Genomic DNA, 56,728 nt, shown 5'->3' with positions numbered 1-56,728 from the left:
GCCGCCCCAGCTTCTTACCTTCGGCTTTTGCACGCTTCAAGCCTGACTGTGTGCGTTCGATCAACAAGTCCCGCTCAAACTCTGCCACGGCCCCTAGAACCTGCATGGTCATTTTTCCTGCCGGACTGGTCAGGTCTACACCACCAAGGGCAAGGCAGTGAACACGGATACCAGTGGCTGCCAGTTGCTCGACTGTCTGTCTGACATCCATGGCGTTGCGACCAAGGCGGTCCAGTTTGGTGACGATCAGTACGTCCCCTGATTCCATCTTCTCTAACAGCTTCTGGAAGCCAGGGCGCTCACTTACAGGAATGCTTCCGGAAATAGTCTCTTCAGTTACTCGACCGGCCTGTACGTCGAAGCCGGCGTTCTTTACGTCTTGTACTTGGTTCTCTGTGAACTGGTTTGACGTACTCACGCGGCAGTAAAGGAAGGTACGAGACATCGGCATCACCAAGGGGTCGTTTGATGAGCCGTTATTTGCAGCATTGCTCTATGCTGGCCCTTCTTCATGCTTGAGTCGCGTTCGACCTTGGGGCACTTTAACCGGAGGGTTGAAGGGGGTAGGGAATGGCAAACCTTTACGCGGACAGGAAATGGGCGGAGTTCCGGGAGCAGGTGATAGAGCTCGATGGTGGCGAATGTGTGAGCTGCGGTCGGTCAAGGTTGGGCGGCGTTGTATTACAGGTTCACCATAAGCGCTATGTCTGGGGGCGCAAGCCGTGGGAGTACGACCCTATTGATTGTGAGACCCTCTGCCGGGGTTGTCATGCTCGGGAGCATGGCGAGATAAGGCCGAACACCGGTTGGGAATACGTTGGCGAAGATGATTTAGGAGACCTCTTCGGAAGCTGTGAGCTCTGCGATACGCCCATTCGGTATGTGCATTACGTGCAGCATGAGCATTGGGAGCAGATAGGAGTAGGTACTAACTGCTGTGACAATTTGACTGGCACGCAAGAGGCCACTGAGTATCGCAAGCGGTTAGGCCGGCTTAGGCGATTCATCACCTCTTCCAGATGGAATAGTGATGGTGACAGGCACATGATCAAGCAGGATGGTCTGAGCGTTGCTGTCCTCCCTGTTCAGGGTGGCTACAGGCTCGTTATTGATGATGTTCAAGGGGCGAAAAAATACGAAAGCTTGCTGCTTGCTAAGGAGTTTGCGTTTGACTTCATCGACAGCGGGCAGGCTGCTGAATATATGAAGCAGCGAGGGCTCAGGGGGTAAGTCACCTGAGCCTTCTTGGGCGTTTACACGGTTCTAGGATGCTTGCGGCGGTGGCTTGCGATGCCCTTAGTGAGTACGCTCCCAAGCCGATCAACAAAGTCGACTTGGTAGCTGGTGAGCCGCTGAATCGCTGCTGGGATCGGCAACAGCGTCAGGGCTGCGAGCATTTGTTCTATAGTCGCTCCCATATCATAGTGCCTGCCTGCGACGGTAACAGGTGCATGGCCGGTGATGGCATCGACGGTTGACTGGTGTACGGGCATGCCATCACGTTGGGCATTGGCTAGATTCGTCTCTAGTGTGTGTCGGAAGGAGTAGATGCTTTTGCCGTCATGGGGTACGTGGACGCCAATAGTAACTAAATAGCCTCTGGGCTTTTCGTTAAAGAATTTGCCCGCACTCTTGGCCCAGCCTTCCTTGTTGTGTTCAGTTTCGTCATCTCGTGGGGGTAGGTGGGTGAGGCCGTCACCAATCAGTTTCTTCTGCTTTGCTTGTCGCTGGCCGTTCACATACTCAAGAAATCCCAGCTCCAATAGGCGGGGATGAATTGGTACTAGCCGCGCTTCGCCGGTTTTGATCCGCTTCGCCTCGGGCGTCTCTATGTCATCGGCACAGAAATCGAAGCATGGGTGCCCGTCCACATTCTTGATATCAGCAGTGTCGAGTTGTGCGATCTCATTTGTTCGAGCGCCTGTGAAATAACCCACCAAAGGAAGCCAGAACCAAAATGGGTAAGCTTTTGTTCGCTCGGCTGGGGCTGGGCCGCTGTAGATGTAGCCGGAGAAAATGTCAGCGTCTGTGAAGGCGACGCCATCGCGGCTGCGTTTTGTCTTCCTCTCCTCGACTGGTTTGATGATCAAGTCGTCAGCTTTGACGGTGGTCAGGTCAAGGAAGCGAGCATGCTGTTGAATTTGCTTCATTGAGCCGATGAGCGCAGATACGCGCTCGTGCCCGGTCATCTGCTCCGGGTCTTCAGTCAGAAGCTGATCAAGTGGGGTTGGCGATGGTGCTATGGAAGCGGCAGCGCCAGCTTTCATCCTGCGAGCAGCATCGTAAGCAGCTTGCCAGTCCTGTTTGCTCAGCTTGCATACGGGCTTGTGCTGGGTGAGGACGGTCATAACCCTGGCTCGGCGCTTTCTTTCTTCCAGGGTGCCGCCGTGGTTCGCCTGCCCACCCGTCGACGAGGTATCAGCCCTGTCTCGCGCTAACTGGTGCTCCCACACCTGATAAAGCGTCCAGTCAGCCATTGCCGGATCATGGATTGGTAATGGCTGGCGCTTTTCTTCAGCACCGGCATGGTCACCAACGGGAGCGAGCTTGCGGAGCACCAGTTCATCCCGAAGCTTCGGTAGTATCGCCCGTAGTTCGGTTGCTAGGTAGGGTTGGGAAAGCTCCAATAGTTGTTTCGCCAAAGCCTCATGCTCGTGCGGAATCGGACGGTCATAGGCCCCAGTCAGAAGTCGTGCCACTTCTCTCCGGCGTAGGCGAGCCTCAATCTCTTCGTTTGAAAGGATTGGCTCAGCGGGTTGGCTGTCATCCTTAGGGCTAGAGAAGTCTGGAAGGCGCTCTATCGCTGGGAGCAGCTCCAGAATCTCCTCGTAATCGGCCTCAGAAAGGCCAAGCTCATCGCGTTTTATCACGCTTACCACCTTGTCAAAAGCTGACTCAAACCTTGCGACAAGCTGCCGGGCTCGTTTTTGGGCCAAGCGACGGCTGTCGGTTTTCAGGGTTCGTCTGATCTCCCGCTGTCCGTTAAACAGCACACGCAGAGAGCACGGGATGACAATACGGAAGTAGAACGTTCCATGACGGTTAAGCGTCAGGTAGGAAGGGGATGGTTTCATGCTAGGCACCGGATGATGCCCCACAGCAATGTCACACGTCAGTGTCACACCTACCGATTAGGCAGGCTTAGAAACGGCAAAACCCCAGCAAAGGGGCTTTGTCAAGGATTATTTGGTGGAGCCGGGGGGATTTGAACCCCCGTCCGCCAGTACTCCGCTGTCGGTACTACATGCTTAGCCGTGTCTACTGAGTTAATCCGCAGCCGCCCGACGGGCAGGGTGCTTTGGACGAGTTGGGTAAGTTTTAGTCGCTTTGCCCCCAACGTGCTACACGACGATCCTGTTCTGTATGACAATCACTTCGGGTTTACAGGCATCCCCTGGTGATTGCTGGAGCCGAAGCTACCAGGAGAGCGGGCTCAGCTGCTTACGCAGCGAGAGCGTAGCCCTCGTAGTTTTCGTCATTGGCAACTATAGAAAGTTGCAACAGTGGATTTACGAGTTCTGTTACCAACTCGGCATGCACCTAGAGTTTCGCTACCGGCGTCGAATCCTAATCGGCCCCACACTAGCTCTAAGCTAACGCACCTTACGGCACGTGAACCGGAGTATACGGCATTGCGCGGGCGGCGTCGACAGCTGAGCGCTCACCCGCGCCATGCATCAGGCGCCGCCGCTGCTCGAGCCGCTGCCTTTGTTGGTTTTATCCAAACGTTCAACAACTTTGCTGGTGATTTCGATGCATTTCTTGGTGTCGCCGGAAGCCTGGGCTTGCTTGGCTTCGTCCACCTTGTTCTGGACGGCGGTGTCCAGGCCTTCGGAGGTAGCACCGGCGGTGGCCATGCTGTCGTTGATTTTCTGCAGGTTCAGGGCGCACAGGTCGTCGGCAGCGAAGGCCGGCGAAGCGAGCAGGGTAGCGGCCGCGAACAGGGCCGAAAGCGCGGTACCTTTCATGGGAGTCTCCTCTGTGGCCTCTGGTAGGTGGGCCTGTAAAGGTGGACTGTGCCGTTTGGCTGACAGTTCCGTTGTGATGGTGGCGGGATGGCATGAGGGTTTGTGGCGGGATGTTGCTGGGGTGTGGGGAGGGGGGCGTCGGGATGGGTATGACTCATTGGCGGGGGAAGGGGCCGCTTTGCGGCCCATCGCGGCGCGAGGCCGCTCCCACGGGGAGAGTGGCCTCGTCGGGGGTTAGGCTACTGGGCAGGCGGTTGGGCGGGTGCCGTCTACGACTTCGTTGTAGGGGGCTTGGTCGCGGTCGCGTAGGCCGTAGTCGCGAATCACTGAGGTGACGCGGACGCGGTAGTCGTCGAAGATTTTGTCGCGGCCGGCGCGTTGGGCGGAGAGGTGGGCGGTGACGTTGCGCCACTGCACCACGGCTTCTTCGTCGCGCCAGGTGGTCACCGACATCACTTTCTTGGGGTTGAGGGTGCTCTGGAAGCATTCCACCGAGATGAACCCTTCCATGGGCTTGAGCAGGGGGGTGAGCTTGTTGACCAGGTCTACGTAGGTTTCGCCCTGCCCGGGCAGTGCTTGCAACTCGAACAATACGACGATCATGGGTAGTGCCTCATCCTTGATGACTTTGTTGTTTTCATGCGGTGCTGGTGCAGCGGGTTACTTCAGGTTGGCAAGCCAGGCGCGCATCACGCGGGCGGCGGCCTGGGTCAGGCGCTGGCCGAGTTCGGCGGCGGCCGAGCGCAGGGCGATAGGGTCCAGGCCGGTCTGGCCGACTTCGTTGGCGTGGCCTACCAGCCACTGCTCGATGCGCGCGGGGTCGGCTTCCAGATGGCATTGCAGGCCCAGGATGCGGTTGTCCACGGCAAACGCCTGGTGCGCGCAGATGTCGGTCTTGGCCAGCAGCACGGCGCCCTCTGGGATGTCGAACTGGTCGCCGTGCCAGTGCAGCACGGGCACGTCGCCCAGTTCGGCGAGCGGCGATTGCTGGCCTTCGGCGGTGAGGGTAAGGGGCGAGAAGCCAATTTCCTTGACGCCCATAGGGTAGACCTTGGCGTTCATGGCGCGGGCGATCAGTTGTGCGCCCAGGCAGATGCCCAGCATGGGTTTGCCCGACTCGACGCGCTGGCGCACCAGCTCAAGTTCGGCCTTGAGGAAGGGGTAGGGCTTTTCGTCGTAGGCGCCGATGGGGCCGCCCAGCACGATCAGCAGGTCGGCCTGCATCACCTGTTCGGGGTGAAGGGTTTCGACGGTGGGGTCGATGTAGGTCAGGCTGTAGCCGGCTTCGTTCAGGACGGGGGCCAGGGTGCCGACGTCTTCGAAGTGAATGTGGCGCAGTGCGATGGCTGTCTTCATGTGCAAACCCGATGATGAAAGAAGTAAGGGCGCGGTTTACGCCGTGGGGTTAAGGTCGACTTTGATCGTACCGGCCTTGGGGAAGGTGCAGCAGGCCAGGGCATGGCCGTCGCGCTTGTCCTGGTCGGTCAGGCAGAAGTCGGGTTCGACGCTATACTCGCCTTCCGACACTTTCAGCCGGCAGTGGCCGCAGATACCGGCGCGGCACAGGCTGCGCACTTCGATGCCGCTGGTTTCCAGCATCTCCAGCAGGCTCTTGCCTGCGGCGGGCTCCAGCACCTGGTCGTTGTGCTGAAGGTGCAGGCGCAAGGGGCTTTCGGCCTGGGCATTGTCTGGCGTGGCCGGGGCAGAGGCGGCTGGCGGGGTGAATGATTCGATCAGCAGGGGGCAGGCGGGGAACAGCGCCAGCAAGTGCTCGCGCATGCCCTGGGCAAAGCCGTGGCTGCCACAGATCACCACGCTGTCCGGGTTGCCCAGTGCTTGGAGGTCCTGGGCTTGCGGGCGGCCGGCCTTGAAGTGGCCTTTGCCGTGTACTGTTTCGCGGGTGACGAATATCTGCAGGTCGAACCAGGGGCAGCTCAGTTCCAGTTGCAGCAGTTCGTGCAGGAACGGGATGTCGGCAATGGACGGCACGCACAGCAGCAGGCTGACCTGCGGCACGCTCAGGCCGCGCTGGGCGCGCTCGTGCAGCCCGCGCAGCAGGGCGATGGGCAGGGTGATGCCGATGCCGCCGGCCAGCAGGCCGACGTGGCGGCAGGCCTGGACCGAGGCCAGGGTGATGTCACCTGCGGCGAACTGCACGTCGAAACGCGAGCCGGGTTGGCAGGTGGCGTGCAGCTGGTCCGAGACCCCGCCGCGCCCTTCGCGCTTGATCGCCAGCTCGAACTGGTCGTTGCCGAGCCTGCGGGTGATGGAGTACAGCCGTTGCTGGCGGGCGCCAGACAGGTCCGTTGCCTGCAACGCCACGTGCCGGCCGGGCACCAGGTCTGCCAGAAAGGCGCTGGAGGCGTTGAGCACGCGCAGGCCGAATACCTTGATCTGCGCGGTCTCGCTGCTGACGTGCTCGCACACGGCTTCGAAGCTGGTTGGGGTACTCATGCGCTAGCCCTCTCGCGCAGTTGTTCGACGGCCTGTTCGGCGCTCTCCAGGCCGTTGCCGGCCAGGCCGATGCGGTTGACCAGGGCTTCGAGGGAGTCGGTGTAGACGCTGATCTCGTTGTTGTCGCCCACGTCGTGCAGGATCTCGTTGCCGTTGGGCAAGCCCAGCATGTCGAACACCCGCGCCCAGGCGCCCATTTCGTTGTTGGCGAACATCTGCACGGTGCGCAGGATGATCGAGCGCAGGTACAGGCGTTCCTTGCGGGTCAGGCCGTTGACGATGTCGGTGGCGACGAAGCTGAATACGCTGGAGTGGCTCCACTCGTCCATGGCGTGGGTGCGGGTGACTTCGTGGCAGACCGACTGGATGGTGCTGTCTTCGGCCATGGTCTTGAGGTAGTCGGTGATCAGCGTTTCGCTGGCGCAGGCGATGCCGAAGCGGGTCAGGCGGCGTTCCCATTCGGCGGTGCAGTTGGCCAGCAGCGCTTCGCGCCAGGTCACCAGGTTGAAGGCGCTGAAGTCCAGGGGGGTAAGTTGGCGCATGTCATAGATGTAATTGCAGGCCATGATCGACATACGGGTATGCAGGGCTTCATTGAGCAGGGCTTGTGACATCACATCTTGCAGCAGTGCGCGGTTATGGCTTTGCGGCGGGGTCTTGATAATGTCTTCACACGCCGGCACTACCACATTGCATTCAATATAGATGGTCTTGAGGTTATAGATGCCCCAGGCGTAGGACATGCACTTGGACTGCAAGTCCTTGGGGGCTTCAAGCCAGGCCTGGTGGTTGCGAAACGGTAGCAGTGAATGGCTGAAGTCGTTCTTGTTGGCATCGAACGCCAGGCCCCAGTAGTCGGGCTGTGGCTGGTTTACAGCAGCGCGGGTTTTCCACAGGGTTGAAAGTTTGGCCAGCATGCCCTTAACTGCATCATCGGTACCGCTATGGTTAACATCCATGTTAAAACTCCAGGCTATCGGTTGTAGTTGTTAAGTTTGATTACGCCGGTGTGGTTGCACGCGCAGGTGCGGGCGGCGCCCTTCAAGTTTGCGGTACAAATGTTTCGTTATTATTGCTTCAAGTCATTTAAATGAAAGTTGCAGGGCAGTGACTTTGCGCTGCCGCGCCATTACCCATTCCTGCAGCAATGTCAGGGCCACGGTCAGGCCCATGAACGCGGCACTTGCCCAGAGAATCGCGTTGGGGTGGCCCTGGTCCAGCAACCAGCCGAACCCGACCGGCCCGATGGCACCGCCGATGTTGAAACCCGTGGACACGATGCCGAAGGTTTTACCTTCTGCTCCTTTGGTGGCGGCGGCCCGTACCAGCATGTCCCGTGACGGGGCGATCACGCCGGTCAAAAAGCCTGCCACGCCCAGCACGGCGAGCAAGAGCGGCTCGCTCAGGCCCGCCGTGGCTACCAGCAGCATCAGCACGCACGCCACCCCAAAGGCACTGGCCGCCACCACTCCGTGACGCTGGGTGCGGTCGGCCAGTGCACCGCCTGCCAGCACGCCGAAGGCGCTGGCGAACAGAAAGGCAGTCAACGCCGAGTTGGCCCAGTACAGCGCCACGCCCTGGCCTTGCATCAGGGCCGCGACAGAAAACTTTTCGATGGCCCCGGTGCTCAGGTTCAGCAGCACGAACAGCAGGGTCAGGCTGATGATCATGGGCGAGAGCAGTGCCACGCGTTGCGCCTGCACGGGCTTGGGTGCCGGGGCGGGCGGCGTGTCACTGACCTGGGCCAGTGCCGAGCCGGGTATCAAGAGCAGGGCCAGTGCTGCAAAGCCCACCAGCGCTGCGGTCGCAAAGGCCATGGCCGGGCCGCTGGCCACCGCCACCCCCAGCAACAACACCGGGGCCACCGCCGCGCCCAGAAAACCTGCAAAGGTGTGCACCGAAAACGCCTTGCCGATGTGCGCAGGGTTGATGTGCCGCGACAGCAGGGCGTAGTCGGCAGGGTGGTAGACGGCATTGGCCACCCCCGCCAGTGCCATGCCCACCAGCAGGCAGGTGTAGCCGGGCAGCAGGGCAATGAGCAGGAAGCTGCAACTGCCCAAGGCCAGGGCCATCAGCAGCAGGCGCCTGGCGCCATGGCGATCGACGGCGAAGCCCATGGGGGCCTGCACCAGCGCAGTGACGATGTTGAACACGCTGAGGGCCAGGCCCAGCGCTACATAATCCACGTTCAAAAAAGCAGGCAGCAGCGGAAAGAGCGCCGCCAGCACCATGATGTGCAGGTGGCTGACAAAGTGTGCTGCGGCGACTTGCGGCAACAGGCCGATACGTATCGTCATGGTGAAACCTGTAGGGGCATGAGCTGAGTCGGCGCAGAGCTTAATGAGGCTATGGTCTTGTCGGGTAGTCCAGTTAATGGCATTAGGCCAGACCACTTTGGCCCATCTTTCGCGCGTTCTGGCATGCCCAGGGCAGACGCCTGCTTGCCGGGCCAGGACAGGTGGTCTGCAACAGTGCGGGCAACCGGTACGGCCGCAGGCGCCGCAGGCCGCTAGGGTAGTGCGGTTATTGCCGGCGTTCAGACAAGGAGTACACATGCCGCATTTCGCTTATAAAGAGGGCCACGCGCTGCCGGGCATCAGTGCCGCTGCGCTGCCGCAGGTGGACAGCGAGGTGTGGACCGCCATCGATGCCGAGCGGCTGCGCCAGGTGCAGTCCATCGAGTTGATCGCCGCCGAGAACGTGGTCAGCCGCGCCGTGCTCGAAGCGCAAGGGTCGGTGCTGACCAACAAGTATGCCGAGGGGTATCCGGGGCGGCGATATTACGCCAGCTGTGCCAATGTGGATGTGGTCGAGGACCTGGCCACCGAGCGGGCCCGGCTGCTGTTCGACTGCAGCTACGCCAACGTGCAACCCCACTCTGGCAACCAGGCCAACCAGGCGGTGTTTCTGGCGCTGCTGGAGCCGGAGGACAAGATTCTCGGCCTGGACCTGAAGTCGGGCGGGCACCTGTCCCACGGCGCGGCGTTCAACGTGTCCGGGCGCTGGTTCCAGGCGGTCAGCTACGGTGTGCACCCGCTGACGCACCTGGTCGACATGGACCAGGTGGCGCACATCGCCCACCGTGAGCGGCCACGGCTGATCATCGCCGGGGCGTCGGCTTACTCACGCGCGCTGGATTTCGCCCGTTTCCGCGCCATTGCCGACGAGGTGGGAGCGTATCTGATGGCCGACATCGCCCACGTCGCCGGGCTGGTCGCAGGCGGCGCCTATCCTTCGCCAGTGCCCCATGCCCACGTCACCACCCTGAGCACCCACGCGACCCTGCGCGGCCCGCGCGGAGGGATGATCCTGTGCAACGACCAGACCCTGGCGCGCAGGATCAACGCGGCGGTGTTCCCCGGCCTGCAAGGCGCTGCGCTGATGCACACAGTCGCGGCCAAGGCCGTGGCCCTGGGCGAGGCGCTGCAACCGGGCTTTGGCCCCTACGCCCATGCGGTAGTGGCCAATGCCCGGGCCTTGTGCGGGCGGTTGGCCGAAGGCGGCTTGCTGGTGGTATCGGGCGGCACGGACTGCCACCTGGGGGTGATCGACCTGCGGCCCTGGGGCCTTGCCGGTAACGCCGCCGAAGGCGCGCTGGAGGCGATTGGCATCACCGTCAACCGTAACGTCGTGCCCGGTGACGAGGTCAAGTCCAGCGTCACGTCGGGCATTCGCCTGGGCAGCGCGGCCTGCACCTCCCGGGGCATGGGCGAGGATGAGTTCCGCGAGATAGGGGACATGATCCTGGCCATGCTCGGGGGTGTGCGCAGCGGTGCCATGGACAGCCGCACCGAGCGCTCGATCCGCGAGGGCATCTTCGACCTGACCCGGCGTTTCAAGCTGCCTTACTGAACCCGGCGCTCAAAGCTTGAGGGCGTTGGCCAGGCGCAGCATGGCCGCTTCGATCTCGTAGGCCGTGAGCGAGGAATACCCCAGCAGCCAGCCATGGCTCTGTGGCTCGCCCAGGTACAGGCTGCTCAGGCCCGACAGCTGCACGCCGGCTGTGGCCGCCTGGCGAATGGTCTTTTCTTCGGACCAGCCTGGCTTGAGCAGGCAGGGGATCTGCAAGCCACCTGGCGGCAGGTGGGCGGTGACCACCGGGCTCAGGTACTTGGCGATGGCATCGTGCATCACCGCCCGACGCCCGGCGTACAACTTGCGCATGGCACGCACGTGGGCGTTGTAGTGCCCGTCCTCCATGAATCGCGCCAAGGTCAACTGCAAGACCTGCGGGGTGTGGCCATCCATCATGCTGCGGGCATAGGCGAAGGGCTTGACCAGTTCGGGCGGCAGCACGATGTAGCCCATGCGCAGGCCAGGGTAGAGGGTCTTGCTGAAGGTGCCGATGTACAGGGTGCGCTGGTACCGGTCCAGGCCCTGCACGCAGGCGGTGGGCTGGCCGTCGTAGTGAAACTCGCTGTCGTAGTCGTCCTCGATGATCCACTTGGCTTTTTGTGCGGCCCAGTTGATCAGCTCCAGCCGGCGCTCCAGGGGCAGGGTCGCGCCCGTGGGGTACTGGTGCGAGGGGGTGACGTACACGCAGTTGGCGCCGCTGCGGTCGGCGAACAGCAGGTCGGTGCGGATGCCCCGTTCGTCCACGTCGATGGGCAACACCTTGGTTTCGGCGATGGCGAACGCCTTGCGGGCGCCGTAGTAGCCAGGGTTTTCCAGCAGGATGGGTTTGCCGGCATCTACCAGCAATTGCGCGCACAGGTACAACGCCTGGCGCGTACTGCTGAGCACCAGCACTTGGTCGGGTGTGCACGTGGCCCCGCGTTCGAGGTTCAGGTAGGTGGCGATGGCCTTGCGCAGGGGTTCGGCGCCTTGTGGGTCACCGTGCAGCAGGACGCTGGCGCGGTAGTCCTTGACCACCTGGCGTTGCAGCCGCTCCCAGACGTCGGTGGGGAAGCTACGGGTTTCCGGCAGGCCGGTGGCGAAGGCCTTGATCACTTGCTGGTCACGCACGCCACCGGTCTCGAAGATCATGCGCCCGCGTTGGCTGAGTTCGGCGCCGGGCGCGACCACGCTGCGCCGCACCTCTTGCGTGCGTTGCCGGCGTGGCCCGGCCCCGCGCAATTCGGCGCCCACCGTGTCGCACACGTAGCTGCCCGCGCCGCCGCGGCGCACGATGAAACCGTCCCGGTGCAGCTGCACGTAGGCGTTTTCGACGGTATCGCGGGCACAACCCAGGGACTTGGATAGCACACGGGTGGAGGGCAGTTTCAGGCTCGGGCCCAAGGCGCCATCCAGGATCAACGCACGCAAGGCGCGCTGAATGCGCTGGTGCAGGTCCAGCAGCTGAAATTCGGCGTCGTTGAGCCGAATCTTCAGGGTGTCCAGCGCGAAGGTCTTCGCCATGTGGTCTGCTCTCCATCCATGAACTGGCAGGTAAGGGCAGGCCAGTTTATCCGTAGACTCCGCCCTTCGCCAGCCAGGCCAGGCCTGGTATTCACCGCGTCGGCGCGTTCACGCACAGGAGTCCACCCCCCATGGCACGGTCACACAATTTCAGCGCAGGCCCCACCGCAGTCCCCCTGGAAGTGCTCAACCAGGCGTACGACGAGTTCCACGATTTTGCCGGCACGGGCATGTCCATCATGGAGATGAGCCACCGCTCGCCCATCTTCCGCGCCATTGCCGAGCAGACCGAGGCCGACCTGCGCGAGCTGCTGGAGGTGCCGGCGCACTACCGGGTGCTGTTCGTGCAGGGCGGCGCTTCGTTGCAGTTCGCCCAGGTGCCCATGAACCTGGCCGGTGACAACGGCAGCGTGGACTACCTGCACACCGGGTTGTGGTCGGGCAAGGCGATCGAGGCGGCGCGCCAGTATTGCGAGGTACGTGTGGTCGCCAGTGCCCAGGGCACCGGTTTTGACCGGGTGCCGGCGGTCGAGGGCTGGCAGCTGAACCCGAAGGCTGCCTACCTGCACTACACCGAGAACGAAACCGTACACGGCGTGCAGTTCGCCGAGCCGCCCGCCAGCGAGGCGCCGCTGGTGTGCGATGCCTGTTCGAGCCTGCTGTCCAAGCCCATCGACATCGCCCGCCATGGCCTGGTGTATGCCGCCGCCCAGAAGAACATGGGCGTGGCCGGGCTGACGGTGGTCATCATGGACCCGGCGCTGCTGGACCGCTGCCACGGGTTCACCCCGGACATTCTCAACTACGCGTGTATCAGCGATGCCCAGTCGATGCTCAACACGCCCGCCACCTTCCCCTGGTACCTGACCGGCCTGACGTTGCAATGGATCAAGCGCAGTGGGGGCTTGCAGGTGCTGCACCAGCGCAACCAGACCAAGGCCAGCCTGTTGTACGAAACCCTTGACGGCAGCGACGGCTTCTACCGCAACCCGGTGCAGCCGGCCTACCGCTCGATCAATAACGTGCCGTTCCGACTGGCCGATCAAGCCCTTGAAGCGGCTTTCCTGCGCGAGGCCGAGGCGGCCGGGCTGCATGGCCTGAAGGGCCACGCCAGCGTCGGCGGTATCCGCGCCAGCCTGTACAACGCCATCTCCGTCGAAGCGGTGGCCGCCCTTTGCGAATTCATGGGGGCGTTCGCCCGCAGGTACGGTTGAGTGCACTGAAAGTGGTCTGGTCTGCCTAGGCGAAGCGTCGGGGTAAAACCAGCCAATCTGCGGCTATAAATGACTGCCTACCGCAGCCGGATACAGCGTCTAGCAAGGAGCCAAGACCTATGTCATCTACTCGTACCCCCTCGCCCCTGCGCTTGCAGGACCTGCTGCACCCGGTGGTGGCCGGGCTCATTTCGGTGATCGTCAACTATGGCGGCACCTTCATTCTGGTGTTCCAGGCTGCCAAGGTCGCAGGGCTCAGCCCGGAGCTGACCGCCTCCTGGGTATGGTCGGTGTCCATCGGCGTGGGCGTGACCGGGCTGCTGCTCAGCTGGGTCAGCCGCGAGCCGATCATCACCGCCTGGTCCACGCCAGCGGCGGCGTTCCTGATCGTGGCCCTGGCCACCACGCCCTACGCCGAGGCGGTGGGAGCGTACATGGTGTCAGCTGTGGCCTTCGTGCTGCTGGGCGTGTCGGGCTACTTCGAAAAAGCCGTGCGCCTGATTCCGCCAGGGGTGGCCGCAGGCCTGCTGGGCGGCATCCTGTTGCAGTTCGGTATCGGCGCCTTCGCCAGCATGAGCGTCGACCCGCTGCTGATCGGGCTGCTGATCGGGGCGTACATCGTGTTCAAGCGCCTGAGCGCCCGCTATGCGGTGGTCGGCATCCTGGTACTGGGGCTGGTCTACCTGGTGATGCAGGGGCGGGTCGATTTCGCTGGGCTGTCCCTGGAATTCGCCACGCCAGTGTTCACCCGCCCCGAGTTCTCGCTCAACGCACTGCTGAGCGTGGCGCTGCCGCTGTTCCTGATCACCCTGACCGGCCAGTACATGCCCGGCATGCTGGTGTTGCGCAACGACGGGTTCCGCACCAGTGCCAACCCGATCCTCGGCATCACCGGGCTGGGCTCGCTGCTGATGGCACCGTTCGGCTCCCACGCCTTCAACATCGCCGCCATCACTGCCGCCATCTGCACCGGCAAGGAAGCGTCCGAAGACCCATCCAAGCGCTGGGTGGCGGGTGTGGCCGCCGGCATCTTCTACATCCTGGTGGGCATCTTCGGGGTGACCCTGGCGGCGGTGTTCATGGCCTTCCCGGCTACCTTCATCACCACCCTGGCGGGGCTGGCCCTGCTGGGCACCATCGGCGGCAGCCTGGCCAATGCCATGCTCGATGCAAAAGCGCGCGAGGCGTCGTTGATCACCTTCCTGGCCTGTGCGGCCAATATCACCCTGCTGGGTATCGGCGGTGCGTTCTGGGGGCTGGTGATCGGCCTTGTGGCCTACGCCGTGCTCAACGGTCGCCTGCCTCGCCGGGCCAAGGCCGTTCAGGCAGAACCGGCAGCAGTGCCCACCAAAGGAGCGACAAATTGATGAGCGAGTACGCCGAAGCCCTCACCACCCTGCATGCGCGCCACGGCCGCTACCCGCAGGCCAACACCGTCGAGGATTTTCGCCGCAACCTGGCCGCCGTGCATGAGCGCATCGCCCGGGCCTGCGAGCGGGTCGGGCGAGACCCGGCCGAAGTGCGCCTGCTGCCGGTCAGCAAGACCTTCGACGAAGCGCATCTGCGCCTGGCCTATGCCGCCGGTTGCCGCCTGCTGGGCGAGAACAAGGTGCAGGAGGCCCAGCGCAAGTGGGAAGCCATGGCCGACCTGCAAGACTTGCAGTGGTCGGTGATCGGCCACCTGCAGACCAACAAGGCCAAGCAGGTGGCGCGCTTTGCCAGCGAGTTCCAGGCGCTGGACAGCCTGCGGGTCGCCGAGGTGCTGGACCGCCGCCTGCGCATTGAGGGGCGGCAGATGGACGTGTTCGTCCAGGTCAATACCTCCGGTGAGGCCAGCAAGTACGGGCTGGTGCCTGATGACGTGGCGGCATTTGTGCAAGCGCTGCCAGCGTTCCCGGCGCTGCGTGTGCGCGGCCTGATGACCCTGGCGCTGTTTTCGGCCGACGCCGCGCGGGTACGCCCGTGCTTCGTGTTGCTGCGCGAGTTGCGCGACCGGCTGCGCGCCAGTGCGCCTGAAGGGGTGTCGTTGCAGGAGCTGTCGATGGGCATGTCGGGTGATTTCGAAGTGGCCATCGAGGAGGGCGCCACGGTGGTGCGCGTCGGCCAGGCGATCTTCGGCGCCCGCGCCATGCCCGATGCCTACTACTGGCCCACGGCCGATGCCGCGCCGCACCAGGAAGCCACCCCGTCGCTGGCCACCAGCCACTGACCCCTCTGTACAGGAAACCTGCAATGTCTGCTGCTCCCGCTTACCTGATGCACACTTCAGCCCGCCAACCGGTTGCGTTCAGCCGGGGCCAGGGCGCCCTGTTGTGGGATTCGCACGGGGTCGAGTACCTCGACGCCATCGCCGGGGTGGCCGTGACCAGCCTGGGGCACGCCAACCCCGAGATCGCCTCGGCCCTGGCCGAACAGGCCGACGTGCTGCTGCACACCACCAACATGTTTCGTATCCCGTGGCAGGAACAGCTTGGCGAGCGCCTGTGCCGGCTCTCGGGCATGGAGCGGGCGTTCTTCTGCAACTCCGGCGCCGAGGCTAACGAGGCCGCGCTGAAGCTGGCGCGCTTGCACGCCACGGCCCGGAACGTCGCCCAACCCCAGGTGCTGGTGATGGAAAACAGTTTCCATGGGCGCACCTTGGCAACCCTGGCCGCCACCGGCAACCCGGCCGTTCACCGCGGCTTCGAGCCACTGATGCCAGGCTTCATCCGCGTGCCCTACGATGACATCGAGGCCGTGCGCCAGGTCGCGGCCAACTCGCCCAATGTGGTGGCCGTGCTGGTCGAGCCCGTGCAGGGCGAGGGCGGTGTGCACCCGGCGTCGGCGGGCTATCTGCAAGCGCTGCGCCAGCTGTGCGACGCGCACCAGTGGCTGATGATGATCGACGAGGTGCAGACCGGCATGGGCCGTACCGGCACCTGGTTCGGCTTCCAGCACGCCGGCATCGAGCCCGATGTCATCACCTTGGCCAAGGCCTTGGGCAATGGCTTCCCCATCGGCGCGTGCCTGGCCCGTGGCAAGGCCGCCGAGCTGTTCTCCCCTGGCCACCATGCCTCCACCTTCGGCGGCAACCCGCTGGCATGCCGCGTGGGCTGCACGGTGGTGGACATCATGCAGCGCGATCACCTGCCGCAGCGGGCTGCGGTGCTGGGCCAGCGTTTGCTGGCGGCCCTGCAACGGGCGCTGGCCGGGCACCCTGAGGTGGTGTCGGTGCGCGGCCTGGGCCTGATGGTCGGTATCGAGCTCAACCGCCCCTGCGCCGAACTGGTGGACCGGGCCCGGGACGAGCAACACCTGCTGATCACCGTCACCCGAGGTACCACGGTGCGCCTGCTGCCGCCACTGATCTGCTCCGAGGCGCAGATCGACGACATCGCTTCACGCGTGACCTGCTTGCTGTCATCCCAAGCCTGATTCAGAACAAGGACGCTTAATACATGTACGACTCGACGCTGACCCTCAACGCCTTCGATCCAGAGCTGCACGCCTCGATTCGCAACGAAGTGAATCGCCAGGAAGACCACATCGAGCTGATCGCCTCGGAGAACTATGCCAGCCCATTGGTGATGCAGATCCAGAGCACGGTGCTCACCAACAAATACGCCGAGGGCTATCCCGGCAAGCGCTACTACAGTGGCTGTGAATACGTGGACGTGGCCGAAAGCCTGGCCATCGAGCGGGTCAAGGCCCTGTTCAACTGCGACTACGCCAACGTGCAGCCCCACGCTGGCGCCCAGGCCAACGCGGCGGTGTTTTTGGCGCTGATCCAGCCAGGCGACACCGTGATGGGCATGAACCTGGCCCAGGGCGGGCACCTGACCCACGGCAACCCGGCCAACTTCTCGGGCCGCCACTACAAGATCGTGCCCTACGGCCTGGACCCGAAGACGGGCTTTCTGGACTATGACGAGATGGAGCGCATCGCGCTGGAAACCCGCCCGAAGATGCTCATCGGTGGTTTCTCGGCCTACTCGCGCTACAAGGACTGGGCACGCATGCGCAGCATCGCCGACAAGGTCGGGGCCATCTTCTGGGTGGACATGGCCCACGTGGCCGGTCTGGTTGCCGCTGGCGAATACCCGGACCCGCTGCCCCACGCCCATGTGGTCACCAGCACCACCCACAAGACCCTGCGCGGCCCACGCGGCGGCCTGATTCTGTCCAAGGGGCAGGACGAGAGTTTCTACAAGAAGCTCGATTCGGCGGTGTTCCCTGGTGTCCAGGGCGGCCCACTGATGCACCAGATCGCGGCCAAGGCCGTGGCCTTCAAGGAAGCGCTGTCGCCGGCATTTCGCAGCTACCAGACCCAGGTGGTAACCAATGCCCGGGCCATGGCCAAAGTGTTGCAGGCGCGCGGGTACAAGATCGTGTCGGACGGGACCGACAACCACATGATGCTGATCGACCTGTCGGCCAAGCCCTACACCGGCAAGGAAGCCGATGCGGCCTTGAGCAGCGCCTATATCACGGCCAACAAGAACTCGGTGCCTAACGATCCGCGTTCGCCGTTCGTGACCTCGGGGCTGCGCATCGGTACGCCGGCAGTGACCACCCGTGGGTTCGATGTCGAGGCGTGCGAGCAGGTGGCGGGCTGGTTGTGCGATGTGCTCGATGCCCTGGAAACCGGGCGCAGTGACGAGGTGGGGCACCATGTGCGTGAGCAGGTGGTTGCGCTGTGCCGTCGTTATCCGGTTTATGGCTGAGAGGGTCGGGACCTGGCACCGGAGGTGTCGGGGTTTTTGATGCAGGTTTCATAACCTGTGTGAAAGGGCTGCCTGGCAGCCCTTTCTTGTTGCTGAGTTTGCTGTGCCGTTGGGTATCGGATGAAGATCACCGGGGCCGCTGCGCGGCCCATCGCGGCGCAAGGCCGCTCCACTGGGTTTTGCGTATTTGAATACTGCTCGGATGTACTGTGGGAGCGGCCTAGTGCCGCGATGGGCCGCGCAGCGGCCCCAGGCTCCCAGCATCGAACGCGGGGCTCCAGCTACCGCGCCTGGGTCACCCGATCCACCAGGTACACCAGCCCGTGATAATCGATGCCACTGTGGGTCGACAAGCCAATCTCACAGGTGCGGCTGGTAGAAATACCCTCACCACAGTACTGCACGGCATCCTTCAGGCTGCGCAAGGCATGGGCATTGAGCTCCGGGGTGGTGAAGCCCTTGTCGCCAGCAAACCCGCAGCAATGAATGCCTTCCGGTATCACCACCTGGGTGCTGCACCGCCGCGCCAGGTCGATCAGGGCCTGGCTTTCGCCCAAGTGCTGCGTACTGCAGGTCACATGCACGGCCACCGGTTCATCCTGCGGGGTGAAGGTGAGCCGGTCGACCAGGTGCGTGCGGATGAAACGCACGGGGTCGTACAGGTCCAAACGGGTATCCCCCAGGTCCTGGACCAGGCGCAACGTGCAGGGGCTGGTGTCGCAATAGATCGGGTCCAGGCCGCCACGGCTGGCGTGCAGCAGGGCATTGATCAGCTCCTGGCGCTTGTGTTCGGCCTGCTCGGGGTAGCCTTTGGAGGCGAAGGGCTGGCCGCAGCACAGGCTTTCGGCATTCTCCGGGAAGACGACCTGATACCCCGCTTTCTCTAATAGGCTGCGGGTTTTGTCCAGCAACGAGCTCTGCTCGCGATCGGCATACGCAGGGCCCATGACCTTGGACACGCAGGCAGCCAGGTAGACCACGCGCGGGCGCGGGTCGTTGCTCGCCTCACCTACGCGCACAGGGCGCAGAGGCTGGGGCATCGCCGGGGTCCAGCGGGGCACGCGGCCTTTGCTGGTCTTGCTCAGGACGGCGCTCAAGCGGTTAAGACGAGGCGCGCCCAGTAGCTTGCGGGCTGTATTGGCGGCGGTCAGGGACAGGCGCGCGCCGCCCATGGCCGTCTTGAAGTGTTCGGCCAACCAGTCGGCGGTCTTGCCATGTTCGGCCGCCTGGGCGCGCAGCTTCTTGACCAGCTCGCCGGTGTTGATGCCCACCGGGCAGCGCTGGGCACACAGCCCCGTGGCAGCGCAGGTGTCCATGCCCTGGTACTGGAAGGTGTCGCGCAGGGCGCGGGTATCCTGGCCGTTGCGTTCCTTGGCCTGGATATCCCGCCACATGACGATGCGCTGGCGCGGGCTGAGGGTCAGCCCCTTGGACGGGCACACCGGCTCGCAGAAACCGCATTCGATGCACTTGTCGACGATTGCGTCGGCAGCCGGCAGCGGCTTGAGGTGCTTGAGGTGAATGGCCGGGTCTTCGCTGAGCACCACATCAGGGTTGAGAATGCCGTTAGGGTCGAGCAGGCGCTTGAGCTGCCACATCAGCTGGTAGGCATCATGCCCCCATTCGAGCGCCACGAAGGGCGCCATGTTGCGGCCGGTGCCGTGCTCGGCCTTGAGCGAGCCGCCGAACTCCACGGCCACCAACTGCGCCACGTCGTCCATGAAAGCCTGGTAGCGAGCCACTTCCTCGGCGCTGTTGAAACCCTGGGTGAAGACAAAGTGCAGGTTGCCTTCCAGCGCATGGCCGAAAATGATCGCCTCGTCGTAGCGGTGCTGGTCGAACAGCTGGATCAGGCGGTTGACGCCCTCGGCCAGTTGCTCGACGGGGAAGGTGACGTCTTCGATGATGACCGTGGTGCCGGTCTGGCGCACGGCGCCCACGGCGGGGAAGGTGTCCTTGCGGATCTTCCACAGCTGGTTGTACACCACCGGGTCTTCGCTGAAATCCACTTGCTGTTCCAGGGGGAACTCGGCAATCGAGGCCATCACCTGGTGCACCTGCTCGTGCAGCAGGGTCTGGCTGGCGGCGCGGGATTCGATCAACAGCGCGCAGGCGTTGGCCGACAGGCCCTTGACCCATACCGGCATGCCGGCCATGTCCTGCACCGAGCGCAGGCTGCGCCGGTCCAGCAACTCCACCGCCGACACGGGCTGGCGCTTGAGGATCGGCACGGCGCGGCAGCAGCTTTCGACACTGGGGAACACCAGCAGGGCGCTGGCCTTGTGTGGGTGGTCGGGCACGGTGTCGTAGGTCACCGCGCTGATGAAACCCAGGGTGCCCTCGGAGCCGACCAGCAGGTGCTGCAGGATGTCGAGCGGCTGGTCGAAATCCACCAGGGCATTGAGCGACAGGCCGGTGGTGTTCTTGAGCCGGTACTTGTGCCGGATGCGCTCGGCCAGGGCCGTGTTGGCGCGGGTCTCCCGGCCCAGGCGGGCGAGGGCGTCGAGCAAGGTGGCGTGGCTTTTCTGGAAGGCTGCGACGCTGGCCGGGTCCTCGCTGTCCAGGCAGGTGCCGTCGGCCAGCACCAGGCGCAGGCCGGCCAGGGTGTGGTAGGTGTTCTGCGCCGTGCCGCAGCACATGCCGCTGGCGTTGTTGGCGACGATGCCGCCAATCTTGCAAGCATTGATCGAGGCGGGGTCCGGGCCGATCTTGCGCCCGAACGGCGCCAGCCAGGCATTGGCCTGGGCGCCGATGACACCCGGCTGCAGCCTGATCTGCTCGCCCTGGCCGCGCACCTCGCGCCCGTTCCAGTTATCGCCCAGCACGATCAGGACCGAATCGCTGATGGCCTGGCCGGACAAGCTGGTGCCGGCAGCGCGGAAGGTGATGGGCACTCGCTCACGCTGGGCCAGCTTGATCAGGCCGACCACCTCGGCCTCGGACTCCACGCGCACCACCAGCTTGGGGATCAGGCGATAGAAGCTGGCATCGGTGCCGAAGGCCAGAGTAGAGGTCGGGTCGTCGAAGCGACGCTCGGCAGGTATCAGGCGCTCGGCATCGCGCAGAAACGCAGCAGGCAGGCTCATGCAGTCTCCTCGCGGGGCCGCGACGTCTGGTGCGGCGCGTGCCCCGGTAATCAGGCGGTGTTTCAGGCAGGCGCTCAGGCGCCCAGTTCGCGTACCAGCGAGTCGCGGGTGATCTCGCCGATGGACTTGGTGCCGGTCAGCACCATGGCCACGCGCATTTCTTTCTCGAACAGCTCCAGCAGGTTCTTCACCCCCGCCTGGCCATGAACTGCCAGGGCATACAGGAAGGCCCGGCCGATCAGCACGGTGTCCGCGCCCAGGGCGATCATGCGCACCACGTCCAGGCCGCTGCGAATGCCGGAGTCAGCCAGGATCTTCAGGTCGCCCTTCACCGCGTCGGCAATCGCCGGCAAGGCGCGGGCACTGGATAGCACGCCGTCGAGCTGGCGGCCACCGTGGTTGGACACGACGATGCCGTCGGCGCCGAACTTGACCGCATCGCGGGCATCGTCGGCGTCGAGGATGCCTTTGATGATCATCGGGCCGTCCCAGAACTCGCGGATCCACTCCAGGTCGCGCCAGGAAATGGACGGGTCGAAGTTGTTGGCCAGCCAGCCGATGTAGTCGGCCAGGCCGGTGGGGTTGCCCCGGTAGGTGGAGATGTTGCCCAGGTCGTGCGGGCGGCCCATGACGCCCACGTCCCATGCCCACTGCGGGTGGGTCATGGCTTGCAGCATACGCCGCAGCGGGCCGTTCTTGCCGCTCATGCCCGAGTGGGCATCACGGTAGCGGGCGCCGGGAGTAGGCATGTCGACGGTGAACACCAGGGTGCGAACGCCGGCGGCCTTGGCGCGCTCCAGGGCATTGCGCATGAAGCCGCGGTCCTTGAGCACGTACAGCTGGAACCACATCGGCCGGTCGATGGCCGGGGCCACTTCTTCGATGGGGCAGACCGAAACGGTGGACATCGTGAACGGGATGCCGTGGGCGGCCGCCGCACGGGCCGCCTGCACTTCGCCACGACGGGCGTACATGCCGGTCAGGCCGACCGGGGCCAGGGCCACGGGCATGCTCAGGGTTTCACCGAACAGCTCGGTCTGCAGGCTGAGTTCGGACATGTTCTTCAGCACGCGCTGGCGCAGGGCGATGCTGGCCAGGTCCGAAACGTTGTGGCGCAGCGTGTACTCGGCGTAGGCGCCGCCGTCGGCATAGTGGAACAAGAAGGGCGGCAACTTGCGTTGGGCGGCGGCGCGGTAATCGGTAGAGGCAGAAATGATCATGGGCTCTCGCAGCTTGGCAGGTGAGTAAGGCCGGGCAATGTGGGCTGCCCGGCCCCTTTCACTTTAGTGATGAACCAGCATGCCGGTCAGCCAGTAGGCCTGCACCAAGGTGATCAGGCCGACGATGGTGGCGAAGAACAGGCTGTGCTTGACGGTGAAGCGGAACAGGTCGGACTCCTTGCCCACAAGGCCGGTGGCGGCGCACGCCACGGCGATCGACTGCGGCGAGATCATCTTGCCGGTCACGCCGCCGCTGGTGTTGGCTGCAACCAGCAGGGTGTCGTTCACGCCGATCTGGTGTGCGGTGGTGGCTTGCAACGAGCTGAACAGGGCATTGGAGGAGGTGTCCGAACCGGTCAGGAACACCCCCAGCCAGCCCAGGAACGGCGAGAAGAACGGGAACGCTGCGCCGGTGCCAGCCAGTACCAGGGCCATGGTCGAGGACATGCCGGAGTAGTTGGTCACGAAAGCGAAGGCCAGCACCATGCCAATGGACAGGATGGGCCAGCGCAGCTCGTACAGGGTTTCCTTGAAAGTGGTCAGACCAGTTTTGAGGTTGATCTTGAGCACGGCCATGGAGATCAGCGCCGACAGGAAAATCGCGGTGCCCGTGGCAGAAATCGGGTCGAGCTTGAACACGGCCGGCATGGCCGTAGGCGCGGCCACGATGGGGGCGGTCTTGATCACCAGTTGGTCGAGGTGCGGGATGGCGAAGTTGAACACGAAGTTGTACATCGCACCGCCCGGGGCGAACGCGGCTTTGAAGGGCTTGAGGGTCCAGATCGTGACCAGCACCGTGAGAATCAGGAACGGCGACCAGGCTTTGAAGATTTCACCCAGGCTGTAGGGGCTTGGCTGGCTGCCACCGGTTTGCACCACGGCCGCGCCAACGCTGCCAGTGGCCGCTGCGAACGAGCGCTTGGGCTGCCACACTTTCAGGAACAGGGTCAGGGCGATCAGGCTGGCCAGGGCCGAGGTGATGTCCGGCAGTTCCGGGCCGATGAAGTTCGAGGTGAAGTACTGGGTGACGGCGAAGCTCAGGCCGGCCACCAGGGCTGCGGGCCAGGTTTCTTTCACGCCGCGCAGGCCGTCCATCATGAACACCAGCCAGAAAGGCACGAACAGCGACAGCAACGGCAGCTGGCGACCGGTCATGGCGCCGATGTGGAAGGCGTCGATGCCGGTGACCTGGCCTGCCACGATGATCGGGATGCCCAGCGCGCCGAAAGCGACCGGTGCGGTGTTCGCGATCAAGCACAGGCCTGCCGCGTACAACGGGTTGAAGCCAAGGCCCACCAGCAGCGCGGCGGTGATCGCTACCGGCGCACCAAAGCCGGCCGCCCCTTCCAGGAAGGCGCCAAAGCAGAAACCGATCAGCAGCACCTGCAAGCGCTGATCGTCGGTTATCGACAGCACCGAGCTGCGGATCACCTCGAACTGGCCGCTCTTGACCGTGAGTTTGTACAGGAACACGGCCGCGACGATGATCCAGGCGATGGGCCACAGACCATAGAGGAAGCCGTAGCCGGCAGCGGCCAGAGCCATGTCGACAGGCATCTTGAAGGCGAAGATCGCCACCAGGATCGACAGACCCAAGGTGATGCTGCCGGCGACGTGGCCTTTGAGGCGGAAGACGGCCAGGGCCAGGAAGAAGAATACGATGGGGATGACCGCCGCCAGGGCGGACAGGCCGAGACTGCCCAGCGGGCTGTAGAGTTGTTGCCAGGTTTGCATATGGGGTGGCCCCTAATTGTTGTTGGTCATGCGCTGGCCCTGGATAATTGGTAAGACCAATTTACAATGGCTCGCCGCTAGGTTAAAAGCGCACACGGGGGTGTGTCAATTTGTCCGAGGCAGCACTTTGGTCGAATGCCGATAAGCGGGCAGGTGATGTGGCATGAAAAACGAGCGCTGGTGGGTGTCGGCCGGCTGCGGATCGGCGAGAATGGATGCCCCGGATATCAGCCGGGATTCGTGGAGAGCGTGTGATGGTTTTTGATCAGGTCCGCCAGCGGCGCCTGTCCGACGACATTGTCGATCGGTTGGAAGGGATGATTCTGGAAGGCACGTTGACGTCGGGCCAGCGGCTGCCGGCCGAACGCGTGCTGGCCGAGCAGTTCGGGGTGTCACGCCCGTCGCTGCGCGAAGCGATCCAGAAGCTGGTGGCCAAGGGCTTGCTGGTCAGCAAGCAGGGCGGCGGCAACTATGTGGCGCAGTCGCTGGGCTCCACGTTCAGCGACCCGTTGTTGCAACTGCTCGAACACAGCCCCCAAGCGCAACACGACCTGCTGGAGTTCCGCCACACCCTGGAGGCGTCTTGTGCCTATTACGCTGCCCAGCGCGCCACTGCACCCGACCGGGCTCGCTTGAAGGAGGCGTTCGACGTGCTGCAGGACTGCTACGCGCGGGCAGGGGAGGTCACACGGGCCGAAGAAGGCGCCGCCGATGCGCGTTTTCACCTGGCCATTGCCGAGGCCAGTCACAATGCCGTGCTGCTGCATACCATCCGCGGGTTGTTCGACTTGCTCAAGCGCAACGTGGTCACCAACATCGGGGGCATGTATCAGCAACGCAGCGAAACGCGCGACATGCTGATCAGTCAGCACCGGGAGTTGTACCTGGCGATTGTCGAAGGTCGGGCCGAGGATGCGCGGGAGGTGTCCAGCCGGCACATTCTGTACGTGCAGGAGGTGCTTGAAGAGGCGCACGAAGAGGCGCAGCGGGTCGCGCGGGCGGAGCGGCGCAACGGGCACTAGGGGTATTTGTGCAGGCGAGTGTGCGCGTGAACAGCAGGCCGCTGCGGGCGACGTGCTGTTCATGGCAAGTACACATCCCTTTGAGGAACAGATCGGGCAACTAGCTGCCCGTATCATCACTCGGCGGGGAAGGGGGCAAACGTTAGTCTTCCTTGCCCTTGTTGCGTACGGCCCGCTGCAGCTCGCGGTTGGAATCGCGTTCGCGCACGGTATCGCGCTTGTCGTATTCCTTCTTGCCCTTGCCCAGTGCGATTTCGCACTTGATCAGGTGCTTGCTCCAGTACAGCGCCAATGCCACGCAGGTATAACCCTTCTGCGCCACGGCCGCTTCCAGGCGCTCGAGCTCACGCTTGTTGAGCAGCAGCTTGCGGGTGCGGATGGGGTCTGCGATGACGTGGGTGCTGGCTGTGGTCAGCGGGGTGATGTGGCTGCCGAACAGCCAGGCCTCACCGTCCTTGAGCAGCACATAGCTGTCAACGAGGTGCGCCTTGCCGGCTCGCAGGCTTTTTACTTCCCAGCCGGACAGGACCAGCCCGGCCTCGAACTTGTGCTCGATGAAGTAATCGTGTCGCGCTTTCTTGTTCTGCGCGATGGTCCCGGTCGGATGTTTTTTTTGCTTAGCCATAGGGACGGCATTATAGGCAAGTCCGCGCGTCGTCCGCTATGGGATTTCTGCGTGCTTGAGCCACTGGAATGAATACCGGACAATACCTGCACTGTCATAGGTACAGAACCTGTAATCGGAATGCTGCGAAGCACCGCCACCCAGCCTTGGAAGTGACGCCTGGATGACTACCCATATTCAACGCTCCGCCCTGCTGCCATACCCCGCCCAGGCCTTGTACGACCTGGTAAACGATGTGGCCAGCTACCCGGACTTCTTGCCCTGGTGTTCCGACTCGACGGTGCTCGAAGCCAGCGAAACCCACATGCGCGCCAAGCTCGAGGTGGCCAAAGGCGGTATCAGCCAGCACTTCGTTACCCGTAATGTGCTGGTGCCGGGGCAATCCATCGAGATGAACCTGGAGGAGGGGCCGTTCTCTCAGCTGCACGGCATCTGGGTGTTCAAGCCCTTGGGTGAGAAGGCCTGCAAGATCAGCCTGGACTTGTCGTTCGACTATGCCGGCTCATTGGTGCGCGCCACCTTGGGGCCGCTGTTCAATCAGGCCGCCAATACCCTGGTGGATGCGTTTTGCGAGCGTGCCAAGCAGTTGTACGCTGCTTCCTAAGGGTTGCAATCGAGGTATGGCCACACTCAAGTGGCAGGGAGCGATGACGCTCGATTGGAAGCGTCTCTTGCAGCAATGAAAAAGCCCGGACACTGTCCGGGCTTTTTCGTATCAGCGCGTTTAGCGCGTTTCCAGCGGTGCCGGTGTAGGCACTGGCGTGGTTTCGATGGTGTCGATCTCGCGCTGGATGGATTCCTCGACCGAGCCTGGTTTGGCCGGTTTTTCTTCCGGTTGGGCTGCCGGCTGCTCGCCGTTGGCACCTGGGCTGACCGTGGTGTCGCCGCTGCCACCAAGGATTTCCTGGTCGCGGCTGACGCCCGGCATGAAGTCGCCAGACAGGCTTACCAGCTGGTCGCTTTCATTGAAGAAAATGCTCATGCGTTCCTGTTGGCGCTGACCGCCACCAGGTTGCAGGCTGTATAGGTAGTCCCACCGGTTGGTGTGGAACGTATCCTGAATCAGAGGGTTGCCCATGATAAACCGCACTTGCCGCCGGGTCATTCCCGGACGCAATTGGTCTATCATGTCCTGCGTGACGACATTGCCCTGCTGGATGTCGATTTTGTAAACCCCGGGAAACGAGCAACCGGCGAGTGCGAGCAGTCCCACGAAGGTGAGGCTGGTTAGCAAGAGCTTGGTGTTTTGCATCGGTGGGCGACTTCCACTATCTTGGCTGGACAACGTAAACACCGATCATACCCGTATTAAGAGAAGCTGCGAAGCAGCATCGGCGAGAAAGCTGACCATGGTTGAAAATAGCGAATTGCGCAAAGCCGGTCTCAAGGTGACCCTGCCTCGAGTCAAGATCCTTCAAATGCTCGACTCTGCCGAGCAGCGTCACATGAGCGCCGAAGATGTGTACAAGGCCCTCATGGAGGCAGGCGAGGATGTTGGCCTGGCCACCGTGTACCGTGTACTGACCCAGTTCGAAGCAGCGGGTCTGGTGGTTCGCCACAACTTCGACGGCGGTCATGCGGTGTTCGAACTGGCCGATGGCGGTCACCACGACCATATGGTCAACGTGGATACCAGTGAAGTCATCGAGTTCATGGACGCCGAGATCGAGAAGCGTCAGCGTGAAATCGTCGAAGAGCATGGTTTCGAGCTGGTGGACCACAACCTGGTCCTTTATGTGCGTAAGAAGAAGTAACGATTACTTCGTTCTGAACAGCAAAGGCGACCCTGGGGTCGCCTTTGTTTTTTCTGCAAACGGTGGTGGTGACCGTTATTCCGGCCCTGTGCCGAAGTGCCTCAGGCCTTGCCGCTGACCACCATCTTGCGCGCATGGGCCAGCGATTCCTTGGTCAGGTCGATGCCACCCAGCATGCGCGCCACTTCTTCGACCCGCTCGCGTTTGCCAAGGCTGGCCACGGCCGTGTGCGTGGTATCGCTCTCGCGGACCTTGTGCACGAACAGGTGGTGATGCCCTTGGGCGGCTACCTGAGGCAGGTGGGTGACGGTCAGCACCTGGCCGCGTTCGCCCAGGCGACGCAACAGCTGGCCCACGATTTCCGCCGTAGGCCCGCCGATACCCACGTCCACTTCGTCGAATACCAGGGTAGGGATGCGCGACGTCTGTGCCGTAATGACCTGGATCGCCAGGCTGATCCGGGACAGTTCGCCGCCCGAGGCGACTTTGGACAGCGCCTTGAGAGGCTGGCCGGGGTTGGCGCTGACCAGCAATTCGATCTGCTCCAGCCCATTGGGTGATAGGTCGGCCGTGTCATTGGGCGTGAGCTGAATGCAGAAGCGGCCACCGGGCATGCCCAGGCGCTGGATTTCCTGCTCGACCGCCTCTGCCAGTTGCTTGGCGGCATGCTGACGCAACCCGCTCAGTTCGCGGGCCTTCTCTTTATAGTGCTGAGCGAATGCAGCCATTTCTTCGCCCAGGCGCTCCAGGGATTCATCGCTGGCGTTGAGCCCTTCGAGCTCCTCCATCAACTGCTGCTGCAGGTGCGGTAGCTCCGTGGGGTGCACCCGGTGTTTGCGCGCCAGGGTGTAGATAGTGTCGAGGCGCTCTTCCAGGGCCTGGAGGCGCATGGGGTCGGCATCGAAATTGTCGAGGAAGCGGTTGAGTTCGCCCACGGCTTCTTCCACCTGAATCTGCGCGCTGGCAATCAGGTTGGCCGCTTCCGACAGTGCCTTGGGGGCGTTGCTGGCAGCGCCCAGCCGGTTGAGGCTGGAGGTGAGCGCGCCAAGCACATTGCCCGAATCGCTTTCACTGCACTGGTCGATGACCTGGCGGCAAATGCCGAACAGGGCCTCGGCGCTGGTGAGGTTCTTGTGCTCCTGCTCCAGGTGCTCCAGCTCGTTTTCGCCCAGGCCTAGGTTGTCCAGCTCTTCGAGCTGGTAGCTGAGCAGTTGGTGACGGGCACGCTGTTCGTCGCCGGAATTGGACAGGCGCTCCAGTTCGAGCCGGGTCTGGTTCCAGCGCTTGGCCGCCATCTGCACTTGCCGGGCCAGGTCGATGGCCCCGGCGTACTCGTCGAGCAGGCGCCGGTGGGTATCGGCCTTGAGCAGGGACTGGTGCTCGTGCTGGCTGTGGATGTCGATCAGCAGCTCGCCCAGAGCCTTGAGGTCACCGAGGGGGCAGGGCGTACCGTTGATATAGCCACGGCTGCGGCCTTCGGCAGTGATGACACGCCGCAGGATGCACAGCCCATCGCTGGCCAGGTCACGTTCGGCGAGCCAAGTGTGGGCCTCGGGGATGTCGACCAGGTCGAACGTGGCGAGGATGTCGGCCTTGTCGGTGCCGGGGCGTACCACGCCGCTGTCGGCGCGGTCGCCCAGGGCCAGGCCCAGGGCATCGAGCATGATCGACTTGCCCGCACCTGTCTCGCCCGTGATCACGGACATGCCGCGGGCGATTTCCAGGTCGAGGTGTTCGACGATGGCGTAGTTGTGAATGGACAGGTGCACCAGCATGAGGGCGACTCCAGAAAGTCATGTCTGGTTATTTATACAGTAGTTTTTTCCAGCCTGCCAATGCCCTTTTGGTGCAAACGCTTCAAGGCGTAAAAACCAGGCTGCCCCTTGAAGCTGTATTTTCCGGCCCCATATACGCCACATCACCGGCGAGCCTGGCTCGCAGTCCACCAAATTGCGCAGGAGATATCCCATGGCTGATGAGCAGCTGAACGAGAAAGACCTCAACGTCGAGCAAACCGGTGCCGACAACGCAGCTGATGCCCGCGTGCTGGAACTCGAAGAACAGCTGGCCGCGGCCAAGGACCAGTCACTGCGTACCGTGGCCGAACTGCAGAACATTCGCCGGCGTGCCGAGCAGGATGTGGAAAAGGCGCACAAGTTCGCCCTGGAGAAGTTCTCCACCGACCTGCTGCCTGTGATCGACAGCCTGGAACTGGCCCTGACTCACTCCAGCGCCCAGGACGAACACGTCAAGCAGATCCGCGAGGGCGTCGAGCTGACCCTGAAGATGTTCCAGGACACCCTCAAGCGCTACAACCTCGAAGCCATCGATCCGCATGGTCAGCCGTTCAACCCTGAGCACCACCAGGCCATGGCCATGCAGGAAAACGCCGAGGTCGAACCCAACAGCGTACTGAACGTGTTCCAGAAGGGCTACCTGCTCAATGGCCGCCTGCTGCGCCCCGCCATGGTGGTGGTCAGCAAGGCGCCGAGCGCAGCGCAACCTTCTATCGATGAAAAGGCTTGAAATCCTTTCGGGCATCCCCATCTAGGTGTCAAGCCTTCAAGTATTACCGCAGTTGGCCGCAGTAGCCGCTGCTACCTCATTCAAGTTTCGGGAGAGTTAACATGGGCAAGATCATCGGTATCGACCTGGGGACCACCAACTCGTGCGTCTCCGTGCTGGAAAACGGTAACGTCAAGGTCATCGAGAACGTCGAGGGTGCGCGTACCACCCCATCGATCGTGGCATACGCCAACGATGGTGAAATCCTGGTCGGCCAGTCGGCCAAGCGCCAGGCCGTGACCAACCCGCACAACACCCTGTTCGCAGTCAAGCGCCTGATCGGCCGCCGCTTCGAAGAAGACGTCGTACAGAAAGACATCAAGCTGGTGCCTTACAAGATCGTCAAGGCCAGCAACGGCGACGCCTGGGTCCAGGCCAGCGGCAAGGACATGGCGCCACCGCAGATCAGCGCCGAAGTTCTGAAGAAAATGAAGAAGACCGCCGAAGACTACCTCGGCGAGCCTGTGACCGAAGCGGTCATCACCGTACCGGCCTACTTCAACGACAGCCAGCGTCAGGCCACCAAGGACGCCGGCCGCATCGCCGGTCTGGACGTCAAGCGCATCATCAACGAGCCGACCGCCGCTGCACTGGCCTACGGCATGGACAAGGCCAAGGGCGACCACACCGTGATCGTCTATGACCTGGGTGGTGGTACCTTCGACGTTTCGGTCATCGAAATTGCCGAAGTCGACGGCGAGCACCAGTTTGAAGTACTGGCCACCAACGGCGACACCTTCCTGGGTGGCGAAGACTTCGACATGCGCCTGATCGACTACCTCGTCGACGAGTTCAAGAAAGAGTCCGGCATGGACCTGAAGAACGATCCACTGGCCCTGCAGCGCCTGAAGGAAGCTGCTGAAAAGGCCAAGATCGAGCTGTCTTCGGCCCAGTCGACCGACGTCAACCTGCCGTACATCACTGCAGATGCAACCGGTCCGAAGCACCTGAACGTGAAGATTTCCCGCGCCAAGCTGGAATCGCTGGTCGAGGACCTGGTCAGCCGCACCATCGAGCCTTGCCGCATCGCGCTCAAGGACGCCGGTATCGACGCCAGCAAGATCGACGACGTGATCCTGGTCGGCGGTCAGACCCGTATGCCGCTGGTTCAGAAAGCCGTTGCCGACTTCTTCGGCAAGGAAGCGCGCAAGGACGTGAACCCGGACGAAGCCGTCGCCATGGGTGCTGCCATCCAGGGCGCAGTCTTGGCCGGTGACGTGAAGGACGTCCTGCTGCTGGACGTCAGCCCGCTGACCCTCGGTATCGAAACCATGGGCGGCGTGATGACTTCGCTGATCGAGAAGAACACCACCATCCCGACCAAGAAGTCGCAGGTGTTCTCGACTGCTGACGACAACCAGGGGGCGGTGACCATTCACGTGCTGCAAGGCGAGCGCAAGCAGGCGGCACAGAACAAGTCGCTGGGCAAGTTCGACCTGGCTGACATTCCGCCAGCGCCACGTGGCGTGCCGCAGATCGAAGTGACCTTCGACATCGACGCCAACGGCATCCTGCACGTCAGCGCCAAAGACAAGGCCACCGGCAAGTCGCAGTCCATCGTCATCAAGGCCAACTCCGGCCTGTCGGACGACGAAATCGAGCGCATGGTGCGTGACGCCGAGGCCAATGCCGAGGAAGACCGCAAGTTCGAAGAACTGGCCGCTGCCCGTAACCAGGGTGATGCACTGGTTCACTCGACCCGCAAGATGGTCGCTGACGCGGGTGACAAGGTCACCGCTGAAGAGAAGACTGCCATCGAAGCGGCCGTGGTTGCCCTGGAAACCGCCGTCAAAGGCGACGACAAGGCTGCCATCGACGCCAAGGTCGAAGAGCTGTCCAAGGTCTCTGCACCGGTTGCCCAGAAAATGTACGCCGAGCAGTCGGCCGAACAGCCTCAGGGCGGCGCGCAGCAGGCCGAGCCGGAAGCCAAGCACGACGACGTGGTGGACGCCGAGTTCGAAGAAGTGAAAGACAACAACAAGCAGTAAGTCCTGCAAGTTGTCGGCCAGTGCACCGCCGTTTGGCGGTGGACTGGTAGGATGTCGCCGCGCGGGGGCTTGCTCCCGCGTTGACGTATCTGGAATTCGAGAATTTTTGCAGCATTTGTCAGCCCCCCGTGGGGAGCAGATGCTGACGGCGCGGCGCAGATGCCGGACGCCCAACAAGGTGCAAATGACCTATGTCCAAGCGTGATTATTATGAGGTCCTGGGTGTCGAGCGCGGCGCCACGGATGCTGACCTCAAGAAGGCCTATCGCCGGTTGGCGATGAAGTACCACCCCGACCGCAACCCGGGTGATAAAGAGTCCGAAGACAAATTCAAGGAAGCCAACGAGGCGTACGAGGTCCTGTCGGATGCCAGCAAGCGCGCGGCGTTCGATCAATATGGCCATGCCGGCGTCGATCCGAGCATGGGTGGCGGCGGGGCCGGTTTCGGGGGCGCTAACTTCTCCGACATCTTCGGTGATGTGTTCAGCGACTTCTTCGGTGGTGGCCGGGGTGGCGGACGCGGCGGCGCTCAGCGCGGCAGCGACCTGCGTTACACCCTGGAGTTGAACCTGGAAGAAGCCGTGCGCGGCACCACGGTCAGCATTCGCGTGCCGACGCTGGTCAACTGCCAGCCATGCGATGGCAGCGGTGCGAAGAAAGGCTCCACCCCGTCGACCTGCCCCACCTGCGGTGGTATCGGCCAAGTACGCATGCAGCAGGGCTTCTTCTCGGTGCAGCAGACCTGCCCGCGCTGCCATGGCCAGGGCAAGATCATCACCGACCCTTGCGGGGCCTGCCATGGCGAAGGCCGGGTCGAGGAATACAAGACCCTGTCGGTCAAGGTGCCAGCAGGTGTCGACACCGGTGATCGCATTCGCCTGTCGGGCGAGGGTGAAGCCGGCGCGCACGGTGGGCCGACCGGCGACCTGTACGTGGTGATCAACGTGCGTGAGCATGAGATCTTCCAGCGTGATGGCAAGCACCTGTACTGCGAAGTGCCGATCAGCTTCACCGACGCTGCGCTGGGTGGCGAACTCGAAGTGCCAACCCTCGATGGTCGGGTCAAGCTGCGCATCCCCGAAGGCACCCAGACCGGTAAGCAGTTCCGCCTGCGTGGCAAGGGCGTGGCGCCTGTGCGCGGTGGTGGTGCGGGTGATTTGCTGTGCCGCGTGGCGGTGGAAACGCCGGTCAACCTCAGCCGTCGTCAGCGCGAACTGCTCGAAGAGCTGCGTGATTCGCTCGAAGGCGACAGCTCCCATTCGCCCAAGGCCAGTGGCTGGTTCGATGGCGTGAAGCGCTTCTTCGGCGATCTTTGACAAGGAAAAGGCTATGCGACGTATTGCAGTGATGGGCGCGGCAGGGCGAATGGGCAAGACCCTCGTCGAAGCCGTGCAGCAAACCGCAGGTGCCGGCCTGACGGCTGCCATCGACCGCCCGGACAGCACGCTGGTGGGTGCGGATGCAGGCGAGTTGGCCGCCCTGGGGCGCATTGGCGTGCTGCTGTCCGACGACCTGGTCAAGGTTGCCGATGACTTCGACGTGCTGATCGACTTCACCCATCCATCGGTCACCCTGAAGAACCTGGCGTTCTGCCGTAAGCATGGCAAGGCCATGGTCATCGGCACCACCGGGTTCACCGTGGAAGAAAAGCACCTGCTGGCCGAGGCGGGCAAGGACATTCCGATTGTGTTCGCGGCCAACTTCAGTGTGGGGGTCAACCTCAGCCTCAAGCTGCTGGACATCGCGGCGCGTGTGCTGGGCGACGACGTCGATATCGAGATCATCGAGGCGCACCACCGCCATAAAGTCGATGCGCCTTCGGGCACCGCGCTGCGCATGGGCGAAGTGGTGGCCAATGCGCTGGGGCGCGACCTGCAGGAAGTGGCGGTGTATGGCCGCGAAGGGCAGACCGGTGCACGTGATCGCAAGACCATTGGCTTTGCCACGGTGCGCGCCGGTGACGTGGTCGGTGATCACACGGTGCTGTTTGCTGCCGAAGGCGAGCGCCTGGAGATCACCCACAAGGCCTCCAGCCGCATGACGTTCGCCAAGGGTGCCGTGCGAGCGGCCTTGTGGCTGGACGGGCGCGAGCCTGGCCTGTACGACATGCAGGATGTGCTCGAGCTGCACTGAGCCCTCGGCCCAGACCAGAGTAACCTGCCGCCGATGATACGCACCCAGGCGTGTCTGGGCGGTGGGGCTCACCTCTAGCAAGTGGCTCTGGTAGCGGTCTGTCGCATTCATGTGTTTAAGAGGCACATATGCGGTAGACCGAAAACGCACTTTTCTGTAAGCTACAGCTTTAGTGTGTCCACTAAAAGCGCGCAGCGAATTGAATTCAGCACATAAAAGCGGGGTGACGTGTCCATACGTCACTCCGCTTTTTTGCAACCTGCGATCGCCCTTTCATGCTTGATTTTCGGGAGGTCTTCTTGACAAAGCCAGCCATACTCGCCCTTGCCGACGGCAGTATTTTCCGCGGTGAGGCAATCGGTGCCGACGGCCAGACCGTTGGTGAAGTGGTATTCAACACCGCTATGACCGGCTACCAGGAAATCCTTACAGACCCTTCCTACGCGCAGCAAATCGTTACCCTGACCTACCCGCACATCGGCAACACCGGCACCACGCCAGAAGACGCAGAATCCAACCGCGTCTGGTCGGCCGGCCTGGTCATTCGCGATCTGCCGCTGCTGGCCAGCAACTGGCGTAACACCCAGTCGCTGCCCGAGTACCTCAAGGCCAACAACGTGGTGGCCATTGCGGGCATCGACACCCGTCGTCTGACTCGAATCTTGCGTGAAAAGGGCGCTCAGAACGGCTGCATCCTGGCCGGTGACGACATCAGCGAAGAAGCCGCAATCGCCGCTGCGCGCGGCTTCCCAGGCCTCAAGGGCATGGACCTGGCCAAGGTGGTTTCCACCAAGGAGCGTTACGAATGGCGTTCCAGCGTGTGGGAGCTCAAGACCGACAGCCACCCCACCCGCGAAGCTGCCGACTTGCCTTATCACGTGGTGGCGTTCGACTACGGCGTCAAGCTGAACATCCTGCGCATGCTGGTCGCCCGTGGCTGCCGCGTCACCGTGGTGCCGGCCCAGACGCCCGCCAGCGAAGTGCTGGCCCTCAACCCGGACGGCGTGTTCCTGTCCAACGGCCCGGGCGACCCCGAGCCCTGTGACTACGCCATCCAGGCGATCAAGGAAATCCTGGAAACCGACATCCCGGTCTTCGGCATCTGCCTGGGCCACCAGCTGCTGGCCCTGGCCTCCGGCGCCAAGACCGTGAAGATGGGCCACGGCCACCACGGTGCCAACCACCCGGTGCAGGACCTCGATACCGGTGTGGTCATGATCACCAGCCAGAACCACGGCTTTGCGGTGGACGAAGCGACCTTGCCTGGCAACGTGCGCGCCATTCACAAGTCGCTGTTCGACGGTACCCTGCAGGGTATCGAGCGCACCGACAAGAGCGCGTTCAGCTTCCAGGGCCACCCTGAAGCGAGCCCAGGCCCGACCGACGTCGCGCCACTGTTCGATCGTTTCACCGATGCCATGGCCAAGCGCCGCTGAGTCTCCTGCTTCAAGGCCCCGGGCTGGCATGCGCCATGCCCGGATGCGCCTGACCCAGATTGTTCAACGCGGCTTGCCGACTGACCCCGGATTTGAGTGACAACCATGCCAAAACGTACAGACATCAAAAGCATCCTGATTCTCGGCGCTGGCCCGATCGTGATCGGCCAGGCCTGCGAATTCGACTACTCCGGCGCCCAGGCTTGCAAAGCCCTGCGTGAGGAGGGGTTCCGCGTCATCCTGGTGAACTCCAACCCAGCCACCATCATGACCGACCCGGCCATGGCCGACGCCACCTACATCGAGCCGATCAAATGGCAGTCGGTGGCCAAGATCATCGAGAAAGAGCGCCCTGACGCTGTCCTGCCGACCATGGGTGGCCAGACTGCCCTGAACTGCGCCCTGGACCTGGAGCGCCACGGCGTTCTGGAGAAATTCGGCGTGGAAATGATCGGCGCCAATGCCGACACCATCGACAAGGCCGAAGACCGCTCGCGCTTCGACAAGGCCATGAAGGACATCGGCCTGGAGTGCCCGCGCTCCGGTATCGCCCACAGCATGGAAGAGGCCAACGCGGTGCTCGAGAAGCTTGGCTTCCCTTGCATCATCCGTCCGTCGTTCACCATGGGCGGCACTGGCGGCGGCATCGCCTACAACCGCGAAGAATTCGAAGAAATCTGCACCCGTGGCCTGGACCTGTCGCCGACCAAGGAACTGCTGATCGACGAATCGCTGATCGGTTGGAAGGAATACGAGATGGAGGTGGTCCGCGACAAGAAGGACAACTGCATCATCGTCTGCTCCATCGAGAACTTCGACCCGATGGGCGTGCACACCGGCGACTCGATCACCGTCGCGCCGGCGCAGACCCTGACCGATAAGGAATACCAGATCATGCGCAACGCCTCCCTGGCGGTGCTGCGTGAAATCGGCGTCGAGACCGGCGGTTCCAACGTGCAGTTCGGCATTTGCCCGAATACCGGTCGTATGGTCGTCATCGAGATGAACCCGCGGGTGTCGCGCTCCTCGGCATTGGCTTCGAAAGCCACCGGCTTCCCGATCGCCAAGATCGCCGCCAAGCTGGCCATCGGCTACACCCTGGACGAGCTGCAGAACGACATCACCGGTGGCCGCACGCCGGCTTCCTTCGAGCCGTCGATCGACTACGTGGTGACCAAGTTGCCACGCTTTGCCTTCGAGAAATTCCCGAAGGCCGACGCTCGTCTGACGACCCAGATGAAATCTGTCGGTGAAGTCATGGCCATCGGCCGTACCTTCCAGGAATCCTTGCAGAAAGCCCTGCGCGGCCTGGAAGTCGGCGCCTGCGGCCTCGACCCGAAAGTCGACCTGGCCAGCCCCGAGGCTGCCAGCATCCTCAAGCGCGAGCTGACCGTACCGGGCGCCGAGCGCATCTGGTATGTAGCCGACGCCATGCGTTCGGGCATGACCTGCGAGCAGATCTTCGACCTGACCGGCATCGACATGTGGTTCCTGGTGCAGATGGAAGACCTGATCAAGGAGGAGGAGAAGGTCAAGACCCTGGCCCTCACTGCGATCGACAAGGACTGCATGCTGCGCCTCAAGCGCAAGGGTTTCTCGGACCAGCGTCTGGCCAAGCTGCTGGGCATCACCGACAAGACCCTGCGCCGTCACCGCCACAAGCTGGAAGTGTTCCCGGTGTACAAGCGCGTCGACACCTGCGCCGCCGAGTTCGCCACCGACACCGCCTACCTCTATTCCACCTACGAGGAGGAATGCGAGGCGAATCCGTCGAGCCGCGACAAGATCATGATCCTCGGCGGTGGTCCTAACCGCATTGGCCAGGGCATCGAGTTCGACTACTGCTGCGTGCACGCCGCCTTGGCGCTGCGTGACGACGGTTACGAGACCATCATGGTCAACTGCAACCCGGAAACCGTGTCCACCGACTACGACACTTCCGACCGCCTGTACTTCGAGCCGCTGACCTTGGAAGACGTGCTGGAAGTCTGCCGCGTCGAGAAGCCCAAGGGCGTGATCGTGCACTACGGCGGCCAGACCCCGCTCAAGCTTGCCCGCGCCCTGGAAGAAGCCGGCGTGCCGATCATCGGCACCAGCCCCGACGCCATCGACCGTGCCGAAGACCGTGAGCGCTTCCAGCAGATGGTGCAGCGCCTGAACCTGCTACAGCCGCCAAATGCCACCGTGCGCAGCGAAGAAGAGGCCATCAGCGCCGCCGGCACCATCGGTTACCCGCTGGTCGTGCGTCCGTCCTACGTCCTGGGTGGTCGCGCCATGGAGATCGTCTACGAGCTGGACGAGCTCAAGCGCTACCTGCGCGAAGCCGTGCAGGTGTCCAACGACAGCCCGGTGCTGCTGGACCACTTCCTCAACTGCGCCATCGAGATGGACGTGGATGCGGTCTGCGACGGTACCGACGTGGTCATCGGCGCGATCATGCAGCACATCGAACAGGCCGGCGTTCACTCCGGTGACTCGGCATGCTCGCTGCCGCCTTACTCGCTGAGCAAGGAGGTGCAGGATGAAGTGCGTGTGCAGGTCAAGAAAATGGCCCTGGAGCTGGGCGTGGTTGGCCTGATGAACGTGCAGCTGGCCCTGCAGGGCGACAAGATCTACGTGATCGAAGTCAATCCGCGCGCCTCGCGTACCGTACCGTTCGTGTCCAAGTGCATCGGCACGTCGCTGGCCATGATCGCCGCTCGTGTCATGGCAGGCAAAACCCTGAAGGAGCTGGGCTTCACTCAGGAAATCATCCCGAACTTCTATAGCGTGAAGGAAGCCGTCTTCCCATTCGCCAAGTTCCCAGGGGTTGACCCGATCCTCGGCCCTGAGATGAAATCGACCGGTGAAGTGATGGGTGTCGGTGACAGCTTCGGTGAAGCCTTCGCCAAGGCCCAGATGGGTGCCAGCGAAGTGCTGCCGACCGGTGGTACTGCGTTCATCAGCGTGCGTGACGACGACAAGCCGCAAGTGGCCGGCGTTGCCCGCGACCTGATCGCCCTGGGCTTCGAAGTGGTGGCGACCGCAGGTACCGCCAAGGTCATCGAGGCGGCGGGCCTGAAGGTGCGCCGCGTGAACAAGGTGACCGAAGGCCGTCCTCACGTGGTCGACATGATCAAGAACGACGAAGTGTCGCTGATCATCAACACCACTGAAGGCCGTCAGTCGATCGCCGATTCCTACTCGATTCGCCGCAATGCGCTGCAGCACAAGATCTACTGCACCACGACCATTGCGGCCGGTGAAGCCATCTGCGAGGCGCTGAAATTCGGTCCGGAAAAAACCGTTCGCCGCCTGCAGGATCTGCACGCAGGACTCAAAGCATGAGCATGACCAAATACCCGATGACTGTTCAGGGCGCTCGCGCCCTGGAAGAAGAACTGCTCTTTCTGAGCAAGACCGAGCGCCCGCGCCTGAGCCAAGCCATTGGTGAAGCGCGTGAGCTGGGCGACTTGAAGGAGAACGCCGAATACCATGCTGCCCGCGAAGAGCAGGGCATGGTCGAGGCGCGTATCCGTGACATCGAAGGCCGTTTGCAGAACTCGGTCGTGATCGACGTGACCACCATTGCCCATACGGGCAAGGTCATCTTCGGCACAACCGTCGATCTGGAAAACACCGAAACGGGTGATCAGGTCACTTATCAGATCGTTGGCGAAGATGAAGCCGACGTGAAGAAAGGCAAGCTGTCCAACAGTGCGCCGATCGCTCGCGCCATCATCGGCAAGGAAGAGGGTGACACCGTTGTCGTCAAGACGCCAAACGGTACGGTCGAGTACGAGATTGTCGAAGTCAAGCACATCTGACCGGCGCCTGCGGGCGCCTTCCCTTGAGGGGATCCTCTGGCAACTGGCCCAGGTATTCTGGGTCGGTGGCCTGTGGGTGTTCCACGTGGGGTTGGTGCCTGCTTTGAAAGTCAGCGGCCTTGCGCCATTGCTGGTGCAGGACATTGCCGGGCAGATCGACCGTTGGTTGATCGGCGTGGCACTGCTCGGCCTGATCACTCAGCTGGCGGTATTGGCAAGGGTGGAAGGCCTGGCTGCCTGGTGGCGCCAGTTCCGTGGCCAGATGCTGTTACTGGGCCTTGGGGCCTGCATCGGCTACTACACCTTGCGTTACGGGATTTCCGTAGGCGAGCGCTGGCAGATGTTCTGTTTCCTGGTGCTGGGCTTCTCCGGCATCGTACTGGTGGCCCAGCCCGTCCCACTCAGGGCGCGTCACGCGCGCCACTGAGCGGCACCACCGTTACTTGTAACGGTGGACGTTGGACAGCTGCTTGTTCGGCTGAGGGTTCTTGCGGTAGATCAGCGCCTTCTTGCCGATGGTCTGCACCAGCTCGGCGCGGCCGGCCTTGCACAGCGCGGCAATGGTCTCGGCACGCTCTTCGCGGTCTTCGGAGCGAATTTCGACCTTGATCAGCTCATGGTCGGCCAATGCGCGTTCCAATTCGGCGACGACGCCTTCATTCAAACCGTTGCCAGCAACGATCAGGACCGGCTTGAGGTCATGACCAATGGACTTGTATTGCTTCTTCTGCTCGTTATTGAGCGGCATAATCTGACCCTTTCCGTCTGATTCTGTAAAATTGACCGGCATTTTACCCGAGGGCCACCGGCTCCGCCCAGTCAATCACCACGCATATCATCGAGGTGCCCCGTGGTACAACGTTCCAAAAGCAGCGCAAACTGGCTGCGAGAGCATTTCAACGACCCTTTCGTCAAACAGGCGCAGAAGGACGGCTACCGCTCGCGGGCAAGCTACAAGCTGCTTGAGATCCAGGAGAAGGACCGTCTGATCCGTCCTGGCATGAGTGTCATCGACCTGGGTGCAGCGCCGGGCGGCTGGTCCCAGGTGACCAGTCGTATGATTGGCGGTCAGGGTCGACTGATCGCCTCGGACATCCTGGAGATGGACTCCATCCCCGATGTCACCTTCATCCAAGGGGACTTCACCCAGGACGAGGTGCTGCGGCAAATTCTCGAAGCCGTCGGCGATTCACACGTAGACCTTGTGATTTCGGACATGGCCCCCAATATGAGTGGTACGCCCGCGGTCGACATACCGCGAGCCATGTTCCTTTGCGAGCTGGCCCTGGATTTGGCAACCCGCGTGCTGCGGCCCGGCGGTGATTTTTTGATCAAGATCTTCCAGGGTGAAGGTTTCGATGTGTACCTCAAGGACGTGCGAACCAAGTTCGACAAGGTACAGATGCGCAAACCGTCTTCATCGCGGGACCGCTCCCGCGAGCAGTACCTGCTTGGCAAGGGGTTCAAAGGCGCGTGAACGGTACGAAGCGCAGCGGCCGATAGTTAATTCCAATCGGTCACGGCGTCAGGATCGTCCGAACTTCGTGTAGTCTGGATTTCACAAAGGGTTACAGACGGTGCCTGCGGTTGCGTGGGCAATGTAGTAAGTTAGGGCGATGAATATCATGCGAGGCACGGCTGCGTCGTGCGCCGGCCTCAGAGGGTAGCGAATTGAACGACATGGCAAAGAATCTGATCCTGTGGTTGATCATCGCAGCTGTCCTGGTGACGGTGATGAACAACTTCTCCAGCCCTAACGAGCCGCAGACCCTCAATTACTCCGACTTCATCCAGCAGGTCAAGGATGGCAAGGTCGAGCGAGTGACCGTCGACGGTTACATCATCACCGGCAAGCGCTCCGACGGCGATAGCTTCAAGACCGTGCGCCCGGCGATCACCGACAATGGCCTGATCGGCGACCTGGTGGACAACCACGTGACCGTCGAAGGCAAGCAGCCCGAGCAACAGAGCATCTGGACCCAGTTGCTGGTCGCCAGCTTCCCGATCCTGGTGATCATCGCCGTGTTCATGTTCTTCATGCGCCAGATGCAAGGCGGGGCGGGCGGCAAGGGTGGCCCCATGAGCTTTGGCAAGAGCAAGGCGCGCCTGCTCTCCGAAGATCAGGTCAAGACCACCCTGGCTGACGTCGCCGGCTGCGACGAGGCCAAGGAAGAAGTAGGCGAGCTGGTCGAGTTCCTGCGCGACCCGGGCAAGTTCCAGCGCCTGGGTGGCCGCATTCCCCGCGGTGTGCTGATGGTCGGCCCTCCCGGTACCGGTAAGACCCTGCTGGCCAAGGCCATTGCAGGTGAGGCCAAGGTGCCGTTCTTCACCATTTCCGGTTCGGACTTCGTGGAAATGTTCGTCGGTGTCGGTGCCAGCCGTGTGCGCGACATGTTCGAACAGGCCAAGAAGCACGCCCCGTGCATCATCTTCATCGACGAGATCGACGCCGTCGGCCGCCACCGTGGTGCTGGCATGGGCGGGGGCCACGACGAGCGTGAGCAGACCCTCAACCAGTTGCTGGTAGAGATGGACGGCTTCGAGATGAACGATGGCATCATCGTCATTGCCGCGACTAACCGCCCTGACGTGCTCGACCCCGCGCTGCTGCGTCCCGGGCGCTTCGACCGTCAGGTTGTTGTAGGCCTGCCGGACATCCGTGGTCGTGAGCAGATCCTCAAGGTGCACATGCGCAAGGCGCCGATTGGCGACAACGTCAACCCGGCCGTCATTGCCCGTGGTACGCCTGGCTTCTCCGGTGCCGACCTTGCCAACCTGGTCAACGAAGCTGCTCTGTTTGCCGCCCGCTCCAACAAGCGCCTGGTCGACATGAAGGAGTTCGAGCTGGCCAAGGACAAGATCATGATGGGCGCCGAGCGCAAAACCATGGTCATGTCCGAGAAGGAAAAACAGAACACCGCCTACCACGAGGCCGGCCATGCGATCGTAGGTCGCCTGGTGCCCGAGCACGATCCGGTCTACAAGGTGTCGATCATCCCGCGGGGTCGTGCACTGGGTGTGACCATGTTCCTGCCCGAAGAAGATCGCTACAGCCTGTCCAAGCGTGCGCTGATCAGCCAGATCTGCTCCCTGTACGGCGGTCGTATCGCCGAGGAGATGACCCTGGGCTTCGATGGCGTCACCACCGGCGCTTCCAACGACATCATGCGTGCCAGCCAGATTGCGCGAAACATGGTCACCAAGTGGGGCTTGTCCGAGAAGCTGGGCCCGCTGATGTATGCCGAGGAAGACGGCGAAGTGTTCCTGGGTCGTAGCGCAGGTGGCCAGCAGACCAGTGTCTCCGGTGAGACGGCCAAGCTGATCGACTCCGAAGTGCGCAGTATCATCGACCAGTGCTACGCGACCGCCAAGCAGCTGTTGACCGAAAACCGCGACAAGCTCGATGCGATGGCCGAGGCCTTGATGAAGTACGAAACCATCGACGCCGAGCAGATCGACGATATCATGGCGGGCCGTACGCCTCGCGAACCTCGCGATTGGGACGATGATTCCGCTTCCGGTACCCCAGCTGCCCAGGGTGATCGCCCGGAATCGCCAATCGGTGGTCCAGCGGCTCAACACTAAGGGCATCTATGAGCTCAGTGCAGCACCCGACCCGATTGCCTTGCGGCAATCGGGTTCTTGATTTGTCGCGTACCCATGTCATGGGTATCCTCAACGTCACGCCCGATTCCTTCTCCGACGGCGGCCGCTTCAGTCAGCGCGACGAGGCCTTGCGCCACGCCGAAGCGATGGTGGCCGCCGGTGCCACGCTGATCGATGTAGGCGGGGAGTCCACCCGCCCGGGTGCGCGGCCCGTTTCGGTCACCGAAGAGCTGGAGCGCGTGGCACCGATGGTCGAAGCCATCCACCGTCATCTTGATGTCGTGGTGTCGGTCGATACGTCCACGCCTGCCGTCATGCGCGAAGCCGCCCGCCTGGGCGCTGGCCTGATCAACGATGTTCGCGCTCTCGAACGCGACGGTGCGCTGGATGCCGCGGCTGCCACCGGGCTGCCGGTGTGCCTGATGCACATGCGCGGCGAGCCCGGCACCATGCAGGACGACCCGCATTATGACGATGTCACCGAGGACGTGGCGCGCTACCTCCAGCAGCGCATGATGGCCTGCGCGGACGCGGGCATAGAGGTCGACCGCATCGTGCTCGATCCAGGCTTCGGTTTCGCCAAGACCTTGGCCCACAACCTCAGCCTGTTCAAACACATGGAAGCCCTCCATCGCCTGGGGCGTCCGCTTCTGGTGGGCGTTTCCCGTAAAAGCATGATCGGCCTGACGCTCGAGCGTCCAGTCGGTGAGCGTCTCTATGGCAGCCTAGCGCTGGCGGCGCTGGCCATGACCAAGGGTGCAAGTATCCTGCGCGTGCATGACGTAGCACAAACCGTTGACGTTGTTCGCATGATCGCCGCCGTTCAGCACGCCGAATAAGAACATTGGAGTCCCTATGAGCAGAAAATATTTTGGTACCGACGGCATTCGTGGCCGCGTCGGCGAATACCCGATCACCCCGGAGTTCATGCTCAAGCTCGGCTGGGCGGCCGGCATGGCTTTTCGCAAACAAGGCCATTGCCGCGTGCTGGTAGGCAAGGACACGCGGATCTCCGGCTACATGTTCGAATCTGCGCTCGAAGCTGGCCTTTCAGCCGCCGGGGCGGATGTGATGCTGCTGGGCCCGATGCCCACGCCTGCCATTGCCTACCTGACCCGCACCTTCCATGCCGAAGCCGGTATCGTCATCAGTGCCTCGCACAACCCGCACGATGACAATGGCATCAAGTTCTTCTCGGGGCAGGGCACCAAGCTGCCGGACGAAGTGGAGCTGATGATCGAGGAGCTGCTCGACCAGCCCATGACCGTTGTGGAATCGAGCAAGCTGGGCAAGGTCTCGCGCATCAACGACGCAGCCGGCCGCTACATCGAGTTCTGCAAGAGCAGTGTGCCCAGCAGCACCAGCTTCGCCAGCCTCAAGCTGGTGGTCGACTGCGCCCACGGCGCCACGTACAAGGTCGCGCCCAGCGTGTTCCGTGAGCTGGGTGCCGATGTCACTGTGCTGCACGCCCAGCCAGATGGCCTGAACATCAACGAAGGCTGTGGTTCGACCCACATCGAATCGCTGCAGGCCGCCGTGCTGGTCGGGCATGCGGACCTGGGCATCGCCTTCGACGGGGATGGCGACCGTGTGTTGATGGTCGATCACACCGGCGCGATCGTCGACGGTGACGAGCTGCTGTTCATCATCGCGCGCGACCTGCATGACCGCGGCAAGCTGCAAGGCGGCGTGGTGGGTACGCTCATGAGCAACCTGGGGCTGGAGCTGGCGCTCAAAGACCTGGATATTCCGTTCGTGCGTGCCAAGGTCGGTGACCGCTACGTCATGGCCGAGCTGCTCGAGCGCGAGTGGCTGATAGGTGGGGAAAATTCCGGTCATGTGGTGTGCTGCAACTACACCACCACCGGTGATGCGATCATCGCCGCGCTGCAGGTGCTGATGGCGCTCAAGCGCCGTGGCGAGACCCTGGCCCAGGCGCGCCAGGCATTGCGCAAATGCCCGCAAGTGCTGATCAATGTACGCTTCGCTGCAAGCGACGTGGACCCGCTCGAGCATCCGGACGTCAAGCAAGCCAGCGCGCAGGTCACAGAGGCCCTGGCAGGCCGTGGGCGGGTATTGCTGCGTAAATCCGGGACCGAGCCGCTGTTGCGCGTCATGGTCGAAGGTGAGGATGAACACCAGGTGCGTCTGCACGCCGAAGCACTGGCAAAGCGCGTCGCAGAAGTTTGTGCCTGAAGCCGCTTGCCAGCGCGAATCTGGTTGGGTAAGATCTGCGCCCACTTTGACCGACGAGGTAAAGCATGCGTCGCCCTATGGTTGCTGGTAACTGGAAGATGCACGGTACCCGCGCCAGCGTCGCTGAGCTGACCGAGGGCTTGCGTAATCTTGCCCTGCCGAGCGGGGTGGAAGTCGCGGTATTCCCGCCAACTTTGTTCATCAACCAGGTGGTTGCTGAACTCGATGGCAAGGGTATTATCGTCGGCGCACAGAATTCTGCAGTATTGCCCGAACAGGGCGCGCTGACCGGTGAAGTTGCTCCGGAACAGCTGGCTGAAGCAGGTTGCAAGTTGGTGTTGATTGGCCATTCGGAGCGTCGCCAGGTAATCGGCGAAGATGACGAAGTGTTGAATCGCAAGTTTGCAGCGGCTCAGGCCAAAGGTTTGAAGCCAGTGCTCTGTATCGGGGAAACCCTTGAAGAGCGCGAGGCAGGCAAAACGCTCGAAGTTGTTGGGCGTCAACTCAACAGTATCATCGAAGCCTTCGGTGTTAGTGTGTTTGCCAATGCGGTAATTGCCTATGAGCCTGTATGGGCCATCGGCACCGGCCTAACGGCCACGCCTCAGCAGGCCCAGGATGTGCATGCCGCCATCCGCAGCCAGCTTGCGGCGAAAGATGCTGAAGTGGCTGCGAAGGTGCAGTTGCTCTACGGCGGCAGCGTGAAGGCGGCCAATGCGGCCGAACTGTTCGGCATGCCGGATATCGATGGGGGCCTCATTGGTGGGGCTTCCCTGAACGCAGACGAATTCGGTGCAATTTGTCGCGCCGCAGGAAACTGAACAAATGCTGGAAACAGTCATCGTTGTTTTTCATCTGTTGGCAGCGCTGTCGCTGGTAGTGCTGGTACTGTTGCAACAGGGTAAGGGGGCGGAAGCCGGTGCATCTTTTGGTGCGGGTGCTTCCAATACCGTCTTCGGAAGTCAGGGCTCTGCCACCTTCCTAAGTAAATTCACTGCAATACTCGCTGCCACTTTCTTTTTGACAGCACTTGGGTTAGGATACTTCGCGAAGCAACAAGCTCACCAGCTTAGCCAAGCAGGTCTTCCAGATCCAGCAGTGCTAGAAGTGAAAGAGCAGCCAAAGCCGGCCATCAATGATGATGTACCGGTGCTCCAAGAACAGAAGAGCGAAGCCACTCCTAATTCGAGTGATGTACCTCCTCCGGCAGAAGAGCAGAAGTAACGGGTTTCAAAGTAGTATTGCCGAGGTGGTGGAATTGGTAGACACGCAACCTTGAGGTGGTTGTGCCCATAGGGTGTAGGGGTTCGAGTCCCCTTCTCGGTACCATTTAAAGCTTGAGAGCCCGCCTTGGCGGGCTTTCTTGCAGGTGAAGGTTTGGATTTGACCCTCAAGTGGGTTCGGTCTTATACTTTCGCCCCAGCTTTGTCGCGGGGTGGAGCAGCTTGGTAGCTCGTCGGGCTCATAACCCGAAGGTCGTTGGTTCAAATCCAGCCCCCGCAACCAGCTTCAGCGAAGCCCCTTTTCAGGGGCTTTTTGCTAACCGAACAGTTCAGGCGTCGTTGTCCAACGGCGCTTTCAGGGATGGGCGCTTCGCCCATTTTTTATTTGCACAGCATGCACGAGGGGGTTCAGGTGTCGAGCAAGCTAGAACAGTTGCAGGCCTTGTTGGCCCCGGTTGTCGAGGGTCTGGGCTATCAATGCTGGGGGATCGAATTCGTTTCCCAGGGCAAGCATTCGGTATTGCGTATCTACATCGACAAGGAAGGCGGCATTCTGGTGGACGACTGCGAAGCTGTCAGCCGTCAAGCCAGCGCCATCCTGGATGTCGAGGATCCGATCAGCAGCGAGTACACCCTCGAGGTGTCTTCTCCAGGCATGGATCGCCCACTGTTCACACTGGAACAGTTTGCCTCGCATGCCGGCGAACAAGTGAAGATCAAGCTGCGCTCACCCTTCGAGGGTCGTCGTAACTTCCAGGGCCTTCTCCGCGGTGTGGAGGAGCAGGATGTGGTGGTCCAGGTGGACGACCAGGAGTTCCTACTGCCGATCGATTCGATCGACAAGGCCAATATTATTCCCAGTTTTGACTGAGACGTGCCGGGTCCGACGGATTATCCGGGCCCAATGGCTTGCGCAAGGCGAGGCGTACGATGAGCAAAGAAGTACTGCTGGTTGTTGAATCGGTATCCAACGAAAAAGGTGTACCGCCCGGCGTCATTTTCGAAGCGCTGGAGGTGGCCTTGGCCACCGCAACCAAAAAACGTTTTGAAGACGAAGTCGACCTGCGTGTGGAAATCAACCGCCACACCGGTAGCTACGAGACCTTCCGTCGTTGGACCGTGGTCGATGAAGCCGACCTCGATGATCCGGCCATCGAAACCTGGCTGGACAAGATCAAGGACACACATCCCGAAGCCAAGATTGGCGACGTGATCGAAGAAAAGATCGAGTCCATCGAGTTCGGCCGTATCGCCGCGCAGACCGCCAAGCAGGTCATCGTGCAGAAGGTCCGTGAGGCCGAGCGTGCGCAGGTGGTCGATGCCTACCGTGAGCGTGTGGGCGAAATCATCTCCGGCACCGTCAAGAAGGTCACCCGCGACAACGTCATCGTCGACCTGGGCAACAACGCCGAGGCGTTGCTGGCCCGCGAAGACATCATTGCCCGCGAAACTTTCCGTGTTGGTGTGCGCCTGCGTGCACTGCTCAAGGAAATTCGCACCGAAAACCGTGGTCCTCAGCTGATCCTGTCGCGCACCGCGCCGCAGATGCTGATCGAGCTTTTCCGCATCGAAGTGCCGGAAATCGCTGAAGGCCTCATCGAAGTCATGGCCGCCTCCCGTGATCCGGGTTCGCGAGCCAAGATCGCCGTCCGCTCCAAGGACAAGCGCATCGACCCGCAAGGCGCCTGCATCGGCATGCGTGGGTCGCGCGTCCAGGCCGTATCCGGAGAGTTGGGTGGTGAGCGTGTGGATATCGTTCTCTGGGACGATAACCCGGCGCAGTTCGTCATCAACGCCATGTCGCCGGCTGAAGTCGCGGCGATCATCGTTGATGAAGATGCCCATGCCATGGACATCGCCGTCGCCGAAGACAACCTGGCCCAAGCCATTGGCCGTGGCGGTCAGAACGTTCGCCTGGCCAGTCAGTTGACTGGCTGGACCCTGAACGTGATGACCGAGAAGGACATCCAGGCCAAGCAGCAAGCCGAAACTGGCGACATCCTGCGCAATTTCATCGATGAACTGGAAGTCGACGAGGAGCTGGCCCAAGTGCTGGTCGACGAAGGCTTCACCAGCCTTGAAGAAATTGCCTACGTACCGTTGGAAGAAATGCTCAACATCGATGGCTTTGACGAAGATATCGTCAATGAGCTCCGCGCTCGAGCCAAGGACCGTTTGTTGACCAAGGCCATCGCTACCGAAGAAAAACTGGCAGACGCCCATCCGGCCGAAGACCTGCTCTCCCTTGAGGGCATGGACAAGGACCTGGCGGCGGAACTGGCGGTGCGCGGCGTGGTTAACCGCGAAGACCTGGCCGAGCAGTCGATCGACGACCTGCTCGACATCGACGGCATCGACGAAGAGCGTGCCGGCAAGTTGATCATGGCCGCCCGAGCCCACTGGTTCGAGTAATTAGGCGCGGCCTGAGGAGAGAAGTGCATGACGCAAGTCACGGTGAAAGAACTGGCCCAAGAGGTCGAGGCACCGGTAGAGCGCCTGCTGCAGCAGATGCGTGAGGCAGGTCTGCCGCACACCGACGCCGGTCAGGTAGTGACCGACAATGAGAAGCAGACGTTGCTGACTCATTTGAAGAGCAGCCACAAGAGCAAGGCGGAAGAACCGCGCAAGATTACCTTGCAGCGCAAAACCACCAGCACCCTGCGTGTCGCCGGTAGCAAGAGCATCAGCGTAGAAGTACGCAAGAAGAAAGTATTCGTGCAGCGCAGCCCTGAAGAAATCCAGGCTGAGCAGAAGCGTGAGCTCGAAGAGCGCCGTGCAGCTGAAAACGCTGCCCGCGACAAGGTTGACGCCGAAGTACGTCAGCGCAACGAAGAGCAGGCGCGTCGCCAGGCTGCTGAAGCCGCTGCCGCCTCTCCGGCCCCTGCTGCCAAGGCAGAACAGGCTTCGGCCCCTGCCGCAGCGCCGGTAGTGGCCAATGCGCCGACGTCGGAAGACGCTGCCGCCCGTGCTGCCGAGCGCAAGAAAGACGAGACCCGTCGCAACGAGAGCCGCACCCGTGATGACGACCGTCGTCGTGGCGAAGCGCCGCGTGTGTCGATCAAGGTCAAGGTCAAGGAAAAGGAAAAGGCTCCGACGCCTCGTGCCGCGCCGCGCACCACCGACGAAGAGAGCGATGGCGCTCGTCGTGGTCGTGGTGGCAAGAGCAAGCTGAAGAAGCGTAACCAGCACGGCTTCCAGAACCCGACTGGTCCTGTCATTCGTGACGTGACCATCGGCGAGACCATCACCGTCTCCGAGCTTGCCAACCAGATGTCCGTCAAGGGCGCTGAAGTGGTCAAGTTCATGTTCAAGATGGGCACCCCGGTGACCATCAATCAGGTGCTCGATCAGGAAACCGCACAGCTGATCGCCGAAGAGCTGGGCCACAAGGTCACGCTGATCAGCGATTCCGCCCTGGAAGACTCCCTGGCCGAATCCCTGAAGTTCGAAGGCCAGACCGAATCCCGTGCGCCGGTCGTGACCGTCATGGGTCACGTTGACCACGGTAAGACCTCGCTACTCGACTACATCCGTCGTGCCAAGGTTGCTGCTGGCGAAGCCGGTGGTATCACCCAGCACATCGGTGCCTACCATGTGGAAACCGACCGCGGCATGGTCACCTTCCTCGACACCCCAGGCCACGCTGCGTTTACCCAGATGCGTGCCCGCGGTGCCAAGGCGACCGACATCGTCATCCTGGTGGTGGCGGCGGACGACGGCGTGATGCCACAAACCCGCGAAGCCGTTCAGCATGCCAAGGCAGCTGGCGTACCGCTGGTGGTGGCGGTCAACAAGATCGACAAGCCTGGTGCTGACCTCGATCGCATCCGCAACGAGCTGTCCGTCGAAGGCGTAACCTCCGAGGACTGGGGTGGTGACACGCCATTCGTCAAGGTTTCGGCCAAGATGGGTACCGGCGTGGACGAACTGCTCGAAGCGGTACTGCTGCAGGCCGAGATCCTCGAGCTGACCGCTACGCCGACCGCCCCAGGGCGCGGTGTGGTCGTCGAATCGCGCCTGGACAAGGGCCGCGGCCCAGTCGCTACCATCCTGGTTCAGGACGGTACGCTGCGTCAGGGCGACATGGTGCTGTGCGGCTCCAACTATGGCCGCGTTCGCGCCATGCTGGACGAGAACGGCAAGCCTGTGAAGGAAGCTGGGCCGTCCATCCCGGTCGAAATCCTTGGCCTGGACGGCACGCCGGAAGCCGGTGACGAGCTGTCGGTAGTGGCTGACGAGAAGAAAGCCCGCGAAGTTGCCATGTTCCGCCAAGGCAAGTATCGCGAGGTCAAGCTGGCCCGTGCTCACGCAGGCAAGCTGGAAAACATCTTCGAGACCATGGGTCAGGAAGAGAAGAAGACGCTCAACATCGTCCTCAAGACCGATGTGCGCGGTTCTCTCGAAGCGCTGCAGGGCTCGCTCGGCGGCCTGGGCAACGACGAAGTGCAGGTTCGTGTCATTGGTGGCGGCGTAGGTGGTATCACCGAGAGCGATGCCAACCTGGCGCTGGCTTCGAACGCAGTACTGTTCGGCTTCAACGTGCGTGCCGATGCCGGTGCGCGCAAGATCGTCGAGCAGGAAGGTCTGGATATGCGTTACTACAACGTGATCTACGACATCATCGAAGACGTCAAGAAAGCCCTGACCGGCATGCTCGGCAGCGATGTTCGCGAGAACATCCTGGGCGTCGCCGAAGTGCGTGACGTGTTCCGTTCGCCGAAGTTCGGCGCCATCGCTGGCTGTATGGTCATCGAAGGTACCGTCTACCGTAACCGCCCGATCCGCGTACTGCGCGACGACGTGGTTATCTTCGAGGGCGAGCTGGAATCGCTGCGTCGCTTCAAGGACGATGCCGCCGAAGTGCGTAACGGCATGGAGTGTGGTATCGGCGTGAAGAGCTACAACGACGTCAAGGTCGGCGACAAGATCGAAGTGTTCGAGAAAGTCCAGGTGGCTCGTACCCTCTAAGGGTGAGCAGGCTGCAAGCGCCTTGGCGGGCGCTTTGCAGCACCTCTTCAGGTAGCGCCCGGTCAGGCATCGTTCTGACCGGGCGTTTGCCGCTTTACGTTACAGGTAACAAGAATGGCCAAAGAATATAGCCGTACCCAACGCATTGGCGATCAGATGCAGCGCGAACTGGCTGAGCTGATCCGTCGTGAAGTCAAGGATCCGCGTGTCGGTCTGGTCACCATCACAGCCGTGGATGTGAGCCGCGACCTGGGCCATGCCAAGGTGTTCATCACCGTGATGGGTGAAGAAACCCCCGATGCCGTGCAGCAGTCGCTCAAGGCCCTGAACAGCGCTGCCAGCTTCCTGCGCTTGCACCTGGGTCGCTCCATGCAGCTGCGCAGCGTGCCGCAATTGCACTTCCACTTCGACGAGAGCGTCAGCCGGGGCGTGCACCTGTCGGCATTGATCGAGCGTGCAGTGGCTGAAGACCGCCTGCACAAGGATGCCGATGAGTCTGGCACCAAGGAGTAATCGGTGGCCCAGGTCAAACGTATCCGCCGCAACGTCAGCGGCATCATCCTGCTGGACAAGCCCTTGGGCTTCACCTCCAACGCTGCCTTGCAAAAGGTGCGCTGGTTGCTCAATGCCGAGAAGGCCGGTCATACCGGCAGCCTCGACCCGCTGGCCACCGGTGTCTTGCCGCTGTGCTTCGGCGAGGCCACCAAGTTTTCGCAGTACCTGCTCGACTCCGACAAGGGCTACGAGACGGTCATGCAGCTGGGCCAGACGACCAACACCGGCGACGCCGAGGGCGAGGTGCTGCGCACCCGCGAGGTGACCGTTGGTCGCGCCGAGCTGGAAGCCGCGCTACCCGGTTTTCGTGGCCCGATCAGCCAGATACCGCCCATGTACTCGGCCCTCAAGCGTGACGGTCAGCCGTTATACAAGCTGGCGCGTGCAGGAGAGGTAGTGGAGCGCGAGGCGCGTTCTGTTACTATTAGCCGTCTTGAACTGCTCGAATGCGAAGGCACCCGTGCACGCTTGAGCGTCGGCTGCAGCAAAGGCACCTATATTCGTACCCTGGTGGAAGATATCGGTGAAGTGCTGGGCTGTGGTGCGTATGTCGCAGAGCTGCGCAGAACGCAGGCCGGGCCCTTCGCGCTGGCGCAGACGGTCACGCTCGAGGAGCTTGAGCAGGCCCACGCCGAAGGCGGCAACGAAGCGCTCGATCGCTTCCTCATGCCGTCGGACAGCGGGCTGCAGGACTGGCCGATGGTGAGCCTGTCCGAGCACAGCGCCTTCTACTGGCTGCATGGGCAGGCAGTGCGCGCACCGGACGCGCCGCAATTCGGCATGGTTCGTGTACAGGATCACAATGCCCGCTTCATCGGTATCGGTGAAGTGAGCGAAGACGGGCGGATCGCGCCACGTCGATTGATTCGGTCGGAATGACCGAAACCATGGGCCTAGGCATTTGCCGAGGTCCGTGGAGCAGAGGGTGGCTGTCAGTAGGCACGGTCACACCTCTTTCTATTGATACAGGGATAAGTCCCTGGCCTATTGGAACCCGTTCGCGGGGTCCGTTTAATCAGGAGAAGCCTCATGGCCCTCAGCGTCGAAGAAAAAGCTAAGATCGTTGCCGAACACCAGCAAGCCGCCGGCGACACCGGTAGCCCGGAAGTACAGGTTGCTCTGCTGACCGCCAACATCAACAAGCTGCAAGGCCACTTCAAGGCCAACGACAAAGACCACCACTCCCGTCGTGGTCTGATTCGCATGGTCAACCAGCGTCGTAAGCTGCTGGACTACCTGAAGGGCAAAGACACCACCCGTTACAGCGCGCTGATCGCTCGCCTGGGCCTGCGTCGCTAATAGCGGCCTGGTTGGTGGTGTGCGTGGCGTGCCGCTGGCTTCGACAGGGCTGTTTTACAGCCTTGTCGTGGGGCACGCCAAGCATGACTTCGAGGCTGGCAGCCTGGTAATTCGAGCGGTTTTTTGCTCGGTTCCAGGCTCCCGGCCTCGAGTTGTATCTGGACGGTAGATAGGGCCGATTCCCTGCACTGCCCAAGCATTCGCAAGAAAACAGTTCCCCCAAGAGCCACTGAAGAAGGTAGGAAACCGTGAACCCGGTAATCAAGACATTCCAGTTCGGTCAATCGACCGTTACTCTCGAAACGGGCCGCATTGCCCGTCAGGCCACCGGCGCCGTGCTGGTCACCGTCGACAACGACGTCACCGTGCTGGTGACCGTGGTCGGTGCCAAGCAAGCTGATCCAGGCAAGGGCTTCTTCCCGCTGTCGGTTCACTACCAGGAAAAGACCTACGCTGCCGGCAAGATCCCAGGTGGTTTCTTTAAGCGTGAAGGTCGTCCTTCCGAGAAAGAAACCCTGACTTCGCGCCTGATCGACCGTCCGATCCGTCCGCTGTTCCCTGAAGGGTTCATGAACGAAGTGCAGGTCGTCTGCACCGTGGTTTCCACCAGCAAGAAGACCGACCCCGATGTTGCCGCAATGATCGGTACCTCGGCGGCCCTGGCCATCTCTGGCATTCCATTCGAAGGCCCGATTGGCGCGGCGCGCGTTGCTTTCCACGAAAGCACCGGCTACTTGCTGAACCCAACGTACGAGCAACTGGCTGCCTCGAGCCTGGACATGGTCGTCGCCGGTACCGAAACCGCCGTGTTGATGGTTGAATCGGAAGCCAAAGAGCTCACCGAAGACCAGATGCTGGGCGCCGTGCTGTTCGCCCACGACGAGTTCCAGGCCGTTATCCAGGCCGTTAAGGAGTTGGCTGCAGAAGCCGGCAAGCCGACGTGGGACTGGCAGCCTGCTGCCGCCAACACCGAGCTGATGAACCTGGTACGCGCCGAATTTGGCGAGCAGGTGTCGCAGGCCTACACCATCACCCAGAAAGCGGACCGCTACACCCGCCTGGGCCAGCTGCGCGATGAAGCCATTGCCCGCCTGAGCAACGAAGAAGCCGGCCCGACCGCTGGCCAGATCAAGGAAATCTTCGGCGAGCTGGAATACCGCACCGTGCGCGAGAACATCGTGAACGGCAAGCCGCGCATTGACGGCCGTGACACCCGCACCGTGCGTCCGCTGAACATCGAAGTCGGTGTTCTGCCCAAAACCCACGGCTCGGCACTGTTCACCCGTGGCGAGACCCAGGCGCTGGTCGTTGCCACCCTCGGTACTGCCCGCGACGCACAGTTGCTGGACACCCTGGAAGGCGAGAAGAAAGACCCCTTCATGCTGCACTACAACTTCCCACCGTTCTCGGTCGGTGAGTGTGGTCGCATGGGCGGTGCTGGCCGTCGTGAAATCGGCCACGGTCGTTTGGCGCGTCGCGGCGTGCAGGCGATGCTGCCAAGCGACAGCGAATTCCCGTACACCATCCGTGTCGTCTCGGAAATCACCGAGTCCAACGGTTCGAGCTCCATGGCTTCGGTCTGCGGTGCCTCGCTGGCCCTGATGGATGCCGGTGTGCCGATGAAAGCACCGGTTGCCGGTATCGCCATGGGCCTGGTCAAGGAAGGCGAGAAGTTTGCCGTTCTGACCGACATCCTGGGTGACGAAGACCACCTCGGCGACATGGACTTCAAGGTAGCCGGTACCGCCAAGGGCGTCACCGCGCTGCAGATGGACATCAAGATCAACGGCATCACCGAAGAGATCATGGAAATCGCCCTGGGCCAAGCCCTGGAAGCGCGCCTGAACATCCTCGGCCAGATGAACCAGATCATTGCCCAGTCGCGTACCGAACTGTCGGCCAACGCGCCTACCATGATCGCCATGAAGATCGACTCGGACAAGATCCGCGACGTGATCGGCAAGGGCGGCGCCACCATTCGCGCCATCTGCGAAGAGACCAAGGCTTCGATCGATATCGAAGACGACGGCTCGATCAAGATCTTCGGCGAGACCAAGGAAGCGGCAGATGCCGCCAAGCAGCGCATCCTGGGCATCACTGCCGAGGCCGAGATTGGCAAGATCTACGTGGGCAAGGTCGAGCGTATCGTCGACTTCGGCGCCTTCGTCAACATCCTGCCTGGCAAGGACGGCCTGGTGCACATCTCCATGCTGAGCGATGCGCGCGTCGAGAAAGTCACCGACATCCTCAAGGAAGGTCAGGAAGTCGAAGTATTGGTACTGGACGTGGATAACCGCGGCCGTATCAAGCTGTCCATCAAGGACGTCGCGGCAGCCAAGGCGTCTGGCGTCTAATAGCCTAGCGCTTCACAAAGGGCTCCCTCGGGAGCTCTTTTTTTTGGCTCGGTTCTGGGCTTTGCCGTTATAAATACAAAAGTAGACCAGGAACTATTAACGGACTTGCATCTTGCATGCAGGTTTATCGTGCAGATTGCAGAATGCACGAGCAGTAAAGAGGTCGATGATTTGTAAGTCTTTGATTTATAAGGAAACAAGCGAAGCGTAAAACCTGGCATAGGCCATGCAACTACCTGTTTACCTGCCGCCAGACACATGGCGCAGACCTTTCGAAAAACAGGAGTGACTCACATGAAGAAGTTCGCCATTGCTGCCGCTACTGCTACCGCTCTGACCCTGACCATGGCCAATGCCGCTTTCGCAGCCCAGGCCACCCAGGCTCCGGTGATGCTGGCTGCCAACACCACCACTGAACACGCCAAGCAAGAAACCTCTGACACCTGGATCACCACCAAGGTCAAGGCGGATCTGCTGACCGAGAAAGGCGTACCAGGCAGCGACATCAAAGTAGAAACCAGCCACGGCGTAGTTTCTCTGTCCTCGGACGTAAAAGTGACCGAGTCTCAAAAAGAAGTGGCCGTGCGTGTTGCCAAGAACATCAAAGGCGTCAAGAGCGTGATGGCTGACGGCCTGAAAGCTGAATAAGGATCGTCCTGTCGGCCAAATGGATTTGGCCAGCTACAACCAAAGCCCCGGCCTGTGCCGTAATGCTGTTCACTTAAGCATTTGAGTCCAAGCCGGGGTTTCTAGAGAATCCGATACCAGCCCTCTGGTATCGGATTTTTTATGCCCATTCAGCAGCAATTGCTCGACCTCGGCGATCTCTTCAACTTCTCCGACCTCAGCACCTTCACTCAGAACATTCCTGTCGAATGGGTCGCCAGTGCGCTCAATCTCTCTGCCCAAGCCACGATACGGCGGCGACGTCTACCGAGTGAGCAGGTGCTTTGGTTGGTGCTGGGCATGGCCCTGTTTCGTGACGAGCCTGTCCATGAGGTGGCCAGGCGTCTGAACATCTGTGCCCAGGGCCTGGCTTCCGATCAACTGCTGGCACGCAGTGGTGTGACTGCAGCGCGCAAGCGACTGGGTGCTGACCCGGTCGAATCATTGTTTCGCCAGACCGGCAAACAATGGGGTTGCGAACGGTACGAAGGCGACGACTGGAACGGGTTGCAGGTGTTCGCTGTAGATGGTGCGTTGCTGCGAACCCCCGATTCACCTGAGTTGAGAGAACATTTTGGCTCTGGCAATACCGGTACCGAGCGCCAGACGCCTTTCCCAATGCTGCGTCTGGTTGCCTTGATGAATGTGCGCTCTCACGTAATTCTCGACGCCCAGCTCAGCCCTTATCGCGGTAGCGAGATGCGCTTGGCTGAAACCTTCCTCGGTCAGATTCCAGACAACTCAATCACGTTGTTCGACAAAGGTTTTTGGGGGGCTGATCTGCTGTTGAACGTG

At 62.1% G+C, this 56,728-nt stretch carries 49 protein-coding genes, 2 tRNA genes and 1 other RNA gene (1 of these 52 cut by a window edge); 35 read left to right on the top strand and 17 right to left on the bottom strand.

Translation table 11 applies throughout. The features are described from left to right. Positions 1-445: the 5' portion of a recombinase family protein gene (locus ACF8E5_RS08250; RefSeq protein WP_196125401.1), read on the bottom strand. It extends 125 nt beyond the left edge of the window; the window shows 445 of its 570 coding nt (coding positions 1-445); its start codon is at positions 443-445; its stop codon lies beyond the left edge, outside the window. 599 nt (positions 446-1,044) lie between these two features. Between ACF8E5_RS08250 and ACF8E5_RS08245 the strand changes: the two genes are divergently transcribed. Beyond that, a complete protein-coding gene (locus tag ACF8E5_RS08245) occupies positions 1,045-1,230 on the top strand; it encodes a hypothetical protein (protein WP_196125399.1) in 186 nt (61 codons plus the stop codon). Between the two features lie 23 nt (positions 1,231-1,253). On the opposite strand, the gene ACF8E5_RS08240 is transcribed toward ACF8E5_RS08245, so the two are convergent. The 8 genes from ACF8E5_RS08240 to ACF8E5_RS08205 all read right to left on the bottom strand — a co-directional run bounded on the left by ACF8E5_RS08240 (position 1,254) and on the right by ACF8E5_RS08205 (position 8,719). Next, positions 1,254-3,074, bottom strand: a complete 1,821-nt coding sequence (locus ACF8E5_RS08240) for a DUF6538 domain-containing protein (RefSeq protein ID WP_392475112.1) — start codon at positions 3,072-3,074, stop codon at positions 1,254-1,256. Between the two features lie 113 nt (positions 3,075-3,187). Then, positions 3,188-3,579: a transfer-messenger RNA gene (ssrA, locus tag ACF8E5_RS08235) on the bottom strand. A gap of 98 nt (positions 3,580-3,677) precedes the next feature. Beyond that, positions 3,678-3,968 carry a hypothetical protein gene (locus tag ACF8E5_RS08230; protein WP_058605955.1) on the bottom strand — a complete coding sequence of 97 codons (291 nt, stop codon included), beginning with the start codon at positions 3,966-3,968 and terminating at the stop codon, positions 3,678-3,680. A gap of 234 nt (positions 3,969-4,202) precedes the next feature. Further along, positions 4,203-4,571 carry an antibiotic biosynthesis monooxygenase gene (locus tag ACF8E5_RS08225; protein WP_027915438.1) on the bottom strand — a complete coding sequence of 123 codons (369 nt, stop codon included), beginning with the start codon at positions 4,569-4,571 and terminating at the stop codon, positions 4,203-4,205. Positions 4,572-4,628: 57 nt separating this feature from the next. Continuing rightward, positions 4,629-5,324, bottom strand: coding sequence for a glutamine amidotransferase (locus ACF8E5_RS08220; protein ID WP_392475111.1), 696 nt, complete (start codon positions 5,322-5,324; stop codon positions 4,629-4,631). A gap of 36 nt (positions 5,325-5,360) precedes the next feature. Next, positions 5,361-6,422, bottom strand: a complete 1,062-nt coding sequence (locus ACF8E5_RS08215) for a 2Fe-2S iron-sulfur cluster-binding protein (RefSeq protein WP_392475110.1) — start codon at positions 6,420-6,422, stop codon at positions 5,361-5,363. Beyond that, positions 6,419-7,381 carry a diiron oxygenase gene (locus tag ACF8E5_RS08210; protein ID WP_392475109.1) on the bottom strand — a complete coding sequence of 321 codons (963 nt, stop codon included), beginning with the start codon at positions 7,379-7,381 and terminating at the stop codon, positions 6,419-6,421. Before ACF8E5_RS08210 ends, ACF8E5_RS08215 begins: the two co-directional genes overlap by 4 nt. 123 nt (positions 7,382-7,504) lie before the next feature. Then, complete coding sequence (locus ACF8E5_RS08205; RefSeq protein ID WP_392475108.1) at positions 7,505-8,719, bottom strand: MFS transporter; 1,215 nt, start codon at positions 8,717-8,719, stop codon at positions 7,505-7,507. A 256-nt stretch (positions 8,720-8,975) separates the two neighbouring features. Here ACF8E5_RS08205 and ACF8E5_RS08200 point away from each other — a divergent pair, with 256 nt between their 5' ends. Next, positions 8,976-10,274, top strand: a complete 1,299-nt coding sequence (locus ACF8E5_RS08200) for a serine hydroxymethyltransferase (RefSeq protein ID WP_392475107.1) — start codon at positions 8,976-8,978, stop codon at positions 10,272-10,274. A gap of 9 nt (positions 10,275-10,283) precedes the next feature. Here the strand turns inward: ACF8E5_RS08200 and ACF8E5_RS08195 are convergent, their stop codons facing one another. Further along, a complete protein-coding gene (locus ACF8E5_RS08195) occupies positions 10,284-11,780 on the bottom strand; it encodes a PLP-dependent aminotransferase family protein (protein WP_196185697.1) in 1,497 nt (498 codons plus the stop codon). A 131-nt stretch (positions 11,781-11,911) separates the two neighbouring features. Here ACF8E5_RS08195 and serC point away from each other — a divergent pair, with 131 nt between their 5' ends. The 5 genes from serC to glyA all read left to right on the top strand — a co-directional run bounded on the left by serC (position 11,912) and on the right by glyA (position 17,697). Next, positions 11,912-12,994, top strand: a complete 1,083-nt coding sequence (gene serC, locus ACF8E5_RS08190) for a 3-phosphoserine/phosphohydroxythreonine transaminase (protein WP_182140080.1) — start codon at positions 11,912-11,914, stop codon at positions 12,992-12,994. A gap of 119 nt (positions 12,995-13,113) precedes the next feature. Continuing rightward, positions 13,114-14,361: a benzoate/H(+) symporter BenE family transporter gene (locus ACF8E5_RS08185; protein ID WP_392475106.1), complete on the top strand. Its 1,248-nt coding sequence runs from the start codon at positions 13,114-13,116 to the stop codon at positions 14,359-14,361. Further along, the gene (locus tag ACF8E5_RS08180; protein ID WP_392475105.1) at positions 14,361-15,203 is read left to right on the top strand and encodes a YggS family pyridoxal phosphate-dependent enzyme; all 843 of its coding nucleotides are present in this window, start codon (positions 14,361-14,363) and stop codon (positions 15,201-15,203) included. The genes ACF8E5_RS08185 and ACF8E5_RS08180 overlap by 1 nt, the downstream gene beginning before the upstream one ends. Before the next feature lie 23 nt (positions 15,204-15,226). Continuing rightward, the gene (locus ACF8E5_RS08175) at positions 15,227-16,408 is read left to right on the top strand and encodes an aspartate aminotransferase family protein (protein WP_392475104.1); all 1,182 of its coding nucleotides are present in this window, start codon (positions 15,227-15,229) and stop codon (positions 16,406-16,408) included. A 23-nt stretch (positions 16,409-16,431) separates the two neighbouring features. Next, a complete protein-coding gene (glyA, locus tag ACF8E5_RS08170) occupies positions 16,432-17,697 on the top strand; it encodes a serine hydroxymethyltransferase (protein WP_078477975.1) in 1,266 nt (421 codons plus the stop codon). A 281-nt stretch (positions 17,698-17,978) separates the two neighbouring features. Here glyA and ACF8E5_RS08165 read toward each other — a convergent pair whose 3' ends face one another. From ACF8E5_RS08165 to ACF8E5_RS08155, 3 genes are all read right to left on the bottom strand, one after another. After that, positions 17,979-20,783: an FAD-binding and (Fe-S)-binding domain-containing protein gene (locus ACF8E5_RS08165; protein ID WP_196126293.1), complete on the bottom strand. Its 2,805-nt coding sequence runs from the start codon at positions 20,781-20,783 to the stop codon at positions 17,979-17,981. 74 nt (positions 20,784-20,857) lie between these two features. Next, positions 20,858-22,003: an FMN-dependent L-lactate dehydrogenase LldD gene (gene lldD / locus ACF8E5_RS08160; RefSeq protein ID WP_100850852.1), complete on the bottom strand. Its 1,146-nt coding sequence runs from the start codon at positions 22,001-22,003 to the stop codon at positions 20,858-20,860. Positions 22,004-22,066: 63 nt separating this feature from the next. Further along, complete coding sequence (locus ACF8E5_RS08155) at positions 22,067-23,737, bottom strand: lactate permease LctP family transporter (RefSeq protein WP_058604770.1); 1,671 nt, start codon at positions 23,735-23,737, stop codon at positions 22,067-22,069. Between the two features lie 254 nt (positions 23,738-23,991). Here ACF8E5_RS08155 and ACF8E5_RS08150 point away from each other — a divergent pair, with 254 nt between their 5' ends. Beyond that, positions 23,992-24,759: an FCD domain-containing protein gene (locus ACF8E5_RS08150; protein ID WP_058604769.1), complete on the top strand. Its 768-nt coding sequence runs from the start codon at positions 23,992-23,994 to the stop codon at positions 24,757-24,759. Between the two features lie 142 nt (positions 24,760-24,901). Here ACF8E5_RS08150 and smpB read toward each other — a convergent pair whose 3' ends face one another. After that, the gene (gene smpB, locus ACF8E5_RS08145; protein WP_023533119.1) at positions 24,902-25,384 is read right to left on the bottom strand and encodes an SsrA-binding protein SmpB; all 483 of its coding nucleotides are present in this window, start codon (positions 25,382-25,384) and stop codon (positions 24,902-24,904) included. A gap of 163 nt (positions 25,385-25,547) precedes the next feature. On the opposite strand from smpB, the gene ACF8E5_RS08140 reads away from it, so the two are divergent. Further along, on the top strand, positions 25,548-25,988 hold the full coding sequence (locus tag ACF8E5_RS08140) for a type II toxin-antitoxin system RatA family toxin (RefSeq protein WP_023533169.1): 441 nt from the start codon (positions 25,548-25,550) through the stop codon (positions 25,986-25,988). A gap of 120 nt (positions 25,989-26,108) precedes the next feature. Here ACF8E5_RS08140 and ACF8E5_RS08135 read toward each other — a convergent pair whose 3' ends face one another. Next, positions 26,109-26,636 carry an outer membrane protein assembly factor BamE gene (locus ACF8E5_RS08135; RefSeq protein WP_023533140.1) on the bottom strand — a complete coding sequence of 176 codons (528 nt, stop codon included), beginning with the start codon at positions 26,634-26,636 and terminating at the stop codon, positions 26,109-26,111. A 97-nt stretch (positions 26,637-26,733) separates the two neighbouring features. On the opposite strand from ACF8E5_RS08135, the gene fur reads away from it, so the two are divergent. Continuing rightward, the gene (gene fur, locus ACF8E5_RS08130) at positions 26,734-27,138 is read left to right on the top strand and encodes a ferric iron uptake transcriptional regulator (protein ID WP_023533128.1); all 405 of its coding nucleotides are present in this window, start codon (positions 26,734-26,736) and stop codon (positions 27,136-27,138) included. A gap of 101 nt (positions 27,139-27,239) precedes the next feature. Here the strand turns inward: fur and recN are convergent, their stop codons facing one another. Continuing rightward, entirely contained in the window at positions 27,240-28,913 is a 1,674-nt protein-coding gene (gene recN, locus ACF8E5_RS08125) for a DNA repair protein RecN (RefSeq protein WP_023533129.1), read from the bottom strand. Positions 28,914-29,106: 193 nt separating this feature from the next. On the opposite strand from recN, the gene grpE reads away from it, so the two are divergent. The 8 genes from grpE to ACF8E5_RS08085 all read left to right on the top strand — a co-directional run bounded on the left by grpE (position 29,107) and on the right by ACF8E5_RS08085 (position 39,493). Next, complete coding sequence (gene grpE, locus ACF8E5_RS08120) at positions 29,107-29,664, top strand: nucleotide exchange factor GrpE (RefSeq protein WP_078477978.1); 558 nt, start codon at positions 29,107-29,109, stop codon at positions 29,662-29,664. A 101-nt stretch (positions 29,665-29,765) separates the two neighbouring features. Continuing rightward, complete coding sequence (gene dnaK, locus ACF8E5_RS08115; protein ID WP_058639199.1) at positions 29,766-31,691, top strand: molecular chaperone DnaK; 1,926 nt, start codon at positions 29,766-29,768, stop codon at positions 31,689-31,691. A 191-nt stretch (positions 31,692-31,882) separates the two neighbouring features. Beyond that, complete coding sequence (gene dnaJ, locus ACF8E5_RS08110; RefSeq protein WP_023533145.1) at positions 31,883-33,007, top strand: molecular chaperone DnaJ; 1,125 nt, start codon at positions 31,883-31,885, stop codon at positions 33,005-33,007. A gap of 13 nt (positions 33,008-33,020) precedes the next feature. Beyond that, positions 33,021-33,824 (top strand): 4-hydroxy-tetrahydrodipicolinate reductase, encoded by an 804-nt coding sequence (gene dapB, locus ACF8E5_RS08105; RefSeq protein WP_058604766.1) that lies wholly within the window; start codon positions 33,021-33,023, stop codon positions 33,822-33,824. A 299-nt stretch (positions 33,825-34,123) separates the two neighbouring features. Continuing rightward, complete coding sequence (carA, locus tag ACF8E5_RS08100; protein WP_144966608.1) at positions 34,124-35,260, top strand: glutamine-hydrolyzing carbamoyl-phosphate synthase small subunit; 1,137 nt, start codon at positions 34,124-34,126, stop codon at positions 35,258-35,260. A 105-nt stretch (positions 35,261-35,365) separates the two neighbouring features. Then, complete coding sequence (gene carB, locus ACF8E5_RS08095) at positions 35,366-38,587, top strand: carbamoyl-phosphate synthase large subunit (RefSeq protein ID WP_058604764.1); 3,222 nt, start codon at positions 35,366-35,368, stop codon at positions 38,585-38,587. Next, positions 38,584-39,066, top strand: a complete 483-nt coding sequence (gene greA, locus ACF8E5_RS08090) for a transcription elongation factor GreA (RefSeq protein WP_178091239.1) — start codon at positions 38,584-38,586, stop codon at positions 39,064-39,066. Before carB ends, greA begins: the two co-directional genes overlap by 4 nt. Continuing rightward, positions 39,044-39,493: an MFS transporter gene (locus ACF8E5_RS08085; protein WP_080671990.1), complete on the top strand. Its 450-nt coding sequence runs from the start codon at positions 39,044-39,046 to the stop codon at positions 39,491-39,493. The genes greA and ACF8E5_RS08085 overlap by 23 nt, the downstream gene beginning before the upstream one ends. A 12-nt stretch (positions 39,494-39,505) precedes the next feature. Here the strand turns inward: ACF8E5_RS08085 and yhbY are convergent, their stop codons facing one another. Continuing rightward, positions 39,506-39,814, bottom strand: a complete 309-nt coding sequence (yhbY, locus tag ACF8E5_RS08080; protein ID WP_023533185.1) for a ribosome assembly RNA-binding protein YhbY — start codon at positions 39,812-39,814, stop codon at positions 39,506-39,508. A gap of 102 nt (positions 39,815-39,916) precedes the next feature. Here yhbY and rlmE point away from each other — a divergent pair, with 102 nt between their 5' ends. The 17 genes from rlmE to ACF8E5_RS07995 form a co-directional block, all read left to right on the top strand. Then, entirely contained in the window at positions 39,917-40,543 is a 627-nt protein-coding gene (rlmE, locus tag ACF8E5_RS08075; RefSeq protein WP_392475103.1) for a 23S rRNA (uridine(2552)-2'-O)-methyltransferase RlmE, read from the top strand. Between the two features lie 203 nt (positions 40,544-40,746). Then, positions 40,747-42,651, top strand: a complete 1,905-nt coding sequence (ftsH, locus tag ACF8E5_RS08070; protein WP_058604763.1) for an ATP-dependent zinc metalloprotease FtsH — start codon at positions 40,747-40,749, stop codon at positions 42,649-42,651. 8 nt (positions 42,652-42,659) lie between these two features. Further along, a complete protein-coding gene (gene folP / locus ACF8E5_RS08065) occupies positions 42,660-43,511 on the top strand; it encodes a dihydropteroate synthase (protein ID WP_196127165.1) in 852 nt (283 codons plus the stop codon). 16 nt (positions 43,512-43,527) lie between these two features. Continuing rightward, entirely contained in the window at positions 43,528-44,868 is a 1,341-nt protein-coding gene (gene glmM / locus ACF8E5_RS08060; protein WP_392475102.1) for a phosphoglucosamine mutase, read from the top strand. Between the two features lie 65 nt (positions 44,869-44,933). Further along, on the top strand, positions 44,934-45,689 hold the full coding sequence (gene tpiA, locus ACF8E5_RS08055; RefSeq protein ID WP_058639195.1) for a triose-phosphate isomerase: 756 nt from the start codon (positions 44,934-44,936) through the stop codon (positions 45,687-45,689). 4 nt (positions 45,690-45,693) lie between these two features. Continuing rightward, positions 45,694-46,092 carry a preprotein translocase subunit SecG gene (gene secG / locus ACF8E5_RS08050; protein ID WP_058604759.1) on the top strand — a complete coding sequence of 133 codons (399 nt, stop codon included), beginning with the start codon at positions 45,694-45,696 and terminating at the stop codon, positions 46,090-46,092. 19 nt (positions 46,093-46,111) lie between these two features. Then, positions 46,112-46,197, top strand: a tRNA-Leu gene (locus ACF8E5_RS08045). Between the two features lie 100 nt (positions 46,198-46,297). After that, a tRNA-Met gene (locus tag ACF8E5_RS08040) sits at positions 46,298-46,374 on the top strand. Positions 46,375-46,503: 129 nt separating this feature from the next. Next, entirely contained in the window at positions 46,504-46,962 is a 459-nt protein-coding gene (gene rimP / locus ACF8E5_RS08035; RefSeq protein WP_023533134.1) for a ribosome maturation factor RimP, read from the top strand. A gap of 59 nt (positions 46,963-47,021) precedes the next feature. Further along, positions 47,022-48,503: a transcription termination factor NusA gene (gene nusA, locus ACF8E5_RS08030; protein WP_023533184.1), complete on the top strand. Its 1,482-nt coding sequence runs from the start codon at positions 47,022-47,024 to the stop codon at positions 48,501-48,503. A 27-nt stretch (positions 48,504-48,530) separates the two neighbouring features. Next, a complete protein-coding gene (gene infB / locus ACF8E5_RS08025) occupies positions 48,531-51,059 on the top strand; it encodes a translation initiation factor IF-2 (RefSeq protein WP_392475101.1) in 2,529 nt (842 codons plus the stop codon). A 114-nt stretch (positions 51,060-51,173) separates the two neighbouring features. Continuing rightward, positions 51,174-51,572 (top strand): 30S ribosome-binding factor RbfA, encoded by a 399-nt coding sequence (rbfA, locus tag ACF8E5_RS08020; protein ID WP_012274243.1) that lies wholly within the window; start codon positions 51,174-51,176, stop codon positions 51,570-51,572. Between the two features lie 3 nt (positions 51,573-51,575). Further along, the gene (gene truB, locus ACF8E5_RS08015; protein ID WP_027915407.1) at positions 51,576-52,493 is read left to right on the top strand and encodes a tRNA pseudouridine(55) synthase TruB; all 918 of its coding nucleotides are present in this window, start codon (positions 51,576-51,578) and stop codon (positions 52,491-52,493) included. A 150-nt stretch (positions 52,494-52,643) separates the two neighbouring features. Then, complete coding sequence (gene rpsO / locus ACF8E5_RS08010; RefSeq protein ID WP_023533188.1) at positions 52,644-52,913, top strand: 30S ribosomal protein S15; 270 nt, start codon at positions 52,644-52,646, stop codon at positions 52,911-52,913. A gap of 248 nt (positions 52,914-53,161) precedes the next feature. Beyond that, entirely contained in the window at positions 53,162-55,267 is a 2,106-nt protein-coding gene (gene pnp / locus ACF8E5_RS08005) for a polyribonucleotide nucleotidyltransferase (RefSeq protein WP_023533183.1), read from the top strand. Positions 55,268-55,561: 294 nt separating this feature from the next. Beyond that, positions 55,562-55,915: a BON domain-containing protein gene (locus ACF8E5_RS08000; RefSeq protein ID WP_196185688.1), complete on the top strand. Its 354-nt coding sequence runs from the start codon at positions 55,562-55,564 to the stop codon at positions 55,913-55,915. Between the two features lie 147 nt (positions 55,916-56,062). Next, on the top strand, positions 56,063-56,728 hold a 666-nt coding region (locus tag ACF8E5_RS07995; RefSeq protein WP_392475138.1), incomplete at its 3' end, for an IS4 family transposase.

This window comes from Pseudomonas sp. WSY_20, assembly GCF_043104335.1.
GTDB classification, from domain to species: domain Bacteria; phylum Pseudomonadota; class Gammaproteobacteria; order Pseudomonadales; family Pseudomonadaceae; genus Aquipseudomonas; species Aquipseudomonas parafulva_B.
The sequence above is the reverse complement of the archived record's forward strand: the minus strand, read 5'-3'. Positions and strand labels throughout refer to the sequence as shown.

Excerpts from the sequence above, each read along its gene's own strand:
- ACF8E5_RS08245 (WP_196125399.1), top strand. The coding sequence starts at position 1,045 with ATGATCAAGCAGGATGGTCTGAGCGTTGCTGTCCTCCCTGTTCAGGGT.
- ACF8E5_RS08240 (WP_392475112.1), bottom strand. The coding sequence starts at position 3,074 with ATGAAACCATCCCCTTCCTACCTGACGCTTAACCGTCATGGAACGTTC.
- ACF8E5_RS08230 (WP_058605955.1), bottom strand. The coding sequence starts at position 3,968 with ATGAAAGGTACCGCGCTTTCGGCCCTGTTCGCGGCCGCTACCCTGCTC.
- ACF8E5_RS08225 (WP_027915438.1), bottom strand. The coding sequence starts at position 4,571 with ATGATCGTCGTATTGTTCGAGTTGCAAGCACTGCCCGGGCAGGGCGAA.
- ACF8E5_RS08220 (WP_392475111.1), bottom strand. The coding sequence starts at position 5,324 with ATGAAGACAGCCATCGCACTGCGCCACATTCACTTCGAAGACGTCGGC.
- ACF8E5_RS08215 (WP_392475110.1), bottom strand. The coding sequence starts at position 6,422 with ATGAGTACCCCAACCAGCTTCGAAGCCGTGTGCGAGCACGTCAGCAGC.
- ACF8E5_RS08210 (WP_392475109.1), bottom strand. The coding sequence starts at position 7,381 with ATGGATGTTAACCATAGCGGTACCGATGATGCAGTTAAGGGCATGCTG.
- ACF8E5_RS08205 (WP_392475108.1), bottom strand. The coding sequence starts at position 8,719 with ATGACGATACGTATCGGCCTGTTGCCGCAAGTCGCCGCAGCACACTTT.
- ACF8E5_RS08200 (WP_392475107.1), top strand. The coding sequence starts at position 8,976 with ATGCCGCATTTCGCTTATAAAGAGGGCCACGCGCTGCCGGGCATCAGT.
- ACF8E5_RS08195 (WP_196185697.1), bottom strand. The coding sequence starts at position 11,780 with ATGGCGAAGACCTTCGCGCTGGACACCCTGAAGATTCGGCTCAACGAC.
- serC (WP_182140080.1), top strand. The coding sequence starts at position 11,912 with ATGGCACGGTCACACAATTTCAGCGCAGGCCCCACCGCAGTCCCCCTG.
- ACF8E5_RS08185 (WP_392475106.1), top strand. The coding sequence starts at position 13,114 with ATGTCATCTACTCGTACCCCCTCGCCCCTGCGCTTGCAGGACCTGCTG.
- ACF8E5_RS08180 (WP_392475105.1), top strand. The coding sequence starts at position 14,361 with ATGAGCGAGTACGCCGAAGCCCTCACCACCCTGCATGCGCGCCACGGC.
- ACF8E5_RS08175 (WP_392475104.1), top strand. The coding sequence starts at position 15,227 with ATGTCTGCTGCTCCCGCTTACCTGATGCACACTTCAGCCCGCCAACCG.
- glyA (WP_078477975.1), top strand. The coding sequence starts at position 16,432 with ATGTACGACTCGACGCTGACCCTCAACGCCTTCGATCCAGAGCTGCAC.
- ACF8E5_RS08165 (WP_196126293.1), bottom strand. The coding sequence starts at position 20,783 with ATGAGCCTGCCTGCTGCGTTTCTGCGCGATGCCGAGCGCCTGATACCT.
- lldD (WP_100850852.1), bottom strand. The coding sequence starts at position 22,003 with ATGATCATTTCTGCCTCTACCGATTACCGCGCCGCCGCCCAACGCAAG.
- ACF8E5_RS08155 (WP_058604770.1), bottom strand. The coding sequence starts at position 23,737 with ATGCAAACCTGGCAACAACTCTACAGCCCGCTGGGCAGTCTCGGCCTG.
- ACF8E5_RS08150 (WP_058604769.1), top strand. The coding sequence starts at position 23,992 with ATGGTTTTTGATCAGGTCCGCCAGCGGCGCCTGTCCGACGACATTGTC.
- smpB (WP_023533119.1), bottom strand. The coding sequence starts at position 25,384 with ATGGCTAAGCAAAAAAAACATCCGACCGGGACCATCGCGCAGAACAAG.
- ACF8E5_RS08140 (WP_023533169.1), top strand. The coding sequence starts at position 25,548 with ATGACTACCCATATTCAACGCTCCGCCCTGCTGCCATACCCCGCCCAG.
- ACF8E5_RS08135 (WP_023533140.1), bottom strand. The coding sequence starts at position 26,636 with ATGCAAAACACCAAGCTCTTGCTAACCAGCCTCACCTTCGTGGGACTG.
- fur (WP_023533128.1), top strand. The coding sequence starts at position 26,734 with ATGGTTGAAAATAGCGAATTGCGCAAAGCCGGTCTCAAGGTGACCCTG.
- recN (WP_023533129.1), bottom strand. The coding sequence starts at position 28,913 with ATGCTGGTGCACCTGTCCATTCACAACTACGCCATCGTCGAACACCTC.
- grpE (WP_078477978.1), top strand. The coding sequence starts at position 29,107 with ATGGCTGATGAGCAGCTGAACGAGAAAGACCTCAACGTCGAGCAAACC.
- dnaK (WP_058639199.1), top strand. The coding sequence starts at position 29,766 with ATGGGCAAGATCATCGGTATCGACCTGGGGACCACCAACTCGTGCGTC.
- dnaJ (WP_023533145.1), top strand. The coding sequence starts at position 31,883 with ATGTCCAAGCGTGATTATTATGAGGTCCTGGGTGTCGAGCGCGGCGCC.
- dapB (WP_058604766.1), top strand. The coding sequence starts at position 33,021 with ATGCGACGTATTGCAGTGATGGGCGCGGCAGGGCGAATGGGCAAGACC.
- carB (WP_058604764.1), top strand. The coding sequence starts at position 35,366 with ATGCCAAAACGTACAGACATCAAAAGCATCCTGATTCTCGGCGCTGGC.
- greA (WP_178091239.1), top strand. The coding sequence starts at position 38,584 with ATGAGCATGACCAAATACCCGATGACTGTTCAGGGCGCTCGCGCCCTG.
- yhbY (WP_023533185.1), bottom strand. The coding sequence starts at position 39,814 with ATGCCGCTCAATAACGAGCAGAAGAAGCAATACAAGTCCATTGGTCAT.
- ftsH (WP_058604763.1), top strand. The coding sequence starts at position 40,747 with ATGGCAAAGAATCTGATCCTGTGGTTGATCATCGCAGCTGTCCTGGTG.
- folP (WP_196127165.1), top strand. The coding sequence starts at position 42,660 with ATGAGCTCAGTGCAGCACCCGACCCGATTGCCTTGCGGCAATCGGGTT.
- glmM (WP_392475102.1), top strand. The coding sequence starts at position 43,528 with ATGAGCAGAAAATATTTTGGTACCGACGGCATTCGTGGCCGCGTCGGC.
- tpiA (WP_058639195.1), top strand. The coding sequence starts at position 44,934 with ATGCGTCGCCCTATGGTTGCTGGTAACTGGAAGATGCACGGTACCCGC.
- secG (WP_058604759.1), top strand. The coding sequence starts at position 45,694 with ATGCTGGAAACAGTCATCGTTGTTTTTCATCTGTTGGCAGCGCTGTCG.
- nusA (WP_023533184.1), top strand. The coding sequence starts at position 47,022 with ATGAGCAAAGAAGTACTGCTGGTTGTTGAATCGGTATCCAACGAAAAA.
- infB (WP_392475101.1), top strand. The coding sequence starts at position 48,531 with ATGACGCAAGTCACGGTGAAAGAACTGGCCCAAGAGGTCGAGGCACCG.
- rbfA (WP_012274243.1), top strand. The coding sequence starts at position 51,174 with ATGGCCAAAGAATATAGCCGTACCCAACGCATTGGCGATCAGATGCAG.
- rpsO (WP_023533188.1), top strand. The coding sequence starts at position 52,644 with ATGGCCCTCAGCGTCGAAGAAAAAGCTAAGATCGTTGCCGAACACCAG.
- ACF8E5_RS08000 (WP_196185688.1), top strand. The coding sequence starts at position 55,562 with ATGAAGAAGTTCGCCATTGCTGCCGCTACTGCTACCGCTCTGACCCTG.